31 protein-coding genes and 1 pseudogene are annotated in these 43,368 nt (G+C 44.7%); 8 read left to right on the forward strand and 24 right to left on the reverse strand.

What is annotated here, in order from left to right:
• Together QT994_RS06415 and QT994_RS06420 are read right to left on the reverse strand one after the other, a co-directional pair.
• Nucleotides 1-3,100, reverse strand: a 3,100-nt coding sequence (locus tag QT994_RS06415) for a DUF4347 domain-containing protein (protein WP_333172661.1), incomplete at its 3' end; no start/stop codon positions are given.
• A gap of 461 nt (nucleotides 3,101-3,561) precedes the next feature.
• On the reverse strand, nucleotides 3,562-4,611 hold the full coding sequence (locus QT994_RS06420; protein WP_333172663.1) for a lysylphosphatidylglycerol synthase domain-containing protein: 1,050 nt from the start codon (nucleotides 4,609-4,611) through the stop codon (nucleotides 3,562-3,564).
• 254 nt (nucleotides 4,612-4,865) lie between these two features.
• On the opposite strand from QT994_RS06420, the gene QT994_RS06425 reads away from it, so the two are divergent.
• Nucleotides 4,866-6,911, forward strand: coding sequence for a S8 family serine peptidase (locus QT994_RS06425; RefSeq protein WP_333172665.1), 2,046 nt, complete (start codon nucleotides 4,866-4,868; stop codon nucleotides 6,909-6,911).
• A 166-nt stretch (nucleotides 6,912-7,077) separates the two neighbouring features.
• Here the strand turns inward: QT994_RS06425 and QT994_RS06430 are convergent, their stop codons facing one another.
• From QT994_RS06430 to QT994_RS06485, 12 genes and pseudogenes are all read right to left on the reverse strand, one after another.
• Nucleotides 7,078-7,557, reverse strand: a complete 480-nt coding sequence (locus QT994_RS06430) for a hypothetical protein (RefSeq protein ID WP_333047210.1) — start codon at nucleotides 7,555-7,557, stop codon at nucleotides 7,078-7,080.
• Nucleotides 7,558-7,709: 152 nt separating this feature from the next.
• Nucleotides 7,710-9,380 carry a glycosyltransferase family 39 protein gene (locus QT994_RS06435; protein ID WP_333172667.1) on the reverse strand — a complete coding sequence of 557 codons (1,671 nt, stop codon included), beginning with the start codon at nucleotides 9,378-9,380 and terminating at the stop codon, nucleotides 7,710-7,712.
• Nucleotides 9,381-9,510: 130 nt separating this feature from the next.
• The gene (gene pruA / locus QT994_RS06440) at nucleotides 9,511-12,486 is read right to left on the reverse strand and encodes an L-glutamate gamma-semialdehyde dehydrogenase (RefSeq protein WP_333172669.1); all 2,976 of its coding nucleotides are present in this window, start codon (nucleotides 12,484-12,486) and stop codon (nucleotides 9,511-9,513) included.
• Between the two features lie 85 nt (nucleotides 12,487-12,571).
• A complete protein-coding gene (locus QT994_RS06445; protein WP_333172671.1) occupies nucleotides 12,572-13,495 on the reverse strand; it encodes a hypothetical protein in 924 nt (307 codons plus the stop codon).
• 199 nt (nucleotides 13,496-13,694) lie between these two features.
• Nucleotides 13,695-16,319, reverse strand: a complete 2,625-nt coding sequence (locus QT994_RS06450) for a protein-arginine deiminase family protein (RefSeq protein WP_333172674.1) — start codon at nucleotides 16,317-16,319, stop codon at nucleotides 13,695-13,697.
• A 102-nt stretch (nucleotides 16,320-16,421) separates the two neighbouring features.
• The gene (locus QT994_RS06455) at nucleotides 16,422-16,763 is read right to left on the reverse strand and encodes a DUF5615 family PIN-like protein (RefSeq protein WP_333172677.1); all 342 of its coding nucleotides are present in this window, start codon (nucleotides 16,761-16,763) and stop codon (nucleotides 16,422-16,424) included.
• 3 nt (nucleotides 16,764-16,766) lie between these two features.
• Entirely contained in the window at nucleotides 16,767-17,093 is a 327-nt protein-coding gene (locus QT994_RS06460) for a DUF433 domain-containing protein (protein ID WP_333172678.1), read from the reverse strand.
• Nucleotides 17,094-17,149: 56 nt separating this feature from the next.
• Nucleotides 17,150-17,476 (reverse strand): annotated as a pseudogene (locus QT994_RS06465) (DUF433 domain-containing protein).
• A gap of 20 nt (nucleotides 17,477-17,496) precedes the next feature.
• Entirely contained in the window at nucleotides 17,497-20,595 is a 3,099-nt protein-coding gene (locus QT994_RS06470) for a type ISP restriction/modification enzyme (protein WP_333172680.1), read from the reverse strand.
• A gap of 337 nt (nucleotides 20,596-20,932) precedes the next feature.
• Nucleotides 20,933-22,342, reverse strand: a complete 1,410-nt coding sequence (locus QT994_RS06475) for an NAD(P)(+) transhydrogenase (Re/Si-specific) subunit beta (protein ID WP_333172683.1) — start codon at nucleotides 22,340-22,342, stop codon at nucleotides 20,933-20,935.
• A complete protein-coding gene (locus tag QT994_RS06480; protein ID WP_006633295.1) occupies nucleotides 22,339-22,632 on the reverse strand; it encodes an NAD(P) transhydrogenase subunit alpha in 294 nt (97 codons plus the stop codon). Before QT994_RS06480 ends, QT994_RS06475 begins: the two co-directional genes overlap by 4 nt.
• Nucleotides 22,633-23,011: 379 nt before the next feature.
• Nucleotides 23,012-24,163, reverse strand: coding sequence for a Re/Si-specific NAD(P)(+) transhydrogenase subunit alpha (locus QT994_RS06485; RefSeq protein WP_333172686.1), 1,152 nt, complete (start codon nucleotides 24,161-24,163; stop codon nucleotides 23,012-23,014).
• Nucleotides 24,164-24,607: 444 nt separating this feature from the next.
• Between QT994_RS06485 and QT994_RS06490 the strand changes: the two genes are divergently transcribed.
• The 3 genes from QT994_RS06490 to QT994_RS06500 all read left to right on the forward strand — a co-directional run bounded on the left by QT994_RS06490 (nucleotide 24,608) and on the right by QT994_RS06500 (nucleotide 28,591).
• Nucleotides 24,608-25,120: a DUF2808 domain-containing protein gene (locus tag QT994_RS06490; protein WP_333172689.1), complete on the forward strand. Its 513-nt coding sequence runs from the start codon at nucleotides 24,608-24,610 to the stop codon at nucleotides 25,118-25,120.
• A 444-nt stretch (nucleotides 25,121-25,564) separates the two neighbouring features.
• Nucleotides 25,565-26,836, forward strand: coding sequence for an MFS transporter (locus QT994_RS06495; RefSeq protein ID WP_333172692.1), 1,272 nt, complete (start codon nucleotides 25,565-25,567; stop codon nucleotides 26,834-26,836).
• A gap of 177 nt (nucleotides 26,837-27,013) precedes the next feature.
• On the forward strand, nucleotides 27,014-28,591 hold the full coding sequence (locus QT994_RS06500; RefSeq protein WP_333172694.1) for an MDR family MFS transporter: 1,578 nt from the start codon (nucleotides 27,014-27,016) through the stop codon (nucleotides 28,589-28,591).
• Nucleotides 28,592-28,696: 105 nt separating this feature from the next.
• Here the strand turns inward: QT994_RS06500 and QT994_RS06505 are convergent, their stop codons facing one another.
• From QT994_RS06505 to QT994_RS06515, 3 genes are all read right to left on the reverse strand, one after another.
• Nucleotides 28,697-29,464, reverse strand: coding sequence for an ATP-binding cassette domain-containing protein (locus tag QT994_RS06505; protein WP_333172697.1), 768 nt, complete (start codon nucleotides 29,462-29,464; stop codon nucleotides 28,697-28,699).
• A 90-nt stretch (nucleotides 29,465-29,554) separates the two neighbouring features.
• On the reverse strand, nucleotides 29,555-30,433 hold the full coding sequence (gene glyQ / locus QT994_RS06510; protein WP_333172700.1) for a glycine--tRNA ligase subunit alpha: 879 nt from the start codon (nucleotides 30,431-30,433) through the stop codon (nucleotides 29,555-29,557).
• A gap of 308 nt (nucleotides 30,434-30,741) precedes the next feature.
• On the reverse strand, nucleotides 30,742-32,256 hold the full coding sequence (locus QT994_RS06515; protein ID WP_333172703.1) for a hypothetical protein: 1,515 nt from the start codon (nucleotides 32,254-32,256) through the stop codon (nucleotides 30,742-30,744).
• A 109-nt stretch (nucleotides 32,257-32,365) separates the two neighbouring features.
• On the opposite strand from QT994_RS06515, the gene QT994_RS06520 reads away from it, so the two are divergent.
• Nucleotides 32,366-32,560, forward strand: coding sequence for a response regulator (locus QT994_RS06520; RefSeq protein WP_333172863.1), 195 nt, complete (start codon nucleotides 32,366-32,368; stop codon nucleotides 32,558-32,560).
• 271 nt (nucleotides 32,561-32,831) lie between these two features.
• Here the strand turns inward: QT994_RS06520 and QT994_RS06525 are convergent, their stop codons facing one another.
• The 6 genes from QT994_RS06525 to QT994_RS06550 all read right to left on the reverse strand — a co-directional run bounded on the left by QT994_RS06525 (nucleotide 32,832) and on the right by QT994_RS06550 (nucleotide 37,971).
• Complete coding sequence (locus QT994_RS06525; protein WP_333172705.1) at nucleotides 32,832-33,119, reverse strand: NfeD family protein; 288 nt, start codon at nucleotides 33,117-33,119, stop codon at nucleotides 32,832-32,834.
• Nucleotides 33,120-33,237: 118 nt separating this feature from the next.
• Nucleotides 33,238-33,525, reverse strand: a complete 288-nt coding sequence (locus tag QT994_RS06530; protein WP_172191372.1) for an NfeD family protein — start codon at nucleotides 33,523-33,525, stop codon at nucleotides 33,238-33,240.
• Nucleotides 33,526-34,459: 934 nt separating this feature from the next.
• Entirely contained in the window at nucleotides 34,460-34,930 is a 471-nt protein-coding gene (locus QT994_RS06535; protein ID WP_333172707.1) for a GNAT family N-acetyltransferase, read from the reverse strand.
• A 68-nt stretch (nucleotides 34,931-34,998) separates the two neighbouring features.
• On the reverse strand, nucleotides 34,999-35,640 hold the full coding sequence (locus tag QT994_RS06540) for a type I restriction endonuclease (protein ID WP_333172710.1): 642 nt from the start codon (nucleotides 35,638-35,640) through the stop codon (nucleotides 34,999-35,001).
• A gap of 43 nt (nucleotides 35,641-35,683) precedes the next feature.
• A complete protein-coding gene (locus QT994_RS06545) occupies nucleotides 35,684-36,733 on the reverse strand; it encodes a DUF1611 domain-containing protein (protein WP_333172712.1) in 1,050 nt (349 codons plus the stop codon).
• Nucleotides 36,734-36,891: 158 nt separating this feature from the next.
• Entirely contained in the window at nucleotides 36,892-37,971 is a 1,080-nt protein-coding gene (locus QT994_RS06550) for a dipeptide epimerase (protein ID WP_333172714.1), read from the reverse strand.
• A 159-nt stretch (nucleotides 37,972-38,130) separates the two neighbouring features.
• Between QT994_RS06550 and QT994_RS06555 the strand changes: the two genes are divergently transcribed.
• Nucleotides 38,131-38,577: an NADAR family protein gene (locus tag QT994_RS06555; protein WP_333172716.1), complete on the forward strand. Its 447-nt coding sequence runs from the start codon at nucleotides 38,131-38,133 to the stop codon at nucleotides 38,575-38,577.
• 454 nt (nucleotides 38,578-39,031) lie between these two features.
• Here QT994_RS06555 and QT994_RS06560 read toward each other — a convergent pair whose 3' ends face one another.
• Nucleotides 39,032-39,736, reverse strand: a complete 705-nt coding sequence (locus QT994_RS06560; RefSeq protein ID WP_333172719.1) for a hypothetical protein — start codon at nucleotides 39,734-39,736, stop codon at nucleotides 39,032-39,034.
• A 275-nt stretch (nucleotides 39,737-40,011) separates the two neighbouring features.
• On the opposite strand from QT994_RS06560, the gene QT994_RS06565 reads away from it, so the two are divergent.
• Both QT994_RS06565 and QT994_RS06570 read left to right on the forward strand, forming a co-directional pair.
• Nucleotides 40,012-41,157 (forward strand): hypothetical protein, encoded by a 1,146-nt coding sequence (locus QT994_RS06565; RefSeq protein WP_333172721.1) that lies wholly within the window; start codon nucleotides 40,012-40,014, stop codon nucleotides 41,155-41,157.
• A 114-nt stretch (nucleotides 41,158-41,271) separates the two neighbouring features.
• On the forward strand, nucleotides 41,272-43,368 hold a 2,097-nt coding region (locus QT994_RS06570; protein ID WP_333172722.1), incomplete at its 3' end, for a tetratricopeptide repeat protein.

Below are 43,368 nucleotides of genomic sequence, written 5' to 3' on the forward strand. Positions count from 1 at the left end.
GAGTCGGAGTTGTTGGAGTCGGAGTTGTTGGAGTCGGAGTTGTTGGAGTCGGAGTTGTTGGAGTCGGAGTTGTTGGAGTCGGAGTTGTTGGATTGACGGTAATATCCACACGATCGCTATCGGTTTGAGTTCCGCCTAATTCTGGAGCTCCGCGATCGTTTGTCGTCAAAGTCAGCGTATCTGTTCCAACAAAGTTCGGATTCGGCGTATAAGTTAAACCCTCTAAAGCAGCATTAATATCAGCCTGTTTTCCCGTATAAATTAGGCTGTTGCTGCCATTCCCCGATCCGGTAACTCCCGTCAGCGACTTGAGTGTAAGAGTGCCGCTGGTAACGCTGAGATTAACTTCCACCAACTCGCTATCTGAATCGGATACAGAGATACTATTGCTGTTGCTAGCAGAGAAGATGCGAGGAGTATTTTGAGTCGTCGTTTCTTTGCCATCAGTAGTAATGTTGACACTCCAGCTAGCAATATTTCCTGGAGTAGTCGCATTGGAAGCTTTAGCATTATATTGGTTGGCATCAACTGCATACAATTTCCAAGTGCCGTTGGGGTTAGTTTTATTAAAAACAGAAAGAGTCGAACCGTAAGGCCCTTCTGGTGCTCCTGTCGGTGTCGGTCCCGGTAGAGTTAAGGGATAAATATCGCGAAAACCATTTGCTGAATAGTTACTCGGTTTGTAGTTGCCTGAAGTGATAGTTGGTACTGTAGAATTAGAAAAATTATAAAGAAAAGAGGCTGCATTATCATCCAACTTCAGTGTGACGTTGTTGAGTAGTTCATATGGAACGTGAGACATTAACACCACATTTTGTCCCTCCGGCCCAACTAGCAAGAGGTTGATGTTCTGCGGTCCACCATTGACTGAGTTAGAAGTTTGAACATTGTTGAGAGTGATGGTAACGCTGTCTACTTTTCCTGTTACACCTGAAACGTCAATAGCAGACGGATAGGGTGTCGCTAAAACGTTATATACAACGTCTCCGCTATTGATGGTAATATTATTCGGGTTAGTTGTGGTGGTGGTTGTTCTTCCCGGTATTGAATTAATAGGAGATTGATTACGACGGGAAAATTCTGAGGTATCGCCTGTAGTTTTATTAGTAGCAGTAGCAGCGAGAACAGGTTTGCCTGCTACTGGAGTGTAGGGGAAGTTGATATTAGCATTGCCAGCGCTATCTGTAGTAACGTCTTGGAAACCCAGGAAAGTTTCACCTTGACCTGTACCTGCGGGGTCATAACTGCTATTAGCAAAGAATTCGATGCGGAAGTTGGCGTTAGGAGTGCTGTTGAGAATGCCGCTGACTGTATTGCCGCTAAGTGAGGTCAGAACCGGGTAATTTTGCAGGTTGTTGCTGCCTTTATCCGCATCCCCCAAATCGTTGGAAGTGAGACCAGTAGTACCGATTAAGTCAATGCCTAATCGTCTGTTATTAAAAATTCTATTACCTTGGATAGTGTGGCCGCCGGTATTACCAACAACCTCAATACCGCTGCCTTTATTGTTAGCAATGATATTGCCTTCTCCGGGTGCAATGCCACCGATGATAGTATTATTCGTATTTTGGCGAAGGATAAAAATACCATCGCCACCATTGCCTAAGTTTATTGTACCCGTTGAATCTGTACCGATGTAGTTGCCAGTAATTTTGGTATTGCTGGCTGGCCCTGGAATAAAGATGCCCCCTATTCCTAAATCACCGTTACCAGAAATGACGTTGCGCGAGATAATATTACCTGTTATGGGGGTGACAATAGGAGGATTGTTTTGAGTGTCACTTTGGATTCTGATCCCAGCCAAAGTGTTGCCTACAGCAGTCGTACCGCTAATATCAGTACCAATGTAGTTATCTTGGATGGTGTTGTTGTTAGTCTGTACCCCAATGCCGTGACCTAAAGTGGAATTTCCGCCCTTGCCAAATCCGTTAATAACCAATCCTTGAATGGTACTGCCACTGGAATCTTCTGCGCCACCAAAAGGGCTTTTGCCTAAATCTAAACCATTAATATAAGGAAAATTGGCAGATGAGGCTGGTTGTTGTACTAAATTACCCTTGAGTTCGATAAGGGGTTTGCCAGCATATCCAGGTTGAGATTTGCCATTGATAATAACTGGGCTGGTGATGACAGGTAAGGCTTGATTAAGGGTAATGGTATAAGGGCCAGTGCCGGGAATGTTAAAGTTAATTGTGTCTAATCCGGGATTGGAATTGGCTTGTTGGATCGCATTTCGCAGAGAACCCGTAGCGCCCTCTAAAGTATCAGTAACACTATAGATAGCCAAAACCGACGCATAATTTTCCATTGCGTCTGACTCGAATGCTAGGGGCGATTTGATATTGCCGATTTTTTCTTCTAGTTCCCAATTCCCACCTAATTTTGCACTCCCCGTGAGATGCTTGGATGCGGCGATATTTGCACCAGTGAGGGATGCAATGCGGTAGAGGAAGTGCTCACCATCTACGGCTTGTTCATCGAGTCCGCTGGAGGTTTCACTTCTCGTTTCACCAAAGTATTCTAAGGCGAGTTCGCCCTCGATTCCGCCGGGGGTTTCAACCCCCGTCTCATAGCAAAAGTTCTCTAAAGAGGACTGTTTAATGAAATTGTTTTTAGTCGGTTTCAACCGACTTTCGCTTTGAGACAGGGAATAAATTCCCTGGCGGACTTTCTGACAAGCGGGGGATGCTGCTGCTACGTTGCAGCCGTAAATCAGGATGTCTGCATCAATTGTTAAAGCGCGCCGCCATTGCTGCAATTGCTGGCTATAATCTTCTAGGTTATCAACAGACAGTCTGGTTTTACCGAGTTGCAAGCTTCCCGGTTCGCCGTGGGAAACTAGATGAATGCTGTCAATATTAGTGCGGTTAGCTAACACTTCGCTAATTTGTTCGACTCCATCTCTGTGCGAGTCGATAACTATTGCTTCTACTCCCAATTTCACTCCATCTAGGAGTGTTTGATAGTCTGCTACTGCCGTATCGATAAATACTATTGTACTGGGGTTATTGGGCCGATCGCTCTTTTCCCCACAACTCTCTTTGCCCGCGTTCATTTGATTCGTAAGTTTGCTCGCACCTGCTGATAAAACTGGCATCATGGCTGTGTACCCTATATCCTAAAGTTAACAATTTTTCATAAATCCAGGACTACCACACCCGAACTCAAAAAAAACGTTTCTTTGAGGTACAAATACCTAAAATTGTAATTTTTATGAGAGCAACTCGGTTTGCTTGCCAGTCTTAAATTTATTGATTCAGACTCTATTCTTTGTGGCTTTGTTCTTGATGAACTAAAACAGATCATTTAAAAAAATTCTGTCTAAGCTCAACTATACCAGCATACGTACGTAAGCAAAAAATCTTAATAAAAATACATATTTTCGACTCGGCTAATCGCGGCAAGTCCGCTGGCATTATATATTTTCCCACTCATATCATGTCCAATCGATTAACCATAATATCCCGGTCGGGGCGGGTTTTTGAGCTTGTCAATTATTGGCAGGTATTGTTGGTGAGGGGATACCCTACAAAAATCGAGGTCGCTCGACCGAACATGATATCACTTACTGCGCCGATCGCGCTGGCGATCGAGCTTTGCCAAAGCAGCACCCGAAACATCCGCCAGAATGCTAATTATCCGATACAAAGCCACGGCACTCAGAATTATACCCGTAGAAAAGCGATCGGACAGCAGGGCGATCGCCGTTGCTTCAAATACTCCCATTCCCCCCGGTGCACCAGGCACAACTAAACCGACAACAAACGCAAAACAAAAAGCACCGAACAAGTTGGGAATATTGCTAAAATTCACCGGAGTTAAAACCATTACAGTTAGCAAAAAACCGCAGCCCCGCAATCCGATAAAACACATTTGTCCGATTAACGGCACTAAAGGATAGCGTTTAATTGGCCAATTAATTTGGCGCTTAGACTTGACACTAGATGTTTTTTTATTTATATTGGAGGTAGACTCTAAACGCAAAGTTGGTCGCTCGCCCCGATCCTCCCCAACTTCTGAATTTTCCCCATTGTTCTTTGATAACTTCAACCGCTCTACAAAGAGAACGATCGGATTTAAAATTCGGGGATGAATCGCGGTTAAAATAGCAACACAACCGACCAGTCGCAAAAACCCATTGAATTTGTCAAAACAAATCAACCCAATCAGGACGCCAGCAGAAGCCATCAGCAGCGGTTCCAGCAACACGCTGAGAGTAGCAGCTTTCGGAAAAATACCTGCCTTTTTCGCCTCCAATATTCGACCCCAAAAATGCCAAATATTCCCCGGCAAATACTTGGCAATATTAGTTTTGAGAAAAACTTGAATCGCCCAGGCGGCAGTTACAGGTTGACGGAATTCTCGCAAAATCAACATCCACACCCAGCCGACAAAAATTAGAGACAATAAAGTGACGCCAAGGGCGATCGCCAGCAACGGAAAACTTTCGGCTCGAATTTGGATATTCGCGACTTCTCGCCAGTGAGTTAAAAAAGCTTTGGCAATAAATAAAAACGTCCCGCCCAAAATCAAATAGCGCAAATAAGGCTTTAAATGCGATTTCGCGACATTTAAAAAAATCTGAATTCGATGCAAGTGTTGTTTTCCCATTTTCTGATCCCGATTTTGAATTTGGGATTAAGTTATACTGTTTGAGATTTTATATTTTAGATTGGCCAAGGCGGAATTGTGGTTGATTTACACGGCATGATATAACGGAATAAATCTGTTTAACCTAACCTATGCAGACCTCTAAAGACTATGCGTAATGCCCGCCTTACAGACTATTTAGGGCGTGTTTAACCACAAACTTAAATTTAAAATCTAAAATTTAGATCGATATACCTCGCTAGGAGTACATTTCTATGCCCGGCCCGAGCCCTGACGGTCTTTCCTATCTGTTAGATGATAGCCCCAATAGTTTCGCCTTGACTCAGGGCTTTTTGACTCCTTATCCTAACGGACTTTTTGCCCTCGGCGGCAACGATTTTATTGTCGGTTCCTCGGATGCCGATCGCATCAGCGGTGATAATGGTAACGATCGCATTCTCGGCGGTGGCAATTCCGATACCCTGTTAGGGGGTGCGGACAACGATTTGCTCAACGGTGGTGCCGGCAACGACATCCTGTTTGGGGATGCCGGCAGCGATACCTTGCAGGGAGGTAAGGGAGATGACGCCCTCAACGGCGGCGGCGGTAGCGACGTTTTAGTGGGCGATGGGGGCAAAGATACGCTGACAGGGGGTTTGGGCCCAGATACCTTTGTCCTCCGCAGCAACTCCGCAGTCTCCGATCCGGCTGCTGCAGACGTTATTACTGACTTTAACAGTTTTGTGGATTCGATCGGACTAACTGACAACCTTACCGAAGCTGACTTGATTCTCGAAGAAATATCGATCGCCCCCGGTATTTCCAATACATTAATTAAAATTCGCCAATCCAATGCTATTTTAGGCTTGGTAACCAACGCATCTCCACAAGACCTCGCCGATACATTCATCTCTGCAACTACCGTATTGGGCAACCAACTGGATCAAGCTCGCGATTTAGGCGTTTTGGGCGGCACTCAAACGATCGCAGACTCGGTTAGCAACGCCCGGCCAGACAGCCTTTACCGCTTTACTTTGCCTGCAACTAGCGACTTTAAATTAACAGTCAGCGGTTTGACAGCCGATGTTGACGTTGCTGTGATTAAAGATATTAATGGCGACAATTCTATTGACTTCACCGATATTATTGCTTCTTCTCAACAACCGGATTTATCGCCAGAGTCGATCGACATCAACGCTTTGGCAGCAGGAACTTACTTTGTCCGAGTTTATCAATACCAAGGTAGTACAAATTTCTCCCTAAATCTGTCGGCAACCCCGGCAACTGTTTCTGCTAACAATCCGAGCAACTTGCAGGGTTTTGACTCTCGTTTTGGGTTCGGTTTGGTGAATGCAGCGGCGGCAGTTGCTAAAGCTCAAGGTACTGCAACTTTTCCTGATGTTCCCGACTTGGGTGGGGACGAGTGGGGCAGAGATTTAATTAAAGCTCCAGAAGTTTGGGCCCGGGGGTTGACTGGAGACGGAATTGTCGTGGCAGTTATTGATAGCGGAGTTGACTACAATCACCCGGATTTGAGCGGGAATATTTGGAGCAATGTGGGGGAAACCGGTGTTGATGCGATCGGTCGCAATAAAGCTAGCAACGGGGTTGATGACGATGGCAATGGCTTTGTTGATGATTTCCGGGGATGGGATTTTGTCAACAACGATAATGACCCGATGGATGATAACAATCACGGCACTCATATTTCGGGTTTAGTTGCTGCGAAAAAAGATGGGGTTGGGATTACTGGCACAGCTCCAACTGCGAAGATTATGCCTTTGAAAATACTCGATGAAGCGGGAGTCGGCAAAATTAGAGATGAAATTAATGCGATTAATTATGCGGTGGCAAATGGCGCGAAGATAATTAATGTGAGTTTGGGCGGCCTCCAGTTAAACGATCAAGAATTGGATGCGATTCGAGCCGCTGAAGCTCAAGGGGCGATCGTGATTTCGGCGGCGGGAAATGATGCTCGCCCACAAGCTGATTATCCGGCTCGGTTTGCCAATGAGGTAGGAATTGCTGTCGGTGGTGTTACCCGAAATGGCTTGTTTGGGGATTATTCTAACCGGGCGGGTGCGGAGACAATTAATTATTTTGTTGCTCCCGGCGGCGACGGTGGCATGGCTGATTCGGGTGATGTTTATTCAACTGTGCCGCTTTCTCAACCGGGGATTCCCTATCGATATTTTGCGGGTACTTCAATGGCAGTGCCACAAGTATCCGGCGTGATAGCTTTAATGTTACAAGCAAATCCGAGCCTGACTCCTGCTGATATTAAGAGGATTCTGGCGGAAACTGCCAATCGAGCGGTTTGAATTTGATGCAAGTGCGATCGATATACAATCCTCAATCTTATATCAATTATTCACTGTAGGGACACAGTAATGCCGTGTTTTACTCCCCGCACCGGACACGGCAATGCCGTGTCCCTACAGACGCTTCCGTACAATCAATCTGTATCACTACTTTTCAGAATTAGTATTAAAAATTGGCGGCGTAAGTTAAGTCAAATTGGCGGCATAGGGTAATGCAGCAGTAGTTTGGTCGATCGAATACTAACTCGTAATTCATCTCGCCGTCTATTTTGGTGATCGGCTGCTTTAAGGGGATGCCCTGAATGTCGTATTGACGGCGTTCTAAGGCACTCCAGTCGATAATTTTGAAGTCGATTTGGTTCTGCAACTCAGTTGCGATCAGATATAGGTGCATCTTGTCTTGAACTTTCCCCGTCAGGGGAACTTTTATTAACACTGACTGGGTGACGAGGGGTTTTTGGTCGTTGGGATGCTTCTGGGTGTGGCAGCTTTTGAGTTCTATATCGTAAGGTTCTACCTTGAATTTCTCTCCACTGGCGATCGCAGATGAGTGCAAATCTTTCAGGCACTTTTCTAGGTGAGGAATCAGCCCTAAGTCTGGATCACACAGCAGTTTACGAATGTTGGAGGTTTCAGTGACTGTCATTTGAGATTTTTGATCTTATTTTTTGATTATTAACTTCTAGCTTACCGCTAAAAGCAGCCCTATTCTACTCTACTTGCGACATACTTCTAAAAACCCCGTTTCTGGGCAGTATGTCGCGGTGAAAAAGACATTTTTTGCTTTAATTTTTGAGGTTATTTTTTGGTAATTTTCCATAGAGTAAGCTCAACATTAGCGTCAGCCGGAGCTATTTGATAGTTTTGTTGCTGAATTGCCGATCGCAAAGTAGAGGAGGGTCTGTATAAAAACAACTCACTGAAACCCTCGGGAATTGGCGGCGGTTGCGGTTTTTTCTGTGCCAATTCTCGATTTTTGTAGCAAGAAGTGTAACAGCGGGGTTCTATTAGCAGTTTGACTTTTGGTTCTAGGTAATAACTTAAAGGCATCATATATTCGATAGAGGCATCGCTGATAATTAGGGGATTGCTGGATTTATTGACAGTCCCAGCTACTGCTAATGCGCGCAACCAACCGCTGCCTTTATTCCACCAAATGTCTGCTTGGGAACTAACTCCACCGGATATAATACCTGCGACAAACAGTGCAACTATAACTATTTTCCACAGTCTTTGCTGTTTGAAGTTATCTAAATTGTTACTGATTTTCGCAGAGAGCAGGTAAGCCACTGCTAGCTGAATTCCCACATAAAAAGGAACTAAATATCGCGGATTTGCCGATCGCCTCCCACCTTTCATTATATCAGGTACTGCTAAAAACAAAGCCGTTGTTGCAATTAATAACAATACTATCAACCACACTCGCTTTGGTGTATGTCTGCACAGAAAATAAAGGGCATAGCAGACTAAAGCTAGCAGGATTATGCCCACAGGAACTAGCAAGGCTACTTGTGTGGCGTTGGCAGTTCCATCAACCCCAATATCAAAAAATGCTATGCTGACGGAACCCACCCACCTGCTGACTAATCTTAAGAAATTTGTCTGTTCTGCCCATGCTGTTGTGCTTCTAATTTGTTTAAAGCTTTCTACAGTATTGACAAGGGAAGGCATGAAGCCGATAAAGGCGATTAAAGCTGCTATATAATAGGCAATAAATGTTTTAACATCGCGCCAGTTGGCAATAACTGCGACGTAGATGGCGTGGGCGGCAGCTACACAGACAAATAACAAGTGGGTGTACAATCCCAGTGTTGCTGTGCCTGCATAAAGCGCCCAAGAAAGAACGAGGGCGAGAGGTTTTTGATTTTCGTCAGGGCGCATTGCTCGTAACAACGCTGCGCTGGATAAAATAGTAGTTACTGTCCACAAACTGTACTGTCTTGCTTCTTGGGCAAACAAGATGTGATAGGGAGAAATTGCGAAAATTGCGATCGCCATCCACGCCACTGCTGAAGATTCAAATAACTCCCAAGCCAGCCAATAAATTGCGGGAAATACTAGCAAGCTAATCACGGCGGGCAAACTTCTCATTGCTGCAACGGAACTGCCGAACCATTGCGCCCAATATCGCGCTAGTACGTAATACAGCGGCGGGTGTTGGGGGTCTTCCGCTGCTAAAGAATTCAGGGTATCGCTTAAAGTTTTTTCGGAATTTATCTGCTGATATTTTTGTAAATCCGAGGGCGAGGTTATTTTCTGGTACGAAATTTGTTTGATTATTTCGGCTTCGGTGTAGCCAGAAACTCTCAAAGAAGTATATGTTTCGTCGATCCAGTAAAATTTGCGATCGAGATTGGCGAACCGAAATAAAATACCGATGACTAATACGGCTATAATTAAAAATCGCAGCCACTTGTCAAGTGAAGGGTTGTGAGAATTTAGTCGATCGCGATCTTTAGTAGATTCCATTTTATAACTAGCTGATCTAGCATAATTTTTTTCTGTTACCCCACCCGTAAGGTGCGCTAGGCGCACCCTACTAACTGAACAGCCAGAGAGAAAAAGAGGACTTCAGTGCTCACTACGAACAAAGGAATGATTAATCATCTACTCCTTCAATCGGCGCAAAACCCTGGCGCTGAATATTTTCGGTTATTGTGCGGGGTTCAAGGAATTGCAGCAAATAATCCGGGCCACCAGCTTTAGAACCAACTCCCGAAAGTTTGAATCCTCCGAAGGGTTGCCGCGATACCACCGCGCCGGTAATTCCGCGATTTATGTACAGATTTCCGACTTCAAAATCGGATGTGGCTCGATCGATATGCGAAGGTGTGCGAGAATACAATCCGCCGGTTAAAGCAAAATTTGTGCCGTTAGCAATAGCAATCGCTTCGCTGAAATTCTTGGCCCGAATCACCGACAAAACGGGGCCGAAAATTTCTTCTTGGGCGATAGTTGCTGTGGGCGATACTTCCGTAACAATGACTGGGCCGACAAAATAACCGGTTTCCGGTGCCGGCATTTCTAAAGCTATGTTAGCTTCGGCGTGGCCTGTTTCGATGTATTCGCGGATGCGCGCATGGGCATTTGCATCGATCACAGGACCGACTTGAGTGCCGGGATTTTCTGCTGGGCCGACATTGAGCGATCGCGTCGCTTCTACCAATCTTGCCACAAAATTATCGTACACCGATTCGACTACAATTACTCGCGAACAAGCAGAACATTTTTGACCGCTGTATCCAAATGCCGAATAAACTACGCCTGCAACTGCTTGGTCTAAATCCGCACTTTCATCGACAATAATTGCATTTTTGCCGCCCATTTCAGCAATTACTCGTTTCAGGTGTTTTTGTCCCGGCTGCAAAATCGCAGCATCGGCATAAATCTGACAGCCCACTTCCTGAGAACCGGTGAAAGTAATCATGTGAACATCAGGATGTTTCACCATGTAAGCGCCGACGGTGGAACCTTTGCAAGGCACGTATTGAAATACGCCTTTGGGAATACCAGCTTCTAGCAAAATTTCTGTGATTTTTGCTGCAATTACAGAGGAAACTTCCGCAGGTTTGAGTAAAGTACAATTACCTGCCACCAGCGATGCAACTGTCATGCCAACGGGAATTGCCAGGGGGAAATTCCAAGGTGAAATGATTAAAGAAATGCCGCGCGGCTGATAGGTGTAGCGGTTAGTTTCTCCGGGGATATCGTAATTTTTACCTTGTTCTAAGCGTTCCATTTCGTCGGCGTAGTAGCGGCAAAAATCTATAGCTTCGGAGACCTCGGCATCGCATTCTCTGACGGGTTTGCCGACTTCAAACACCATCCAAGCTGACAGTTCGTGCCGCCGCTGTTCCATCAATTCTGCTGCTTTGCGGAGGACGCCTGCGCGCTGGCGGACGGGGGTTTTTCGCCAATTGGTGGAGGCTGCTTTTGCTGCTTCAAGGGCTTGTTTGGCTTGTTCTTCGGAAAGCAATCCGATGGTGCCGACTACTTCTGTGGGATTGGAAGGGTTGAGTGAGTTAACTGTTGCTTCAGTATTTTGGTACTCGCCATTGATTAGCGGTAAATAGGTTCTACCTAAGTTGGCGCGCACTGATTTGATGGCTGTTTCTGCTTGTTGCCGCAATTTGGTATTGGCGTAGTCGGTATCGGCAACGTTGGGAAATACTTTGCTGTAAACTAGCTGGTCATTTCCATTAGCAACGGGCGCGGCTAACAATTGTTCGATCGGCATTTCTTCGGAACTTTGCCGGATGAAAGAACTGTTGGCGGTATTTTCCAGCAAACGGCGGATCAAATAAGCCATTCCCGGCAGCAAATCGCCGTAGGGGCAGTAAACTCGGACGCGATAACCCCGATCGACCAAAAGCTTAGCCAATTTGTCGCCCATGCCGTACAGCACTTGCATTTCAAAGCGGCGGCGCGGGATATTGAGAGTCTCGGCAATAGCGATCGCCCTCGCTTGCGATCGCACATTATGACTGCCAATAGCTGCATACAAATATTCGTGATTTTCTAGCAGCAACTGCGTCATCTGCTCGAAATTGGCATCGGTAGCAACTTTGTCATTGTAGACCGGCTGTGGCCAATCTTTCTGCATCGCTTTGATAGTTTCCTGATCCCAGTAAGCGCCTTTTACCAGACGCACAGTTACCGGATTTCCGCGTTTTTTTGCCCACGAAATCAGGTTTTGCAAATCTTGGGCACTGTCGCGCAAATATGCTTGCAATGTAATTCCGATATCCGTGCGACTGCGAAACTCTTCCTCTAACAATAAGTCTTTGAGAATGGTCAGAGTTAAACTTTTGTAAGCATACTGTTCCATATCGAAATGAACAGCCGCACCCAACTCCTTAGCGCGGCGCAGTAAAATGCGAATTCTATCGCTTACTTTCTCCTCGCTACCTTTAGCATCCAACGGATCAAACTGAGAATAAAAAGCTGTTAATTTTACGGATACTTGAACTCGCGGCAAAGTTTCATCATCAGCTTTGTCAATTGCATCTACCTGCGACCAATTTTTTGCTGCATTAGCGAGTTCCTCCATCAATTCTAAATAGCGGTTAAGATAAATTTGCGCCTCAGTTTCAGTAATGACAGCTTCCCCCAAAAGGTCAACTGTAAAACCCATTTTATCTTTGCGAAGTCGCTCTAAAGTTTTAACTACCTGTTTGATATTTTCCCCAGAAATATACTTGTGCGCCAAAGTTTCCACCGCAGGCGCAACCGTCGTCGCAGCCAATTGTCCAGGAATCGAATCAGCGTTAGTATAATTGAGCAATTTTTTCAAAGCTTCGGGCAATTCTACTTCTTCAGCCGTCAGGTATTCTTGCAGGTGGCGGGCAATTTCCGGCCTGCTGCGGAGGGCCGGCAAACAATCAATAAATCGAAACAACTGCACCCGCAGTCCGGGGCTAGCCATCGCCCAATCCATGAGTTTGTCGTCCCAGCGCATTTGGTCTTGGAGTTGACCGAAAAAAGATCGCTTTTTGTCTTGAGTTGCCTTCAGGATTTCTTTGGCAATTTCTTGGGTTTTTGCTTCGTAGATACTTGGAGATATTTGTGCAACCATTGGTAATTAGTAATGGGTAATTTGTACTTGGGAACCAGGGCGGGTTTATGTATTGTGTAACTACCCCCTGATACAATTATAGTTGCTATTTAACTTCAATTTTCACTTGGTAGTTTGCTTGGCGATCGCCTGAAATTTCAATAGTATAATCGCCGCTACTGGCTAGTTGACCTTGCCACTGACCTTTGCTGTCAGCAGTACCTAAATTTTCACCGTTAGGAGCAATAATTGCGGCGCTAACTTGACCTTCTTGAACATTTATTGTCATGCTTTGGCCACTATTGCACTCCAGTAAGTAGCGCCTGGATATGTTGGCTCGCAAACTATTGCTCAGAGTAGTTCCCGTAGCACCACCTTTAAAGTAAACTCGCTCGGTTACAGGGGTTTCAACCGCAGCCGGAGAAGGAGAAGGAGAAGGCAACGGCAACGGCGAGGGTGACGGCGAAGCAAGTTGGGGAACGCCAGAGAGAGAGGGTATTTGAGTGGGACGGGGCGACGGATAGATTGTGGCGGGCAGTCGAGTTCCAGGTGCTGGGGGAAGTCCGGGGCGACGGTTGGCGGGCGCTGTTGCGACAGGCGGAGGGCTTTCGGGGAGGGGTACGTCAGCGGGTAGTCTGATTTGAAGGTTCGCTCTTTCCTGATACATTCTCCACGCTAGCAAACTGCCGAAACTAAGGACGGAACCGACTAACATTCCGCTGAGAAAAACTGCTAAGATTTGCCAAGCTCGGGCTGGTTTTGGTTCGGGGTTGGCAGTTGGAATTGTTGGAGGCGGATAACTTGTAATTTGAGTTGTTTCCGGCGTGCTATCGGTGGCAACTGGAATTATTTCGCCTGCGTCGATTGGCGCTGAAATATCTTCGGGCGCGGCAATTTCTGCGGGAGTTTCTGCTGATACGGAAGTTGAATCGCCACTGGCAACTTCACTGCGATCGAACTCATCGCTGGTAGGCGAAATTGTTTCCGGTTGCTGAGTCAAAATTTGTTTTTTTTCCTGTTCGTCGCTCATGGGGCTAAATTTATTTTACAAAGACCGCTTTTAGACATTTTACGTTACTCGTGCGATCGCCTGCACTGCACCAATACGGCACGGCTATTGACAAAATGCCGTCCGTGTCGATCGAGAAATCTCTCTCCTGGGGCGATCGCAATTTACCAATTTTCCGTAAATATTGAGTACAAATTGCGATCGCAAATTACTACTGGGATCAATTATTAGGCAAAGACTGCCAAAAAGGTCGGTCTTCTGGCTTCCTCACAGTATTCGTCGCCGACTGCACGTTCCCTTTCAATTCTTGATAATACCTGTCATCCAGAAAACTAACGCTGACCCCAGCAGGAAGCAGCAGTTGGCGCAATCTTTCCTGAGTGTAATCTACACCCTCAATCATTGGCCCGCGCGGATTTGAAACTAACAACTTGCCGTTAACTGGCACCGAATTGACCATATTCGGCCACCAAGCATAACCGCTGTAGCCAAACATCACCGGAACTTGAATAATTTGGTCGTCTCCGAGTGAAAACTCTCTTTTCAACTTCTCTATAATCGGATTAAGTTTCTGATTTTGCAAATAGAGATTGTGTTGAATTAAAGCGCGATTTTGCAAGGCGGCGCTGACTGTTGTTTGAGTGCTCAAACCACGATTTATGGTCACATCGCCGTAACCTCTTCCCTCCAATTCTTCCAACAGCTTAACTCCAGCTTCGGGACTGGCGATCGCCATTACATATTGTCCGGGAGTTTGAGTGGGAATAAAATTGATAATTTCATCGACTTGGCGAGTCAAAAGCCAAGAAGTATCAATATCCACTGGCGGCCCTTGAATTCTCTGAGCTTGAATAAAATCAAGTACCTCTGGATTAAAACTAGCATTTCCCGAATTCCCGTAATAAACTCGACCCATTGGGTGTCCGGGAATCGGCGGTGTCACCTGCAAATTGCCGTACCCGTCAGACCACTGACTTACAGGGTCTAAAGAACGAGGATTGCCAATTTTTACTACTTTCCAATCCCGGTTTTGAGTTGATTTAATAGGCGGGTTTTTCTCTGGCTCACTATTGCTTTTTAGGGCTACATTAAACTGGCGTATCTTCGATTCTTCGGGGAGTTGAACGTATCCGTTTTTCTGGGTATCTTGCATCCAAGTGCGATCGCCCAGGAGAATTTTCACTTTAGCGCCCGTGGGTTCTACTGCTTGTTTTAGTTGCGAGATAAATTCGCTGTTTACCGAGCCTCTGTCGCTGACCTGAACTTCGGTTACTGGTGCTGTATTGGGCGCTATCATCCAAGGACTAACGCCCATTTGAATAGTTGTGGAAGCGATTTCTTGACCGTTGTTTTGGGCAGTTGCTTTGAGATTTACAGTGCCGTTCCAGTTGCGATCGGCAAATTGTTTGGCTTCGACACCTAAAACAATATTCGTGCTGAAAACTAGAGGTTTAGCACCGGATATATCTACAGGTTGCCAGCCGTCTCCCGTCTTCTGAAAAACGCTGATGTGAGGGCTAGCAATGCTGTCAGCCGTGAGAAATAACTGAGAGGTTTTGAAGTTTTCAGACAGTGTTAAGTTAACTTGAGAAAGCATTGCTGCACGGCGGGGAGCGCTAACTTTGGTTTGTTTCCAAGTCGGTATCTTGCCGCGATCATTATTGCGATCGCTAAATAAAATTAGCGCGCCTTTGGACAAAGACCATTGTTCTTTTCCCGCTTCGTCTTGCTCGTTAATTTGGCCATCTCTGTTAGTATCTCCCGCAAAGAAAAAGTTCGGCGGCGAGAGGGCGGGTGTAACTGGGGTGGGAGTTGGTGTTGCAGTTGATTCAGGAGTTGGTTGAGAAGTTGCTTGCTGATTTCTCTCTAGTTCTTGCCTTTCTAGTTCTTGTCTGGCTAATTCTTGCCTTTCTAGTTCTTGCTTCTCAAGTTCTTGTCTGGCTACTTCTTGTCTGGCTAATTCTTGCTTCTCAAGTTCTTGTCTGGCTACTTCTTGTCTAGCTAATTCTTGCTTCTCAAGTTCTTGTCTAGCTAATTCCTGCTTCTCAAGTTCTTGTCTAGCTAATTCTTGCTTCTCAAGTTCTTTCTTTTCTAGTTCTTTTCTGGCTAATTCTTGCCTTTGGAATTCTTGCCTTTCAAGTTCTTTTCTAGCCAGGTCTTTTTTCTCTTGCTCTTTTCTCTCAATTTCTCGACGAGCAAATTCTTTTTTCTCTTGCTCTTTTCTTGCTCTCTCTCTTATCTCTTCTTCCTCGGCTCTAACTTTCTCAACAGAACGTGCAACTTGCATTTCATAGGTAGCGACACTGAGGTTTCCTTGGTATTCGATGGTTTTGTCGATCGCGCCCTCAGCCAAAAAAGAACCGTGAGGAATGAGTCGTAGGGTATTGATAGCAATTTGCCACAAGCGTTGCGACTGTTCCCAAGTAGCAGAAGAAGGATTAGAAGTGCGTCCAATTAAGACTGCTTGGGCGGCAAATTTAGCAGCATCGTCCCAATTATATTTGGCTCTTTCTTCTATTTGAATCTGACTTTGAACGTTTTGGAGTTGCTGCGTCAGAGTTTGGGATTGCTGGCGGTGGATTGCTGATTTCCAAAGTTCTAGGGAAAACGGGGCGCTGTCGGGAGTTTTGGCAAGGTTATCTAATTGTACTTTGAGGCGAGCGCGCAATTTGTAGAGTTCGGGGAGGGATTGCGGAGTTTCGCCCTCTGACTGTCGCGGAGTGATTGCGAGTTGGTAGTTTAGGGAAGGTTGAGCCACTGTTGCGGGGACTGCAACCCAAATAATACCGATGACGACACCGAAAGCATTGACGATCGCGATCGCAATATATCGAACCCAGCGCATATAGTTTATCCTCAGACACGCCAATAATTTTACCTAATCTTGGGAGCAATGGGGGATTTAATTGTAAGATTTTAGGACGGGTTTGGGGCGCTCGGCTTTTTTTCATGTCGAAGGACGGTTAACTCGAATCAATTTACCGTTCAAAGTATCGATCACAGAAATAGCCTCATTAATTCGGGCCGCCTGTCTTTCCCAGTTGCTATCTTGAGTACAAATGATAATACCAGCATGGTTGGGTTGTGAGCGATGCAGCCGAATGAAATCCCCTCGATTGAAAGTCAAAACTGCTCGCTCATTACTCACAGCAAAAGCCAATACATCCTCATCAGGAATCCCTAATCCTGCGTTTCCGGCTTCTTGAACTGTTAATACATCGTGACCTAAAGGTCGAAGAAACTCAACTACTGGCAACGGATACTGTTCGTCTGCATAAAGTCGCGCCATGTTTTAGGCTTCCTCATTTTCTTTGATTGCTTGTTCAATTTCTTCTGGGTAAGCATCAGCATAAGCCCAAGCATTGACTAAATCAGCCGCCGTCAAATGGGGATAGCACTTAAAAAGTTCCGCATCGCTGCATCCGAGACGGCGATAACCCACCAATACCCAAACTTGTATGCGAGTATTGCCGACACAGGCATCCCCTCCACAGACACCGGGAGTCTTTTTAATGCCTAAAGAACCGTTGGTTAAAGTTTGAGTTAGGATGCTGATTAGTTTAGCTTTATCAGCGAGATTTAAGGTTAAGACTTGAGTTTCTAATTCTTGTATAGTCATAAGTGCGATCGCTCGGATTTGATATTAGTTAGATTATAGCAAATTTCCGCCATGTTTTAGGGTTCCTCATTTCTAGCGATCGCAGCTTCAATTTCCTCTGGGTGTGCCTCAGCATAAGCCCAAGCGTTGGCCAAATTTGCTGCACTCAAATGAGGAAAGTCTTGCAAAATTCGCACATCATTTGCACCCAGAATGCGCTAATTTACCAGCGACCAAATAGGTATGCGAGTCGTGTCCATTCTAGCATCGCCACCGCACACGCCCGGAGTTTTTTCTATTCCTTGCCAAGTATTGCTTAAACTTTGAACTAATAGCTGTATTGCCTGAGTTTTTTCAGCGGGACTTAAGGCAAGGAGTTGTTTTTCTAATTCTTTCAGTGTCACTTTTTACCATCTCCTAAACTTTACTCTATGGGAAAACCAGGAATCAGTAGATCGATTTCTACCATCAGTTGCATGGTTTCTTTGAGCGCAACCACCACCTTTTGATAGTGCAGTACATCATCAAAGGATAAAGTGCGTTTGGCTTTCTTACGGTCTTTGAGCCATTTGTCCAACACCTGATAGCCGCCAATTTTAAACTCCCAAACTTCGGGGGCGATGCCTTCAAAATAGCGGGTTTTGTTAATATAAACTCGTTGTTCTGCGGGTTTATAGGTAACTTCGGTAACGGCATTGTCACCATCGCCATTCATTTTAGTAATCAGCTTATTCAGCTTTTTCGATTTCATCAGGTGCAGGTCTACTAATTCCTGACCTTTTGCACCCAAGTCTTTAAATAGCTGATCGTTACTGGTTAACGGCACACGGGGAAAGTCGATTTTGAGAAACTCGGCATAGCGTTGGCGATAGGTAGGGCTATGGAAGATGGCGTAGATGTAGTAAAAGATGGCTTCTGGTGTGGGAATGTAGCCAAGTTTTTTTCTAACTACATTCAGAAAATCTGAAGATAAATTAGGAGATTTTTCAACAAATAAATTACCTTGTTGATTAGAAGTATCAGGATATTGATATAAGGGAAACACAAAACCATTATTAGAGGTTTTTGGCGACATACAAATAACTTCGACAATGTTGGAAGCCACTTGTACATGAGCAAAAGTTTCTCCTTTCGTTAGGCGTGAAGTTATCAGGGCCATGTTGTTACCTGCCAGAATATGTCGCATTACTTCTGGTCGAGGCATACAGATAAAGCCTCGCGTCTGTCCTGTATAGTAGGTATAGCGTTTATCAAACGGACGATAAAAAATAGGTACTATATTAGAGCTTTGAAAACTATCTCTACGTAGATCTTCCTGAGCAAGTGAGACTTTCCAATCTCTTGCATCATCACCCAGTTCATATTTTTTTCTGGCTTCCTCTATGGGTAGTGAGACAAAATCCTTAACAGTAGTCTCCACTTCTTGGGAGGACCATTTTATTGTCAAATGATCTCTTGCAGTCACAATTCCCACCGAATGAACAGGCAATATATCTGTGATTTTCCAGCCTTCATCATATTCTTCCCAAAGATTTCGGTCTTGGGGACAAAATAAATAAAATGATGATTGAGGTTCAATAGCTTTCCATTCAACCTCATTAATATCTAATAAATTTAAGCTTTCATATTTAGATGCGCGATCGCCCCATAACTCTGCATGGTGAACTTTAGCTGGTGTATCCTTTCCAGGTTCTTTAACAAAAATTCCAATACTCACACCCTGTTGAATATCAAAAACATTTTGATCGGGTGAACCATCGGGAGAAACTTCTTTTTTCTTAGAATTTCCGTGTAAATCTAAGATGTAGATATCGGTAAATGTTTGCATCAAGTTCTGACGCATTCCTCTAAAAGTTGGATTGTCAAGATATCCGTGATTAGTGACAAACGCTAAAACTCCGTAGCCTGTTTCACTCACTCGCCATTGTCCAAAGCGGATGAATTTTACATAGTCATCCTGCAACCATTTGGGATTCTTTTCATCTAATGGCCGACCGTTAACATAGTAATAATCGCGAACTAAACCAGCAATCCACTCGCTTTTATTTGCCGAATGTCCTGAATAGGGCGGATTGCCCAACACCACCATCACAGGCACATCTCGCTTCACCGTCGAAGCTTCGTTTGCTTCCTGTGCGACAAACTGACCAAACAAAATCTCTGACTTTTTCAGTGCTTCATCCAGCGTATTCGTGAGGTAAATGCCTAATCGCTGTTTCCCCTTAAATTTGTAACCAAGTTCTTGAAGTTCTAGCCCTAGCTTCAGGTGAGCAATGGCATAGGGAGCCATCAATAACTCAAAGCCAAACAACCGATTCAGCAAATTATCTCGCACATAGCTATCCCACTGATTCGCCATGCCAATTTCTTCTAAATTGCGGTAAATTTGCTTCACCACCTCATACAAAAACGTACCCGTACCCGTTGCAGGGTCGAGAATTTGCACTTTCGGCTTTTGTGTTATTGGATCTTTGGCATTATCAGCTAATCCTAATGGGAGATCGAAGCGGTCTTTGAGAATAGCATCAACCGATCGCACAATAAACGACACCACAGGTTCCGGTGTGTAATAAACCCCTCGACTCTTTCGCAGAGCCGCATTATACGCCGCCAAAAACGTTTCATAAAAATGCACCACCGGGTCTTCTTGACGAGTGCGCTGCCCAAAGTTTTCGAGAATGCTACCCATATCAACTTGAGACAGCAATTGCACCAAATCGTCGATAGCCCAATCGATCTGACTGACTGCATCCGTTTCGACGATCGTATTAAACAATCGCTTCAAAAATGGGTTTGTTGCTGGAATATACGTGCCAGCCGTGCGCCGAGTAAACGGTTCACACCCTGGATTTTGAGCATGACCAACTCTTGCCGCAAATAACCCATAAGAAATCGTCTGAGCATACATATCAGCAAAGTCAGCATCATTCAAATCGGGCAACAACACCTCACTAAAGCCCTGTTTCAGTTGATGCAATTCGCCGTCTTTCCTTTCTCCCTCCAGCGCAGTTGTTGTTGCTAACCGGATTGCCTTCGTCAACCTCGCCATCTGTCGCGCCAGGTCTTCAGGACTGCTGATAATCTCGCCTGTATAATTGATAAACTGATCTAGCAGAGCCGCAATCTTTTCTGTAGCCCTTATTTGCAGCTTATTCTCATTACGATCTGCTAAAATTTCCTTCTGCCTGCGCTTCCCATTCACATACCAACGAAACTCTAAATAATTGGTCAATACTAGATTCGGAAACGCTTCTATATACCGCTGCAATTGCTCCGATTTTTCTATCTGATCCAGGTCTAGCCCAACGTCTTTGGCTTCTACATAACCCACCAGTAGTTCCCGCCGCCTTACGGTAAAGTCTGGAATCCCTGCCTTGTTGCCTTTTTCTTCAATGACGGCATCAATCCCCTTATCTGAGTCATCCAGCAAATTTTTCAGCGCTGGATAATGGCTGCGCTCGCTACCTTTTTGCAGGTTATTTTGAATCGACTTGAGGTAAGCATCAAAAGATATAGACGGCATTGAATCAGTTTCCTGGTTTAGTTTGGTTTTCGCCACTCTGCCATTGTTAGTTTAGCCGTAAAGCTATCAATCTGCATGGTGTTGCCTCAAACAACTTAGCAGGAATTTATCTGTGCAATGCTGATGGTGTAGCAGCCGATCGCACTGAAGCAGAAAAATGGTTTCAAAAAGCCAGAGAACAAGGATTTTCACATACACCCATCTCCAGTGAATATGTGAACCAAGCTAGCATTGCATAAAACAACGCCAAAACAAACCCAAAACAAAAACCCGGTTTCTCCAAGAAACCGGGTTTAATCATCCGCGTTAATCCGCGTTAATCTGCGGTTAAAAAATCCTACAACTGCTTCACCTCAGAAACCAATTTGGCAACGACATCCTTAGCGCTACCAAACAACATCATCGTCTTATCCTTGTAGAACAACTCATTGTCTACACCTGAAAAACCAGCACTCATCCCACGCTTAATCACGATCGTATGCTTGGCCTTATCAACCTCCAAAATCGGCATCCCGTAAATCGGGCTCGCCGTATCGTGACGCGCCGCCGGATTCACCACATCATTCGCACCAATCACCAACGCCACATCCGTTTCTTCAAACTGCGGATTGATGTCGTCCATATCGTACAACTGCGGATAAGGCACGTTTGCTTCCGCCAACAGCACATTCATGTGTCCAGGCATCCGCCCAGCCACCGGGTGAATCGCGTATTTCACGTCAACACCCATTTTTTCCAAACCGTCGGCTAACTCGCGCACGGCGTGCTGTGCTTGCGCTACAGCCATTCCGTAACCGGGAATAATTACAACCGATCGCGCATAACCCAACATCATCGCACTTTCTTCGAGATTGATGCTGCGAACAGTTTTGTCAGTAACACCAGCAGCCCCAGCAGCACCCGCAGCACTACCGCCACCGCTACCAAAGGCGCTAAACAGCACACTACCCAAGGATCGATTCATCGCCTTGCACATGATTTGCGTCAAAATAATCCCCGACGCGCCCACCAATGCACCAGCGATAATCAGCATATTGTTCATCAAAATGAACCCAGCCACACTCGCCGCAATCCCCGAATAGGAGTTAAGCAGCGATACCACCACGGGCATATCGCCGCCCCCAATCGGTAGCACAAACATGATTCCCAAAATATTGGAAATCGCCACCAAAGCCAGGAATACCGGCACATTTTCGGGATTCGTCAGCATATAACCGCTGCCGGCTAAAAGTGCGATCGCCAGCATGGCATTAAACGGCTGTTGCAGCGGAAACGTCATTGGCGCACCCGGTAGCAATTCTTGCAGCTTCGCAAACGCCACAAGGCTACCTGTGAAAGTAATTCCGCCAATCAACACACCCAAAAGGATCGTGATTGTCGCGTCTGGAGTTGGCGATTCCGGGATGCTGAGATAGCGCCAGAATTCCCCCACAGCAACGAGTGCAGAAGCCGCGCCCCCAAAACCGTTAAGCAAACCCACCATCTGCGGCATATCCGTCATCGCCACGGTATTCGCCATAATCGTTCCCAAAATGGAACCGACGATAATTCCGACTGCAATCAATTCGTAGCTGACTACTTGCTTTTCCAGCAACGTACCGACGATCGCAATTAACATCCCGATCGCAGCTAACACATTTCCTTGACGCGCGGTTGCAGGGGAACCCAACTGTTTCAAACCGATAATAAACAAAGATGCGGCAACTAAATAACCTAGTTGAATGCCACTGGGCAGAAAATCGCTCACGCTTTAACCTCTTTTTTCTTGAACATTTGCAGCATTCGATCGGTTACTAAGAAACCGCCGACAACGTTAATTGTGGCCAGGGCGATCGCGATCGTCCCCAAAATCGAAGTAACAGTCACATTGCCTTGGCCAGAAATCAGAATTGCACCTAAAACCGCAATTCCCGAAATCGCATTCGATCCCGACATCAAAGGTGTGTGCAGCGTCGGCGGGACTTTATTGATTACTTCAAATCCCACAAACGACGCTAGAGTAAACACCACTAAACCTGCAATCAATCCTTCTGCCATAACAATTGGTAATTGGTAATTGGAAATTGGTGTGAAATTAACGCTAAAGTCCTTTATATCTCTCGTTTGTTGCCGAGTCTCGATCCCCCTAAATCCCCCTTAAGAAGGGGGACTTTGAATACTTCTTGTTCCCCCCTTGTTAAGGGGGGCTAGGGGGGATCTAGCCCTAGTCACCAAACAACATTCTGTGACTGCGTTTGCCCTGTTTGTTGACACCAAGGGGTAATTGGTAATGACTCGTTAAGATACCCGATGCTCTTAACGCATTCATCGGAGGCTATGCCTCCGGTATAGACTGGAGGCATAGCTTCCTGGAGTACATTACAATGCAGAGCATTGTAACGATAGACATTATGATTTAGGTTCCCTATAATGACTCCTAACTATTGACTGCTGAAGCCTCAGCAGCCAAAGCATCCCGCACTCGCTGATTACTAATCTCACCGTCGCGGGCAACGCAAGCACCAGCAATGATATCGTCTTCAAAATTCAAATTTAGCTCCTTATCTTTCACCATCAACTGAAGTAAAGAGGAGATATTCTTCGAGTAAGTTTCGCTAGCGTGGACAGGCATCGACGAGGGCACATTAATCGGGCCGATGACATTAACGCCGTTCCATTCAACATCTTTCCCCGCTTCCGTGCATTCGCAATTGCCGCCTTGTTCGCCCGCGAGGTCAACAATTACCGATCCGGGCTTCATTTGAGAAACCATTTCTCTAGTAACTAAAATAGGTGCTTTTCTGCCAGGAACTTGAGCGGTTGTAATCACTGCATCGGAAGCGCTGACGTGTTGGGTGAGCACTTGGCGGGTGTATTCTTTAGCCGCTTCTGATAGTTCTTTAGCATAGCCACCGGCGGCGACGGTTTCTTCCTTGAGTTCAACATCAAGGAATTTAGCGCCCAAACTTTGCACTTGTTCTTTTGTTTCCGGGCGGATGTCGAAGGCTTCGACTACCGCACCCAAACGGCGCGCAGTGGCGATCGCCTGTAAGCCAGCAACGCCTACACCCATTACCAATACTTTGGCGGGGCGAATCGTACCCGCCGCCGTTGTCAGCATTGGGAAATATTTCGGCAAAGCTGCGGCTGCGATCAGTACCGCTTTGTAACCAGCGACGTTGCCCTGAGATGACAGTGCATCCATGCTTTGAGCGCGGCTGGTGCGCGGGATCATTTCCATGCTGAATGCCGTTACTTTGCGATCGGCTAAACGCTGCACTAAAGCTGGATCTCCCAGAGGATTCAAAAATCCGATGAAAACGCCTCCTTCCCGGAGTTGATGAACTTCTGATTCTTGCAGCGCCCCGATTTTCACGACGACATCGGCTTCGCCCCACAGCCTAGCGGTATCGGCGACAACCTTGGCGCCCGCTTCTTCGTAAGCAAGATCCGAGAAAAAGGATTTTGCGCCGGCACCGGCCTCAACCCAAACTTCGACGCCTTGTTTTACCAATTTGGCTACAGCGTCGGGCACTAAAGCCACCCGGCGTTCCCCTGCTGCTATTTCTTTTGCGATCGCTAATTTCATACAGTCTCCTTATTTAAGCCTTCCTAGGACGGTTGAAACCGCGCCTACACAGACAAAACCTGCCTCCGCAGGTTTCTTGAAGTGCGATTTTTAATCGCCCGATGCCTTGCTTTACATTGAAACAGCCGTTCCCCTAAACTTCTCTCGTTGATACTAAAGCCGATCGCCCAAATTCGACCCGTATCTTTAACTTATCTTATACATTCAAACTCGCTAAATTGTTAAGTTTGCCACCGATTATGATATAATTTTATGTCGCCTAATTCTGTAGTTTGAATGTCTGTTATCAGTATTACGCAAAAATTACGCAAAAAAAAGTGACCTCAGCCGGCGGTAGCTCGCCCTCATCAAATTGCTGAGACATTCGATATATTGTAGGCACGATCGCAAATTTCGGGCGAGCAATATTTAAGGTTCACCAAGAGTTTAATTAGAGGAGTTGTTATGCGACGATTATTTTCAGCACTAGCGGTTACAGGTTGCTTGGTGGCTGGATTACCCGCCATCAGTTTAGCCCAGTCCATGCCAGGGTTCACGATTTTCGGCGGCCCCGATCGCGCCAACCAATTAAGCTATCGCTTGGATTACGGCAAAGCGGGGATGAGCGGCGATAGATATCGGCTGCGAATTCCTTCCAAAAAAGTAAGTCTGGCGATCGCCCAACTGAACATATCCTATCCAGACTACTACAAAGGCGAATTTGACCAAAAAGACATTAAAGTGCGCGTCAAGGACAAAACAATAGAATTGCAAGAAGTAATCTGGGACAAAGAAAATCGATTCATAGAAATTTATCCCAAAGAACCAATTGCCGCCGGCAACAATGTTGAGGTTGTACTCTCCAACGTCAGAAACCCCTCTCCCGGTGGAATGTACCATTTCAACGTCCGCATCCGCACCCCCGGAGACGTTCCCCTGCTGCGTTACCTCGGTACTTGGCTGTTGAGCATTGATTGAGGGAAGGGTTCGGGTTTGAGTTCGGGGAACTGAGATATTGCACCATTCTCAATAATCCTTTCAGGGCAGGCAGGATGCCCCACCCCTACTCCCCACAAGAAAATCTACTCTTTGTGGAACAGGCCCGAAAGCCTGTTAAGCGAGAATGGTGCAAGATGTGAGGGGAAGGAATTTCTTGTTAGTCAAGCAAGCGATCGCGACAGAAAAATTTAACTGTGGCGATTTTTTTCCTGGGTAAAAAAATTTAACACTACTCACATCCGGGTTTTCGGGAGTTGTAAAATAGAACCTTCGGCTCATATCGCAATTCTCAATGATTCGTAATAATGAGTCTAGGGGCAGTCCCCCGATGGTTGCCCTTCGCTAATGAGGGGTAGGCTTAGGGGCGCTACCCCTAAAAAATGTTTATCAATCAAATAGGATTGCTCTAGCCGTACTTGCAGCATGAATCTACTAGCAAAAATCAAAACAATACAAATTCCGCCAGCGCTGCGATCGAGAAATTATCGCCTGTTTTTTGCAGGACAAGGCATCTCGCTGATTGGCAATTGGATGACGCAAGTCGCTACTGTTTGGCTTGTCTACAATTTGAGCGATTCACCTTGGATGCTCGGCGTGGTGGGATTTACAAGTCAAATCCCCACATTAATTTTACTGCCTTTTGCAGGAGTTTTAATCGATCGCTGGAACCGCCACCGAGTCATAGTTGCCACTCAAATATTAGCAATGGTTCAATCCTTAGCGCTAGCATTTTTAGCGCTAACAGGAGTTGTTAACATTTGGCAGATCGTGGTACTGAGTTTCTTCCAAGGCGCAATTAATGCCTTTGACGCGCCCGCACGGCAAGCTTTTGTGCCGGAACTTGTAGAAAAGAAAGAAGATTTAGCAAATGCGATCGCCCTCAACGCTTCCATGTTCAACGGCGCCCGACTAATCGGCCCAGCAATTGCAGGTTTGCTAATAGCTACAGTCGGGCCAAGTTATTGCTTTCTCATTGACGGACTCAGCTACATCGCCGTAATTGCAGGCTTATTAGCGATGCAAATCAAAGCCCGTAAAATTGCCACAACTAATACCAAACCCTTACAAAGATTAAAAGAAGGATTCGTTTATGCCTTCGGGTTTCCCCCGATTCGAGCAATTTTATTGCTATTAGCATTAGTCAGCTTCGCAGGAATGTCCCACACAGTATTAGTTCCAATTTTTGCTACCAAAATCCTGCACGGCGACGCACAAACCCTCGGCTTTTTGATGGCTGCTTCGGGACTCGGAGCCTTTGGGGGAGCGATTTATTTGATTTCGCGCAAAAGTGTAGTTGGCCTCGGCAAATGGATTGCGATTTCACCCGCAATTATGGGATTCGGGCTGATAGGTTTTGGTTTGTCCCGGATCTTATGGCTGTCATTAATCATGATGTTGTTTGTGGGGTTTGGTTTCATTTTGCAATTTGCAGGAGGAAACACATTTTTGCAAACAATTGTGGAAGACGACAAACGCGGCAGAGTCATGAGCATATACACGATGGCATTTTTTGGAGTCACACCGTTTGGGAATTTACTTGCCGGCGGATTGGCAAATTATATCGGCGCTCCCAATACAGTCATCATTGGAGGTATAATGTGTATTTTAGGCTCCATCGTTTTTACCAAACAGTTGCCCGCTTTAAAAAACTTAGTCCGACCACTTTATCAAAAAATGGGTTTAATTTCGCACTAAGGATTTAGCGTAAAAGCACAAATGCCAACATTAAACAAGATTCCCAACGCTAAGATATGACTGTATCTATAGCAATCCTCAACAATTTGTAAACTTCTCTCTTCTCTTCTCTTCTCTTTCTCTGCACCCTCTGCGGTTAAAAAATCACCACTAATTACGCAACCAGAGGTTCAACCAATGGCAAATAGCAGTGCAATTCCACAGCAGAGCGATCGCGTTCCCTTAAAAACCTGGATCGGCGTCATGGGAACAATTATCGGCGCTTTCATGGCGGTTTTAGACATCCAAATCACCAACGCTTCTCTCAAAGATATTCAAGCATCTTTAGGCGCAACTTTAGAAGAAGGTTCTTGGATTTCCACCGCCTATCTAGTCGCAGAAATTGTAGTAATTCCGATTAGTGGTTGGCTGTCACAAGTGTTTTCATTCCGTCGCTACCTCTTGGTAAATGCCAGTTTCTTTATCTTCTTTTCCATGTGCTGCGCTTTGGCGTGGAATTTGAATTCAATGATTGTATTTCGGGCTTTGCAGGGGTTGTCAGGCGGAATTTTAATTCCGATGTCTTTTACATTTTTGCTGACGAATTTGCCGCCGAAAAAGCAGCCAGTTGGCATGGCGATGTTTGCAATGACAGCTACTTTTGCACCATCCATCGGGCCGACATTGGGAGGGTGGCTGACTGAGAATTACGGCTGGCAATATGTCTTTTATCTCAATTTGGTTCCAGGGCTGCTGCTGCTAGCTGCTGTGTGGTATGCAGTTGACCCTAAGCCGATGCAATTGTCACTGCTAAAAGGGGGCGACTGGTGGGGAATTGTCTCAATGGCGATCGGCTTAGGTTCCCTGCAAGTTGTCTTAGAAGAAGGCAGCCGCAAGGACTGGTTGAGTTCGGATTTTATTGTGCGTTTAAGCATAGTTGCCGCAATATTTATCAGCGCTTTTTTCTGGATTGAACTAACTCGCAAACGACCCTTTATTAACTTGCGATTGCTGACTCGCCGCAATTTCGGTTTAGCTACGATTGTCAATGTATCCTTGGGAGTAGGATTATACGGTTCAGTGTTTATTTTGCCGCTGTATTTAGGTCAAATTCAGCAGTACAATGCCATGCAAATTGGCGAGGTGATTATGTGGGGTGGGGTGCCGCAGTTATTCATCGTGCCGATGGTGCCGAAATTGATGCAGCGAATCGATATGCGGCTGATGATTGGCATAGGTGTGAGTTTGTTTGCGGTGAGTTGTTTTATGAATGCCACCATGACTCATGAGACGGGTATCGATCAGTTACGTTGGTCGCAATTAGTAAGGGCATTGGGACAGCCTTTAATTATGGTGCCGCTGTCAACTATTGCCACGGCTGGTATGGAGAAACACGAGGCTGGTTCGGCTTCGGGTTTGTTTAATATGATGCGAAATATGGGAGGTTCGATGGGGATTGCGGCGTTAGGAACTTTGGTCACGCAACGCGAGCAATTTCACTCGAATCGATTAGGGGAAGCTGTTTCTTTGTACAATCCGGCAACGCAGGAGCGAATTAATCAAATGACTGATTATTTTGTGAGTCGTGGTGCAGATTTAAGCGTGGCGAAAGACCAGGCAATTAAGGTAATTGATAATATGGTCCGCCGTGAAGCTTATGTAATGGCTTTTAATGATTGTTTTTATTTTGTGGGAATTGCTTTGCTGTTAAGTGGGATTGCTGTTTTGGGTTTTAAAAAGGTGAAAGCGGGTGCGGGTGGTGGGGGAGCTCATTGATTCTGTAGGGCGCGGAGTGCGCTGCATCTTTGGGACGGGCAGGATGCCCACCCCACGATAATTTTAATAGTTTTCAAAATGCCAATTAAATGTTTTTTAGCTTATTTACCATTCTTGTTGGGCTTCTGCTTCTGCTTGGATTAAATTTTGCCGTAGTTGCGCCCAATTTATTTGATGAGAGGGCGAGTCTTCGATGAGCTTTCCGCGCTGTAAATGCAGAATTCGCGTGCTAAATTGCTCGGATAATTCTAATTGGTGGTTGACCATTACAATTGTGGTTTGGCCGTTTGTTAGCTGTGTCAATACTTGCAAAAGGTGGGCGGCTTTTCCTGCGTCTAGGGCGGATGTTGGCTCGTCTAAAAGCAAGATTTTGGGTTGTAGGATGATGCCGCGGGCGATCGCCACGAGCTGTTTTTGGCCTGTGGAAAGCTGCAATTCGGTGCGATCGAGCCATTCTTGGGGTATATGCAGTTGTTCGATCGCCCCGCTAATTCTCTCAGCAATGTTTGATGCAGTCACCCCCCGCAGCTTCAAAGGATAAGCCAATGCTTCTCGCACCGACATTCCCAAAAGCTTCGATTCTTGCAGGATGAGGGTGATTTGTTTGCGGAGTTCGATCGCAGGTATTTGGCGATATTCTATATTTTCCAGATAAATCGAGCCGCTGGTGGGACTGCTGAGCCGATTTAGCAACCGCAACAGCGTTGTTTTCCCCGCACCTGAAGGGCCAACAATTGCCACGCGAGATCCCTTGTGTACCTGAAACGATATATTTTCCAACAAATAACTTGAGGCGATCGGTGTTTTCAAACTTACACCCTCAATTCGCAGTTGAGGAGTTGTTTCAGTATTATTTTCCGAATAATTAGGCATTTAATTAATTAAAAATATGACCTTCGTGGAACGGGCATATTGCCCGTTCTGAAGGCAGGCAAGATGCCCGCCCCACCATCCAAGTAAAACTCAAACCTTTACAGCTTTTTCTAAAGGAAAACCCAGCTTTTCGCGCTGTTCTAAATAAAGCTGAGCAACTCGCCGCGCCAAATTGCGAATTTTGGTAATATACCGAGTTCTTTCCGTTACCGAAATCACACCTCTAGCGTCCAGCAAATTGAAAGTGTGAGAACATTTTAGCACATAATCAAGGCTCGGTAAAACCAATCCTTTTTTTGTCAGTTGTTCGGCTTCTTGCTCGTACAATCCAAAGAGAGTAAACAGCAATTCGGGATTGGAAGCTTCAAAGTTATAAGTACACTGTTCTATTTCTCCTTGCAGGTGAACGTCGCCGTAAGTGATGCCATCTTTCCACTGAATTTTCGTCATGGCATCGACTTCTTGGAGATACATTGCGAGGCGTTCTAGTCCGTAGGTAATTTCAATGGATACGGGGCGACAGTCTATGCTACCGCACTGTTGAAAGTAGGTAAATTGGGTAATTTCCATGCCGTCGAGCCAGACTTCCCAGCCGACGCCCCAAGCTCCGAGGGTGGGGGATTCCCAGTTATCTTCTACGAAACGAATGTCGTGGTCTTCTGGGCTAATTCCTAATGCTCTGAGGGAGTCTAAATAGATGTCTTGGATGTTGGGAGGAGAGGGTTTAATTAAAACTTGATATTGATAGTAATGTTGGAAGCGGTTGGGATTTTCGCCGTAGCGTCCGTCGGTGGGGCGGCGACAGGGTTCGAGGTAGGCGACTGACCAAGGTTCTGGGCCAATTGCTCTGAGAAAGGTGTGGGGATTCATGGTTCCTGCACCTTTTTCTGTGTCGTAGGATTGGGCGATCAGGCATCCTCGATCGCTCCAGAATTTGTTTAAGGTGGCAATGACTGATTGAAAGTTCACTGGTTTAAATATGGTTAGCGAGTGTCTAAACTTATTTAAGCATACTCAAGGCACGGTTTATTGAAATAAACCCTGCCGAAACTAGATAAGAGATGCTGAACGTATCGCTGGATATTTAAGTTCTTTTTTCAGGTATATTGTATCGAGCGATTTATTGCGATCAATAATAGCAATGTTTTCTAGATCGATACTCACATTGCGATCGGGCGCGTTGAGTCACTAACTGACGCAAAGTGGCTGATACATAACTCATGCTGCTGTCTGTAAGTGTTTGTAAGCATGAGCTTTGGCTAACCGCACCCAATGTTCTAGGAGCAAGTATCGATCGAGTTCGACTCTGTGTTATCCTCAGAGGCAATAAAAGGAAAAGACCTGCAAATCAATCCGTGTTTACTTCGTCCCAATGGATCATCTAGCTCAATTTTTATAGACTCCATATAATTACCCTGATACCCCAGAATTGCCATAAATACCCGCACAACTAGGTTTGACAACTTGCGAAGTTCAAGAGCTACATCCACTCCACCAAATCCTTCATGAACAATCTTGTCTCTTATTGTTATGAACTCTAATTCTGGAAATAAGTCTTCATATGGCACACTATAAGTCTTAAACATTTCCTTGAGGCTAGTTCGTAAATTTCCTATCTGATTGTAGGAACCACTAGCAAAAGACTTTTCAACTTTAAGCGCAAAAATATTATATTTTTTAAGATCATCTTGGTTATTAATACCTTGCGGGAAGTCCGATACAACCTTTAAAACCTGGTGTCTGATTTGTCGGTAAATATTCGTAGGAAGAAGGCTCTTACTAGCATTGCTCGAATGTTTTTTGTTTAAGGATTCTAAAACGGTACATAAAAGTAAGAAATTCACTGCAGCCATAGGGCTAACAAATGTATCAATGTACCAGCTTAAGGCTAAACCTACACCTTTATCGCTAAAGGTTTCCCATGTCAAATTTTTAGCACACTGCTGCATGAATTGATATAAATGAGGTGATTGTATAACAGCTATTCCCCTTGCTTCACTACGTAGTTTTCTCCCTGACCAGTATTCACTTTTTATCTGAAAATGCTCATACCTCACACCCTTGATGCTATATATTTTATCAACGCAATGCCCCGATGCAAGTGAAAGAAGTGATATGAGCCAAGCACAATAAGTCTCATAGGAATCTTGTTCATTTTCACGAATATTTTTGAGTGTCATCTCTGAGCTTAAGATACCACTTTTATTCGTGCTTTCTCTAGTTGAAACGGACTCAATACACATTTCAGCTTCAACATTTCCAATTTGAGCTGAAAAATTGTGTATAACTTCTATATTTGCAAGACCATACACAATTTCTGGGGTTCCTCCCTCTTCTAAGGAATCTAAATTGTAATCAATGTACAAGTCCCTAAGTCTAACTTGAGATTTACCCTCTTGATCGATATTTTCAGAGTTGTCAAACCCAAGCGTGACTTGAAAGTTGACATCAGCAATAATCGCCTTTATTTTCCATCCCTCAAGCGTTTTGCCTTCAATCTCGTAATCACCCTCATATGGTTGTTGAACCATCTCTCTTTCAAGTCCATCGAGTTCCCAGAATTGCAGAATATCTAGTTGCTCTGTTGTCACATCTTTCAACTGATAAATGGGAGAAGATTCATAAAATCTTTTGTGACTAATATCTTGATTTACTTGAGAGTTCATTTCAAACAAAATATGGCCGTTTACATGGCAATATATATTAGCGTCATTAATTTGTATCGGCTGAGTATCTTCTTCGTGAAACTTCTTAAATCTTCCTGAAAAAGTAAACTGCTTCTTAAGTTCCATACTGGGATCTCTAGAGAGTAAATAATCCTGTTTAAATTATGAGGTTGATTCAGCAGGTTGTCTGCTTCAATACCACACAGCCTAACAATTCAAATGCAGCATAGCACAAATTAAGAAAAAGCGCTTCGATGTATTGCTGCTGGATGCAATCATGCCATATCTAGATGGATATGAGGTGACGGCACAAGTGCGTCAGAATCAGAAATTATCTTTTATGCCTATTGTGCTGATGACAGATTGCGATAGTCCCAGCTTAATTTATAGGCTAGATTGTACGGCTCGAACCACTACCGCCGATCGCTAAGGCATCAGAAAAAGCAGCAGTCACCCGAGAAAGTAGCGAATCTCAACTCCGCGATCGCCTCAACAAACAAGCTCTCAGAAATGCCATTTTAGTGTAGCGCGATTTGCCATATTTCTACTGGCAAATAAACAGAGGCAGATATTGCTGTCTTGCGTCAGGTGTTGAGTGGAAGCGATCGCCAAATTGCCACTAAAAAACAGAATAGTCAGAACCCCGACTTCTTGAATAAGTCGGGGTTCTGACAGTGAAAAAGTTGAGATTACTTTCGAGTTTAGTCTGCAGGAGCCAGGGAAACTAACAAAGTGATGCTGTCAACGCCGATGACATAAACCGTGTCTCCCGGTGTGAGGGTGATTTGGCCATCGCACCGTGCGGGCCACCAGCTACCTTGAAAGCGGACCCGACCTGTTTGATTCGGGTAAATCGATTCATCGACGACAGCTTCTTCGTTGAAATAGTTAAAATTGGTGTTGATGTAGTTGTCGATTAACATATTCTTTTCTGTGCTGTAGGTGTGAGGAGAAAAAATAGAACCGAAGGCTTTTACTACGTTAAACATTTTGTTGACTCCTTTTGTGTTAATATATATCGAAGTTTAATCGCCTATTTATGCTATTTAAGAGGTGGCATTTCCGGGATTGAGATTTATTTGTTGCCGTTGTATTTCAATCTCTGATTTAGTCTGCAGGAGCCAGGGAAACTAACAGAGTGATGTTGTCAACGCCGATAACATAAACCGTGTCTCCGGGTGTGAGGGTGATTTGGCGATCGCACCGTGCGGGCCACCAGCTACCTTGGAAGCGGACGCGACCTGTTTGATTCGGGTAAATCGATTCATCGACGACTGCTTCTTCGTTGAAGTAGTTAAAATTGGTGTTAATGTAATTTTTGATCAGCATATTGTTAGCTGTGCTGTATCCTTGAGTAGAGAAAATCGAGCCGAAAGCTTTTACTACGTTGAACATGATATTTACTCCTGTGGTGTTAAAATATATGGATGTGTAATTGTCCGTTTATGCTATTTGAGAGGCTGCATTTCCTAGGTTAAGATTGATTGATTGCCTTGATATTTCATTGTTCTTGCCTTCCGTGGTTTTATCAGGATAAGAGGCAAAGAATTTTTGAAATGTTGAGGGGATTTGAGAAGCGGTTGCGGGGAGTCTAAATCCAGTAATTCCGAGGTATTGAATTAAGGATTTATTGGTTGAGCAGTTGGTGGGATTTACCTTAAGGGTAGATGTGGTTAGCTACATTAGAGATTGGCTGATTCCGCATTACTACTGCTGTGAAGATGTTTTATTTTTGGGTTGAATTTTTGGGTTGAATTTTTTGATTGGGTTGTGACTCACTTGCTTTACACTTACTAATTTGCCAGGAGTCGAATGTCTTTGGTGCGATCGCCAGTCCACTTTCCGAGTCTGGTACTGGCACATGACACTCCTCAACCCGCAAACAACCATTTTTCAAGGGTTTTTGCCTAAATATCAGGCTGATAGCTGTGCCAATTTAGCTAACTGGACTACCGCAAACAGTGAATTATGAACTTACGCAGTCTCGATCGGCCAATCCGGAATATCCATACATCTCTAGTCCGTAACTTACGCACCAAACCTCTAAAAACCCGGTTTCTGACACACTGTGCGCCATTAGGGGCCCGTAAGCGGATCTATGATATAAGCAAGTAAACTGGGCAACTCACCCACCCTCCCCATGCGATATTGATTTGTACCTACCTATTTAGGCATAGAAAATAGGCGATCGAGATTGACCCAGATATCAGGAGGCGGTACGAGTTTTTGATCGATGCAGGTCGATCGCACCCTGTAATTGCAATTATGGAACAGGTCAAACTTAAAATCAATTCATAAATTCAGAATTTTAAATTCATAAAAGTCATAATTATAGACAACCTTCTTGATACTGCATAATTGTTACAGGAATTCTGAATAAAGTTTTAGCTAATTGAGACAAACCGAACTTGAATTTAAGCGACTGCGGCAATTGTTGTACGGAAACTTCTACGAACCCAAAGCGAGTATAAAATGATGCGAGTCGCTTTCCCAAACATTCTAAATATAGCGGTTCTGTAGCTTGTTGAATTAAATATTTTGTGAGGTAGCTTCCCAAACCTCGATCGCGCCAATCTTTCGCCACCACCAAACTGCCCAATTCTTGCGCGCCCGCAAAGTTCCGCAACTGTCCGCAAGCTGCCAATTTTCCCTCGCATTCGATGACCCAGAATTGCTCCCAGCGCAACTGAGTTGGATCGAGTTTGGCGCTCCACACTAACATTCTAATTGACCTCATATCTTGAGCTGAGGCCGGGCGAATGGCGCATTCAGACGGCAACGAAAAAAAACTTTCATTCATTATGATTCCATAAAATGAGCTTTAGTAAATTTATTGTTATTTTCCGAGTCTAGTTCCATATGGTGTATTTAAGTATAACTGCTGTCACTGGAAATTATACCAGCTAGTCGCTTCAAAATGCGAAAAACTTCGTAAAGTTCATTTCCGGGATTCGCAATATCGAAAAGTTTAGAGACGGCATACTGCGGTGTGTCTCGTTTGGTCATTTTGATAAATCGAAAGCTGCTACCATTTGTCAGAAGCCCAAATGTTACTGGTTCTGGGCTGGGGTCATTCAGCATATAAAATAGTAACTGAGGAAGCCCAGCTTCAACGGAATATTGAGAGCGTTTGGCTTCAATCGCAACTACCCAAAAAGATTTCAGCAATAGCAGGACATCGATGCTACCCCTGACAATTGTATCTTCATCTTCAATAGTCAGTTCTACTGATTTTTCTGCCTCTATGTGAAAGGGAGTCAAGTAGAAATCTGCTAAAAATAGCAAGGGAGCCAGTACCACCATTTTTACGGTATCTTCCAGCATCGCGTATTTGACACTGTTGATATAACCTGCTTTTACGTTGTCGAGCGCTCGCTTTTTGTCATCGCTAATTTCCGGTAAATCGTCAATCCACTCCCGGAAGAATTGCTCGTCTTCACAAAGTTGAAAATTAAATTTTGTTTCGACATCTAGCAGGGTCAGTGTTTTTGCTTGAATGCTTTGTGTCATAGTTTTATGTCGTTATTTATTAGTTGGTACGGATTGTAGCATATCAACTGTCGATCGCCTCCCACAAAACCTCCGCACCAAACCTTACCGAATCGGTACAAGGCAATCCCGTTTCAGCTTGAACTTCAGCTATTGCTAACAGCGCATCTGCCTCATTTAAGTGATGAGTGTTGAGGGCGATCGCACTTACTTTTCCCCCTGAAAAAGCACCTGCAGCAGCGGCTACCATTTCGTACAATTCGACCACTTTTGATAACCTGGGAATCGATATGTGCGGGTGATTGCGAATGCTAGTTTGTCCGGCTCTGTGGGCTAAAATTAAGTGAGTTGGCTGCGAACCCCGCAACAGTGGCAGAGTCGCCGTCGAACCCGGATGCAATAGCGAACCTTGCCCTTCTACGTGCAGAATATTGCATTCAGAACCCAATTTTATCACCATTTGTTCGACAGCACCAGCGGCGAAATCAACTCGCACTGCATCCAAAGGAATACCTTCATTTCCGATCATTAAACCAGTTTGTCCCGTTGCTAAAAATTTGGAACGCAAACCCCGCCGCAAGCAAGTGCGATTGAGTTCCAGACTGGTTGACATTTTGCCAACGCTCATATCTGTGCCGACAGTTAACACGCGGCGACAGCTTAATTTAGCAGCGGCGGCAGAGGCGATCGCACCTACAGATTTCGGTTCCTGACGCACGTCCCAAATCCATTGATTTTCGGTTAACGGAACTGTTATCAAAGGTGCCAGTTTCGCGTGCAAACCGTTGACCACTGACAAACCTGCTGCTACCGCTTGATTAATTTCTGGCAGCCATTCCGCAGGCAAAACCCCGCCGGAAGGAGCGATACCAATTAGCAGAATATCCGGCGCAAATTGCAGTGCTTCTGCAACGGAAGCAACTATCGGTACTTGTTGAGAAATGCCAGTTAATTCAGGCAAAGATTGTCCGGCACATTGGCGGTCTATTACTGCTACAATTTGTGCTTCGCTGTAGCGTAAAAATGCTAAACCTGTTTTGCCGGAATAACCGAGAATTCCCTCGTGGAACAAGATAGCAATTTTGCCATTTTTGATGGGATAGTTTTTATTCATTGGTTCACTGTAAGTAGAGAAAGCTTGAAAGTATATAAGCCCTGGAGGCAGTGAGTGAAGCTGTATCTTTCGCGAGCCCAAGGAAAACAATTGCCAAGGTTATGATAGCTTGATCTTCTGTTACATGGTAAAGTTTATTTGCGCCGACCTACTTACTTCTATTCTACAATCTTAATTCGCCGCACTCCCAATCCCGATCGCTCGTTTGGCAGCAAACACCCATTTTCGATGATCGCACCGGTGAAAGGATCGTCTAATAAATTTAAGTGACTGTCCAAATCCAAATAGTCAGCTAGGGGCGATAGTTGTGCTGCTGCTGTATTTGCGATCGCGCTATCTGAATAGCAGCCGAACATTACTTGCAAATTGCAAGCTTTTGCTGTGTGAATCATCCGCCTTGCTTCGGTCAATCCGCCTGACTTCATCATTTTGATATTGATGCCGTGGACGCAGGTCGCTAACTTGGGTATATCAGAACTATTAAAGCAACTTTCATCAGCAAAAATTGGCAGGGGCGATTGACGGTACAGTTCTGAGAATTCATCCATATCGGCGACGGGTGAAAGTGGCTGTTCTACATAATTTATCTTGTATTTTTCTAGCCAGCGACACATTTCTAGGGCGCTGGTCAAACTCCAACCGCCGTTAGCATCTACACTGATTTTAAGGTTAGCTGGTGCTTCGTCTAGCACTGCTATTAACATAGCTTTGTCGGCTTCGATTCCTGCGGGATTCCCTAATTTAACCTTAACGGCGCGGTATTTGATGCTTCCTGGATCTGTCGCATCTTTGCCAAACCAATCGCGCACTCTTTCTCTTGCACCAGACGGCGAATTAATGCCGATTGTGACCGAGGTGGGGACAATGCGCGATCGATCTAATCCCCACATTTTCCACAGGGGCAAGCCTGCTTTTTTGCCCAGCCAGTCGTGCATTGCCATGTCGATGCCGGCGCGGGCGGCTGAGGGTAAGTTGACCTCTGTTAATACTTGTTCGATTTTTTGGCGATCGAACGGAGTAAACTTTTCTAGCAGCGGTGCAACTTCCTGCAATGCGGCTAGCAAACTTTCGGTAGTTTGGGGTCGAGAACCTGTGGAAAACGGCGAAGCTTCTCCCCAGCCTTCGATGCCTTCATGTTCTAGCTTCACCCATAAATTGGTACTTTGGGCTGTTGTACCACGGCTGATGGTAAGGGCAAAACGCTTGCGGACAGTGAAGGTTTCAATTTGAAGGTGCATGATTAGTTATAAGTAGTGAATTGGGTTAAAAAAAACTTATTTTACTTTTGAGATTTTAGTAAAAATGTGTGATAAACTCAACTGCTAATTGTAGGTTGTGGCATAATTATAAGTAGGAAAATGTGCGTAGTACACAGCCCGCATTAGCAATAAAATATTATGACTATCTACTTCTACAGCACTCGCAGCGAATACGGCTGTTTTTCTAATTTTTCCAGTCATGGATTTGAGTTAGCTGGAGAATATTGGCAAACTACCGAACATTATTTTCAAGCACAAAAGTTTCCCGAAACGCATCACTGCGAACAAATTCGCCAAGCAAAAACCCCGAAAGATGCCGCCAACATGGGCCGAGATCGCTCCCGTCCCCTCCGCAAAGATTGGGAAGAAGTAAAAGATGATATCATGCGAAAAGCTGTACTCAGAAAATTTGAAACTCATGCCGAAATTAAAGAAATTTTACTCGCTAGTGGCGATGAGGAAATAGTCGAAAATTCCCCTAGTGATTACTATTGGGGTTGCGGGAAAGATGGCAGTGGCAAAAATATGTTGGGACAGATTTTAATGGAAGTAAGGGAGATATTGCGAAAACGCACGCTAGAGTAAAACATAATTTAAATTTCCCATCATAAAGCAGGACTTGTTTAATAGTAAGTCCTGCAAAGCTCTAAGCGAGCATTTTCCCAATTTTATTAAACACGCTGACTCAAAAATCCGCCTGACAAACTGTAGAATTTTGTGCCAATCTCCTCAGGCTGTTCTGGTAGAGGGTTTAGCCTCTCTCAGAAGACTGCAAAGCAGGGGAAACGGTAAAAACCCTGCACCACATTTTGATTTCAACAACTACGGTCAACCGAAATTAACTTTTATCGTCGCAAGTACAGCATTTGTTGGCCAGTCGCCTCCCGGACACCGTTCTCCTTAGGTTGGCGATTCACAGGTCAAACAGCAAAACTCCTGTTCTGGTTAAAGTTGGTTTTTTTATTGATGCTGTATCTTTCTATTGTGTGGGATTTGGGGAAAGAGTTAGCTATTGTACAGAATTCTTTACATTTGTGATTTATTTGGATATAATCGCGCCACTCTGCCGCATTTGCTGTTGAATTCGGTTAAATTCTTTCTGTTCTTCGCTTAGCAAAGTATTGTCGATCGGCGATCGCATATCCCACTGCAATTCGGACAATAACAACAAACAGCCAGCCATAATTATTCCTGTGGTTAGATATTGCCAAGGTGCAACAAAAGTTAATAGAGGGATGCTAAATAAATGAGTTAGTCCGATCAGGAGAAAAGTGCGCGATCGCAAACCTAATCCCGTCAACAAATAGCCGATCGCGCTCAACCCCAACCACAAATCGCAAAGGTGCAGCAAGAAACTTCCCCAACCGGCAAAAATACTGCAATCCGTCAGAACCAAACCAGTTATCATCAAAATCGCCCAAGAGTAAAGAATCCAGCTAACACGCTCGACTCTTACCCAAAACAAAGTCAAAACGGCCATTGCCACAGTGCAAACTAAAGTCAAACTTGACCACAGAATCGCCTGAAAGCTCCAACTGATGGGGACAAACTGAGCCGTAAAAAAAATCCCCCCTGTCACCAAACCCCAAAGCAGAAAAGTTTGGTCGATGCGGGTATAAAGTCCTGAGAAAAGAGTAATATTTCCAATTTGCCAGCGGAGTTGCAACAGGCCTTCGCGGTCTTGTACGTCGAGATGTTCCTGTTTGCAGCGGATTAGGGGTTCGGAGGCGTTGAAAAAGGTCATCCAGTGTTGGGGAAAGTATGAAGTTTTGTGTATTGTAACAAGTCTTAAAGAATATTTTTCATATTTTTTCTTGTTCACCTGCTCTGCCTGGGGACGCAGATTTGGAGGCTCTGCTTCCCGCGAGTCTAAGACTTGCGAGGCAGAGCCTCTGGATATCGATTCCCAGGCAGAGCCGGGAAACCAGTTAATTGATTTTGTCTGTTGATTCCTGATATACGTCAAATTTGACGTACAATAAAAAAAGTAGATTTCACAAATATAGTTAAGGAGAGAATATGAAAGCGAATCCTGGGGGAAAAATTGCTCCGGCGGAAGTCATCGGCAGGGGTGAGCTAATTTCAGGTTTGTGGGAGAGGTTAGAGCAGCAAAGCCTGATTTTGAGTGCAGAGCGCAGGATGGGAAAAACTTCGGTAATTCAAAAGATGTGCGCGGAGCCTCGCTCAAACAAATTGCCTATTTATCATGACTTAGAATTTGTTCGATCGCCCTTAGAATTTGTCGAGACTGTCTTTAAGGATGTCGAAGAATATTTAACAGGTTTTAAGCGCAATGCTAAGAAGACTCGCGCATTGCTAACTCAACTGGGAGGTACAGAATTTAGCGGTTTCAAGTTACCCGAAATTGCCGCCCCTCACTGGAAAGCATTGCTGACTGAAACGATCGCAGATTTGGTAGAAAATCAAGACCCCACTATCATCTTTTTTTGGGATGAAGTGCCGTATATGCTCGGTAATATCGGCGACGAATCGGCGATGGAATTGCTGGATACTTTGCGCTCAATCCGCCAGATGTACCCTGCTGTCAGAATGGTTTATACAGGTTCAATTGGCTTGCATCATGTCATTGGTTCTCTCAAAAAATCTGGCTATACGAACGATCCTACTAATGATATGTACGTCCAAGATGTGCCGCCGCTGTCTCCTAAAACTGCCACTAATTTAGCCCGACGGTTGCTTGAAGGTGAGAACATTGCTACACCTGACATTCAAGGAACAGCGGTTTTTATCGCTGACGAAGTTAATTATATTCCGTTCTACATTCACCAATTAATTGCTAAAGTAAAAATGCTCGGTGACTCGGTGGATATACCAGCGATTAAAGCAATAATTGCTGATTCTCTGAACGATCCGCTGAATCCGTGGAAGATGCAACATTATGGCGATCGAATTAAGATATATTATAAAGATTCGCAGTATCTTTATGCTGTGAATTTACTGGATATTTTGGCAGTTGCAGAACAGCCTTTGTTATTTGATGAATTGTTCGATCGTCTCAAGCAAGAGTCAGAAACTCAAGACCAGGAAATAGCGAGGGATGTGTTAAGGCTTTTGCAGCAGGATTATTATATCCAAAAGGGTGATTTGGGATTTCAATTTCGCTACCCGCTGATTCAAAAATACTGGAAATCCTTGAGATGTTGATATTCTCCTAGTTTCCAGGTTTAACTTTAAACCGAAACTCCCACAGTCCGGCAGTCCGGCAATCCGGCAGGGAATTCATTCCCTGCCGGACTAAATAACCAACCGAATCCATCCATGAAAAATACATTTATCTCTCGATTTACTCCTAGCTTGATGTCACCAGAAACCCTGGAAGCTATCTTAGTACAGCGTCACCCATTAGCAGAACGTTTAGTAGAGCTAATTCGGGTGAGCGCCCTAACAGATAACAAGCATTTTCAACTGCTAATTGGGCCTCGCGGCATTGGCAAAACGCACTTGGTTTCACTGATTTATCATCGCGTTGCTAAGATGGAAGATTTGCAGGGTAAATTGCTAATTGCGTGGCTCAGGGAGGAGGAATGGGGGATTGCGTCTTTTTTGGATTTATTGCGGGGAATATTCCGGGCAATTGCTAAAGAAGATCCAGAAGTATATCAAGCTCAGTTACATGATGAGGTTGAAAAGCTTTATGATTTATCGCTGGAACAAGCTGAATTTAAGGCGGCAGAATTGCTGAAAAATTTTGTTGGCAAGCGGGTGCTGTTGTTGATTGTAGAAAATTTAGAGGACGTATTTAGCGGGTTGGGGGATTTCGGGCAAAAGCAGTTGAGGGCGTACATTCAAAATTATTCATTTTTGACAATTTTGGCAACATCACAAAGTTTGTTTGATGGAGTCAAACTCTATGATAATCCTTTTTATGGTTTTTTTTATTCACATACATTAAATGAGTTTAAGGTCGATGATGCTGTAGATTTATTAAATCACATTGCTAAGTTAGAAGGGAATAGTGATTTAGCATCTTTTATTCAAACTCCAACCGGACGCGATCGCATTAAAGTTGTTCATTACCTTTCTGGTGGCAGTCCTCGCGTGTATATTGTTTTTTCTGCTTTTCTGATGACTCCTGAATCGCTAGATAAATTGGTAGAACCGTTCATGGCAATGCTGGATGACCTCACGCCATACTATCAGGATCGGATGAAATATATTTCACCTCAGCAGCGAAAGATAGTTGACTTTTTGTGCGATCGAGGTGGTGCAGCACCAGTCAAAGAAATTGCTAAATACTGTTTTATTACTCACCAAACAGTGTCTAGTCAACTTAAAGATTTGTCAGAAAAAGGTTATGTAAAAAAAGAAGAGATTGGACGGGAATCGTGGTATGAATTGCGGGAACCATTGATGCGTTTTTGTCTGGAAGTGAAGAAGCAGCGCAATCAACCGATTCGATTAATTGTGGATTTTATTCGGGTTTGGTATACGCGGGAAGAGTTGCAGCAGCGATTGGGATTGAGAATGGCGGATGTTGATTTTGGGGAGAAAGAATGTCATTTTATGTATCGGCAAGGTTTGACACTGATTCCATCTGATGATGTGATGCAACGAGAATATTATATGGGGGCGCTGGAGGCAAAAGATGAGGAAGATCCGCGTCTGAAGGCTTATTTTGATGAGATTGAATATTGTCGCGAACAGAAAGATGATGTTTCGGCCTTAGCCTATGCCGAGAAGTTGGTAGCAAGTCGCGGTGAGGCAAAGGATTGGTCGGAAAAGGGACGTTGTTTAAATAGGCTGAAACGCTATGATGAAGCTTTGAAATGTTTAGACAAAGCTATTGAAAAGGACTCTAACTATGCGAAAGCCTTGGCTATTAGAGGCGATGTACTCGACAACCTCAAACGCTATGATGAAGCTTTAGCATCTTTTGATCTGGCGATCGCACTTGACGATAATGATAAGTTATGTTGGCGTAACCGAGGCAATGTACTCGATAACCTCAAGCGCTATGAAGAAGCCTTAGTATCTTTAGATAAAGCGATCACGCTTGACGCGAATGATAAGTTAGCTTGGCGTATGCGAGGCATTGTACTCGACAATCTCAAATGCTATGAAGAAGCTTTAGAAGCGTATGATCGGGCGATCGAACTTGATGATAATTATAAGTTAGCTTGGCGTAACCGAGGTAATGTGCTCAACAACCTCAAACGTTATGAAGAAGCTTTAGTATCTTACGATAAAGCGATCGAACTTGATGCCAATTATCAGTCGGCTTGGGCTAACAGAGGTAATGTACTCGACAACCTCAAACGCTATGAAGAAGCCTTACTATCTTACGATCGGGCGATCGAACTTGATGCCAATTATCAGTCGGCTTGGGCTAACAGAGGTAATGTACTCAACAAACTC

Source organism: Microcoleus sp. S13_B4, assembly GCF_036700885.1.
In the GTDB taxonomy this organism is placed as follows: domain Bacteria; phylum Cyanobacteriota; class Cyanobacteriia; order Cyanobacteriales; family Microcoleaceae; genus Microcoleus.

What these genes read in the sequence shown, in the direction of transcription:
- QT994_RS06420 (WP_333172663.1), bottom strand. Translation starts at nt 4,611, where the DNA reads ATGGGAAAACAACACTTGCATCGAATTCAGATTTTTTTAAATGTCGCG.
- QT994_RS06425 (WP_333172665.1), top strand. Translation starts at nt 4,866, where the DNA reads ATGCCCGGCCCGAGCCCTGACGGTCTTTCCTATCTGTTAGATGATAGC.
- QT994_RS06430 (WP_333047210.1), bottom strand. Translation starts at nt 7,557, where the DNA reads ATGACAGTCACTGAAACCTCCAACATTCGTAAACTGCTGTGTGATCCA.
- QT994_RS06435 (WP_333172667.1), bottom strand. Translation starts at nt 9,380, where the DNA reads ATGGAATCTACTAAAGATCGCGATCGACTAAATTCTCACAACCCTTCA.
- pruA (WP_333172669.1), bottom strand. Translation starts at nt 12,486, where the DNA reads ATGGTTGCACAAATATCTCCAAGTATCTACGAAGCAAAAACCCAAGAA.
- QT994_RS06445 (WP_333172671.1), bottom strand. Translation starts at nt 13,495, where the DNA reads ATGAGCGACGAACAGGAAAAAAAACAAATTTTGACTCAGCAACCGGAA.
- QT994_RS06450 (WP_333172674.1), bottom strand. Translation starts at nt 16,319, where the DNA reads ATGCGCTGGGTTCGATATATTGCGATCGCGATCGTCAATGCTTTCGGT.
- QT994_RS06455 (WP_333172677.1), bottom strand. Translation starts at nt 16,763, where the DNA reads ATGGCGCGACTTTATGCAGACGAACAGTATCCGTTGCCAGTAGTTGAG.
- QT994_RS06460 (WP_333172678.1), bottom strand. Translation starts at nt 17,093, where the DNA reads ATGACTATACAAGAATTAGAAACTCAAGTCTTAACCTTAAATCTCGCT.
- QT994_RS06470 (WP_333172680.1), bottom strand. Translation starts at nt 20,595, where the DNA reads ATGCCGTCTATATCTTTTGATGCTTACCTCAAGTCGATTCAAAATAAC.
- QT994_RS06480 (WP_006633295.1), bottom strand. Translation starts at nt 22,632, where the DNA reads ATGGCAGAAGGATTGATTGCAGGTTTAGTGGTGTTTACTCTAGCGTCG.
- QT994_RS06485 (WP_333172686.1), bottom strand. Translation starts at nt 24,163, where the DNA reads ATGAAATTAGCGATCGCAAAAGAAATAGCAGCAGGGGAACGCCGGGTG.
- QT994_RS06490 (WP_333172689.1), top strand. Translation starts at nt 24,608, where the DNA reads ATGCGACGATTATTTTCAGCACTAGCGGTTACAGGTTGCTTGGTGGCT.
- QT994_RS06495 (WP_333172692.1), top strand. Translation starts at nt 25,565, where the DNA reads ATGAATCTACTAGCAAAAATCAAAACAATACAAATTCCGCCAGCGCTG.
- QT994_RS06500 (WP_333172694.1), top strand. Translation starts at nt 27,014, where the DNA reads ATGGCAAATAGCAGTGCAATTCCACAGCAGAGCGATCGCGTTCCCTTA.
- QT994_RS06505 (WP_333172697.1), bottom strand. Translation starts at nt 29,464, where the DNA reads ATGCCTAATTATTCGGAAAATAATACTGAAACAACTCCTCAACTGCGA.
- QT994_RS06515 (WP_333172703.1), bottom strand. Translation starts at nt 32,256, where the DNA reads ATGGAACTTAAGAAGCAGTTTACTTTTTCAGGAAGATTTAAGAAGTTT.
- QT994_RS06525 (WP_333172705.1), bottom strand. Translation starts at nt 33,119, where the DNA reads ATGTTTAACGTAGTAAAAGCCTTCGGTTCTATTTTTTCTCCTCACACC.
- QT994_RS06530 (WP_172191372.1), bottom strand. Translation starts at nt 33,525, where the DNA reads ATGTTCAACGTAGTAAAAGCTTTCGGCTCGATTTTCTCTACTCAAGGA.
- QT994_RS06535 (WP_333172707.1), bottom strand. Translation starts at nt 34,930, where the DNA reads ATGAATGAAAGTTTTTTTTCGTTGCCGTCTGAATGCGCCATTCGCCCG.
- QT994_RS06540 (WP_333172710.1), bottom strand. Translation starts at nt 35,640, where the DNA reads ATGACACAAAGCATTCAAGCAAAAACACTGACCCTGCTAGATGTCGAA.
- QT994_RS06545 (WP_333172712.1), bottom strand. Translation starts at nt 36,733, where the DNA reads ATGAATAAAAACTATCCCATCAAAAATGGCAAAATTGCTATCTTGTTC.
- QT994_RS06550 (WP_333172714.1), bottom strand. Translation starts at nt 37,971, where the DNA reads ATGCACCTTCAAATTGAAACCTTCACTGTCCGCAAGCGTTTTGCCCTT.
- QT994_RS06555 (WP_333172716.1), top strand. Translation starts at nt 38,131, where the DNA reads ATGACTATCTACTTCTACAGCACTCGCAGCGAATACGGCTGTTTTTCT.
- QT994_RS06560 (WP_333172719.1), bottom strand. Translation starts at nt 39,736, where the DNA reads ATGACCTTTTTCAACGCCTCCGAACCCCTAATCCGCTGCAAACAGGAA.
- QT994_RS06565 (WP_333172721.1), top strand. Translation starts at nt 40,012, where the DNA reads ATGAAAGCGAATCCTGGGGGAAAAATTGCTCCGGCGGAAGTCATCGGC.